This window comes from Hyphomonas atlantica corrig., from assembly GCF_017795365.1.
Classification (GTDB): Bacteria; Pseudomonadota; Alphaproteobacteria; order Caulobacterales; family Hyphomonadaceae; genus Hyphomonas; species Hyphomonas atlantica.
Genome location: NZ_CP051254.1, coordinates 2850764 through 2907206, shown reverse-complemented (window position 1 = coordinate 2907206; position 56443 = coordinate 2850764). Strand labels below are relative to the sequence as shown.

Annotated in this window: 56 protein-coding genes (2 of these 56 cut by a window edge); 28 read left to right on the top strand and 28 right to left on the bottom strand. The window is 58.8% G+C overall.

Annotated elements, in window-relative coordinates; all coding sequences use genetic code 11:
- The 4 genes from HF931_RS14045 to folK form a co-directional block, all read left to right on the top strand.
- Positions 1-281, top strand: the 3' portion of a protein-coding gene (locus HF931_RS14045; RefSeq protein WP_035552367.1) for a hypothetical protein. The gene continues 121 nt to the left of window position 1, outside the view; only the last 281 of its 402 coding nucleotides appear in the window; its start codon lies off the left edge, out of view; the stop codon is at positions 279-281.
- A 396-nt stretch (positions 282-677) separates the two neighbouring features.
- Positions 678-1514 (top strand): dihydropteroate synthase, encoded by an 837-nt coding sequence (gene folP, locus HF931_RS14040; protein WP_035552363.1) that lies wholly within the window; start codon positions 678-680, stop codon positions 1512-1514.
- Positions 1511-1876 (top strand): dihydroneopterin aldolase, encoded by a 366-nt coding sequence (folB, locus tag HF931_RS14035; protein WP_035552361.1) that lies wholly within the window; start codon positions 1511-1513, stop codon positions 1874-1876. The genes folP and folB overlap by 4 nt, the downstream gene beginning before the upstream one ends.
- Positions 1869-2393: a 2-amino-4-hydroxy-6-hydroxymethyldihydropteridine diphosphokinase gene (gene folK / locus HF931_RS14030; RefSeq protein ID WP_081806151.1), complete on the top strand. Its 525-nt coding sequence runs from the start codon at positions 1869-1871 to the stop codon at positions 2391-2393. The genes folB and folK overlap by 8 nt, the downstream gene beginning before the upstream one ends.
- Here the strand turns inward: folK and HF931_RS14025 are convergent.
- Genes HF931_RS14025 through HF931_RS14015 form a run of 3 tightly spaced genes read right to left on the bottom strand, consistent with a single transcriptional unit; the run spans position 2390 to position 5295 of the window.
- Positions 2390-3808, bottom strand: a complete 1419-nt coding sequence (locus HF931_RS14025; RefSeq protein ID WP_035552358.1) for an NAD(P)(+) transhydrogenase (Re/Si-specific) subunit beta — start codon at positions 3806-3808, stop codon at positions 2390-2392. The genes folK and HF931_RS14025 overlap by 4 nt on opposite strands.
- Positions 3809-3811: 3 nt before the next feature.
- Positions 3812-4177 carry a proton-translocating transhydrogenase family protein gene (locus tag HF931_RS14020; RefSeq protein ID WP_272982634.1) on the bottom strand — a complete coding sequence of 122 codons (366 nt, stop codon included), beginning with the start codon at positions 4175-4177 and terminating at the stop codon, positions 3812-3814.
- Positions 4174-5295 carry a Re/Si-specific NAD(P)(+) transhydrogenase subunit alpha gene (locus HF931_RS14015; protein ID WP_035552601.1) on the bottom strand — a complete coding sequence of 374 codons (1122 nt, stop codon included), beginning with the start codon at positions 5293-5295 and terminating at the stop codon, positions 4174-4176. The genes HF931_RS14020 and HF931_RS14015 overlap by 4 nt, the downstream gene beginning before the upstream one ends.
- A gap of 59 nt (positions 5296-5354) precedes the next feature.
- Between HF931_RS14015 and HF931_RS14010 the strand changes: the two genes are divergently transcribed.
- The 17 genes from HF931_RS14010 (at position 5355) to katG (ending at position 24498) form a co-directional block, all read left to right on the top strand.
- Entirely contained in the window at positions 5355-6122 is a 768-nt protein-coding gene (locus tag HF931_RS14010; protein WP_035552356.1) for an SDR family NAD(P)-dependent oxidoreductase, read from the top strand.
- Between the two features lie 86 nt (positions 6123-6208).
- On the top strand, positions 6209-6451 hold the full coding sequence (locus HF931_RS14005) for a hypothetical protein (protein ID WP_035552353.1): 243 nt from the start codon (positions 6209-6211) through the stop codon (positions 6449-6451).
- Between the two features lie 72 nt (positions 6452-6523).
- Entirely contained in the window at positions 6524-6784 is a 261-nt protein-coding gene (locus tag HF931_RS14000) for a hypothetical protein (RefSeq protein WP_035552351.1), read from the top strand.
- A gap of 115 nt (positions 6785-6899) precedes the next feature.
- Entirely contained in the window at positions 6900-7781 is an 882-nt protein-coding gene (galU, locus tag HF931_RS13995) for a UTP--glucose-1-phosphate uridylyltransferase GalU (RefSeq protein WP_035552350.1), read from the top strand.
- Positions 7782-7827: 46 nt separating this feature from the next.
- Entirely contained in the window at positions 7828-8814 is a 987-nt protein-coding gene (locus HF931_RS13990; RefSeq protein ID WP_035552347.1) for a threonine ammonia-lyase, read from the top strand.
- Between the two features lie 189 nt (positions 8815-9003).
- Positions 9004-9891: a Flp pilus assembly protein CpaB gene (gene cpaB / locus HF931_RS13985; protein ID WP_162175986.1), complete on the top strand. Its 888-nt coding sequence runs from the start codon at positions 9004-9006 to the stop codon at positions 9889-9891.
- Complete coding sequence (locus HF931_RS13980; RefSeq protein ID WP_051602706.1) at positions 9891-11189, top strand: type II and III secretion system protein family protein; 1299 nt, start codon at positions 9891-9893, stop codon at positions 11187-11189. Before cpaB ends, HF931_RS13980 begins: the two co-directional genes overlap by 1 nt.
- Before the next feature lies 1 nt (position 11190).
- A complete protein-coding gene (locus tag HF931_RS13975; protein ID WP_035552342.1) occupies positions 11191-11457 on the top strand; it encodes a hypothetical protein in 267 nt (88 codons plus the stop codon).
- Positions 11457-12680 (top strand): AAA family ATPase, encoded by a 1224-nt coding sequence (locus HF931_RS13970; protein WP_273240553.1) that lies wholly within the window; start codon positions 11457-11459, stop codon positions 12678-12680. The genes HF931_RS13975 and HF931_RS13970 overlap by 1 nt, the downstream gene beginning before the upstream one ends.
- A 38-nt stretch (positions 12681-12718) precedes the next feature.
- Complete coding sequence (locus HF931_RS13965; RefSeq protein ID WP_348764108.1) at positions 12719-14068, top strand: CpaF family protein; 1350 nt, start codon at positions 12719-12721, stop codon at positions 14066-14068.
- Between the two features lie 15 nt (positions 14069-14083).
- On the top strand, positions 14084-15067 hold the full coding sequence (locus HF931_RS13960; RefSeq protein WP_241764190.1) for a type II secretion system F family protein: 984 nt from the start codon (positions 14084-14086) through the stop codon (positions 15065-15067).
- 13 nt (positions 15068-15080) lie between these two features.
- The gene (locus tag HF931_RS13955) at positions 15081-16004 is read left to right on the top strand and encodes a type II secretion system F family protein (RefSeq protein ID WP_051602705.1); all 924 of its coding nucleotides are present in this window, start codon (positions 15081-15083) and stop codon (positions 16002-16004) included.
- A 47-nt stretch (positions 16005-16051) separates the two neighbouring features.
- Positions 16052-17011, top strand: a complete 960-nt coding sequence (locus HF931_RS13950) for an acetyl-CoA carboxylase carboxyltransferase subunit alpha (protein WP_035552333.1) — start codon at positions 16052-16054, stop codon at positions 17009-17011.
- A gap of 64 nt (positions 17012-17075) precedes the next feature.
- Positions 17076-18839, top strand: coding sequence for an amidohydrolase (locus tag HF931_RS13945; protein ID WP_035552329.1), 1764 nt, complete (start codon positions 17076-17078; stop codon positions 18837-18839).
- Positions 18832-19767, top strand: coding sequence for a thiamine-phosphate kinase (thiL, locus tag HF931_RS13940; RefSeq protein ID WP_035552325.1), 936 nt, complete (start codon positions 18832-18834; stop codon positions 19765-19767). The genes HF931_RS13945 and thiL overlap by 8 nt, the downstream gene beginning before the upstream one ends.
- Before the next feature lie 144 nt (positions 19768-19911).
- A complete protein-coding gene (locus HF931_RS13935) occupies positions 19912-22065 on the top strand; it encodes a sodium-translocating pyrophosphatase (RefSeq protein WP_035552321.1) in 2154 nt (717 codons plus the stop codon).
- Positions 22066-22323: 258 nt separating this feature from the next.
- A complete protein-coding gene (gene katG, locus HF931_RS13930; protein ID WP_155841856.1) occupies positions 22324-24498 on the top strand; it encodes a catalase/peroxidase HPI in 2175 nt (724 codons plus the stop codon).
- A gap of 47 nt (positions 24499-24545) precedes the next feature.
- On the opposite strand, the gene rsmA is transcribed toward katG, so the two are convergent.
- The 10 genes from rsmA to ruvX form a co-directional block, all read right to left on the bottom strand.
- Positions 24546-25391: a 16S rRNA (adenine(1518)-N(6)/adenine(1519)-N(6))-dimethyltransferase RsmA gene (gene rsmA, locus HF931_RS13925; protein ID WP_051602704.1), complete on the bottom strand. Its 846-nt coding sequence runs from the start codon at positions 25389-25391 to the stop codon at positions 24546-24548.
- Entirely contained in the window at positions 25388-26395 is a 1008-nt protein-coding gene (gene pdxA / locus HF931_RS13920; protein ID WP_035552319.1) for a 4-hydroxythreonine-4-phosphate dehydrogenase PdxA, read from the bottom strand. The genes rsmA and pdxA overlap by 4 nt, the downstream gene beginning before the upstream one ends.
- Before the next feature lie 39 nt (positions 26396-26434).
- On the bottom strand, positions 26435-27679 hold the full coding sequence (locus HF931_RS13915) for a peptidylprolyl isomerase (RefSeq protein ID WP_035552318.1): 1245 nt from the start codon (positions 27677-27679) through the stop codon (positions 26435-26437).
- Positions 27680-27839: 160 nt separating this feature from the next.
- Complete coding sequence (locus tag HF931_RS13910; RefSeq protein ID WP_273240549.1) at positions 27840-30026, bottom strand: LPS-assembly protein LptD; 2187 nt, start codon at positions 30024-30026, stop codon at positions 27840-27842.
- A gap of 170 nt (positions 30027-30196) precedes the next feature.
- Positions 30197-31303, bottom strand: coding sequence for a DNA-processing protein DprA (gene dprA / locus HF931_RS13905; protein ID WP_273240547.1), 1107 nt, complete (start codon positions 31301-31303; stop codon positions 30197-30199).
- Positions 31300-31920, bottom strand: coding sequence for a glycerol-3-phosphate 1-O-acyltransferase PlsY (gene plsY / locus HF931_RS13900; protein ID WP_273014120.1), 621 nt, complete (start codon positions 31918-31920; stop codon positions 31300-31302). Before plsY ends, dprA begins: the two co-directional genes overlap by 4 nt.
- Before the next feature lie 67 nt (positions 31921-31987).
- Positions 31988-33268 (bottom strand): dihydroorotase, encoded by a 1281-nt coding sequence (gene pyrC / locus HF931_RS13895; RefSeq protein WP_035552310.1) that lies wholly within the window; start codon positions 33266-33268, stop codon positions 31988-31990.
- Complete coding sequence (locus HF931_RS13890; RefSeq protein ID WP_035552307.1) at positions 33265-34212, bottom strand: aspartate carbamoyltransferase catalytic subunit; 948 nt, start codon at positions 34210-34212, stop codon at positions 33265-33267. Before HF931_RS13890 ends, pyrC begins: the two co-directional genes overlap by 4 nt.
- A gap of 56 nt (positions 34213-34268) precedes the next feature.
- Entirely contained in the window at positions 34269-35183 is a 915-nt protein-coding gene (locus tag HF931_RS13885; RefSeq protein WP_035552305.1) for an AEC family transporter, read from the bottom strand.
- The gene (ruvX, locus tag HF931_RS13880; protein WP_035552302.1) at positions 35180-35638 is read right to left on the bottom strand and encodes a Holliday junction resolvase RuvX; all 459 of its coding nucleotides are present in this window, start codon (positions 35636-35638) and stop codon (positions 35180-35182) included. The genes HF931_RS13885 and ruvX overlap by 4 nt, the downstream gene beginning before the upstream one ends.
- Before the next feature lie 80 nt (positions 35639-35718).
- Here ruvX and gatC point away from each other — a divergent pair, with 80 nt between their 5' ends.
- Positions 35719-36006, top strand: coding sequence for an Asp-tRNA(Asn)/Glu-tRNA(Gln) amidotransferase subunit GatC (gatC, locus tag HF931_RS13875; RefSeq protein WP_035552299.1), 288 nt, complete (start codon positions 35719-35721; stop codon positions 36004-36006).
- 3 nt (positions 36007-36009) lie between these two features.
- On the opposite strand, the gene HF931_RS13870 is transcribed toward gatC, so the two are convergent.
- Together HF931_RS13870 and HF931_RS13865 are read right to left on the bottom strand one after the other, a co-directional pair.
- Positions 36010-36393: an SET domain-containing protein gene (locus HF931_RS13870; protein WP_051602702.1), complete on the bottom strand. Its 384-nt coding sequence runs from the start codon at positions 36391-36393 to the stop codon at positions 36010-36012.
- A gap of 33 nt (positions 36394-36426) precedes the next feature.
- On the bottom strand, positions 36427-36888 hold the full coding sequence (locus tag HF931_RS13865) for a DUF6491 family protein (protein ID WP_035552297.1): 462 nt from the start codon (positions 36886-36888) through the stop codon (positions 36427-36429).
- 137 nt (positions 36889-37025) lie between these two features.
- Here HF931_RS13865 and gatA point away from each other — a divergent pair, with 137 nt between their 5' ends.
- Both gatA and HF931_RS13855 read left to right on the top strand, forming a co-directional pair.
- Positions 37026-38498, top strand: a complete 1473-nt coding sequence (gene gatA, locus HF931_RS13860) for an Asp-tRNA(Asn)/Glu-tRNA(Gln) amidotransferase subunit GatA (RefSeq protein WP_035552294.1) — start codon at positions 37026-37028, stop codon at positions 38496-38498.
- Positions 38499-38508: 10 nt separating this feature from the next.
- Positions 38509-38979: a hypothetical protein gene (locus HF931_RS13855; protein ID WP_035552291.1), complete on the top strand. Its 471-nt coding sequence runs from the start codon at positions 38509-38511 to the stop codon at positions 38977-38979.
- On the opposite strand, the gene HF931_RS13850 is transcribed toward HF931_RS13855, so the two are convergent.
- Entirely contained in the window at positions 38980-39363 is a 384-nt protein-coding gene (locus HF931_RS13850) for a hypothetical protein (RefSeq protein ID WP_035552289.1), read from the bottom strand. It abuts the gene before it with no gap.
- A 152-nt stretch (positions 39364-39515) separates the two neighbouring features.
- Between HF931_RS13850 and gatB the strand changes: the two genes are divergently transcribed.
- On the top strand, positions 39516-41027 hold the full coding sequence (gatB, locus tag HF931_RS13845; protein ID WP_273240542.1) for an Asp-tRNA(Asn)/Glu-tRNA(Gln) amidotransferase subunit GatB: 1512 nt from the start codon (positions 39516-39518) through the stop codon (positions 41025-41027).
- A 4-nt stretch (positions 41028-41031) separates the two neighbouring features.
- Here the strand turns inward: gatB and HF931_RS13840 are convergent, their stop codons facing one another.
- The 5 genes from HF931_RS13840 to HF931_RS13820 all read right to left on the bottom strand — a co-directional run bounded on the left by HF931_RS13840 (position 41032) and on the right by HF931_RS13820 (position 45209).
- Entirely contained in the window at positions 41032-41466 is a 435-nt protein-coding gene (locus HF931_RS13840; RefSeq protein ID WP_035552282.1) for an HIT family protein, read from the bottom strand.
- 39 nt (positions 41467-41505) lie between these two features.
- Positions 41506-42669 (bottom strand): GNAT family N-acetyltransferase, encoded by a 1164-nt coding sequence (locus tag HF931_RS13835; protein WP_051602701.1) that lies wholly within the window; start codon positions 42667-42669, stop codon positions 41506-41508.
- Positions 42670-42678: 9 nt separating this feature from the next.
- Positions 42679-43407 (bottom strand): glycerophosphodiester phosphodiesterase family protein, encoded by a 729-nt coding sequence (locus HF931_RS13830; protein ID WP_272982664.1) that lies wholly within the window; start codon positions 43405-43407, stop codon positions 42679-42681.
- Entirely contained in the window at positions 43408-43869 is a 462-nt protein-coding gene (locus HF931_RS13825) for a RidA family protein (protein ID WP_035552276.1), read from the bottom strand.
- 68 nt (positions 43870-43937) lie between these two features.
- Positions 43938-45209, bottom strand: coding sequence for a DNA polymerase IV (locus HF931_RS13820; RefSeq protein ID WP_273240540.1), 1272 nt, complete (start codon positions 45207-45209; stop codon positions 43938-43940).
- 137 nt (positions 45210-45346) lie between these two features.
- Here HF931_RS13820 and HF931_RS13815 point away from each other — a divergent pair, with 137 nt between their 5' ends.
- The 3 genes from HF931_RS13815 to HF931_RS13805 are packed head-to-tail and all read left to right on the top strand — an operon-like array spanning position 45347 to position 48363.
- A complete protein-coding gene (locus tag HF931_RS13815) occupies positions 45347-45736 on the top strand; it encodes a response regulator (RefSeq protein WP_035552273.1) in 390 nt (129 codons plus the stop codon).
- Positions 45733-47100 (top strand): PleD family two-component system response regulator, encoded by a 1368-nt coding sequence (locus HF931_RS13810; protein ID WP_273240538.1) that lies wholly within the window; start codon positions 45733-45735, stop codon positions 47098-47100. The genes HF931_RS13815 and HF931_RS13810 overlap by 4 nt, the downstream gene beginning before the upstream one ends.
- A 36-nt stretch (positions 47101-47136) precedes the next feature.
- Complete coding sequence (locus HF931_RS13805) at positions 47137-48363, top strand: MFS transporter (RefSeq protein WP_035552268.1); 1227 nt, start codon at positions 47137-47139, stop codon at positions 48361-48363.
- 62 nt (positions 48364-48425) lie between these two features.
- Here the strand turns inward: HF931_RS13805 and rpmG are convergent, their stop codons facing one another.
- The 7 genes from rpmG to HF931_RS13770 all read right to left on the bottom strand — a co-directional run.
- Complete coding sequence (rpmG, locus tag HF931_RS13800) at positions 48426-48593, bottom strand: 50S ribosomal protein L33 (protein ID WP_027836255.1); 168 nt, start codon at positions 48591-48593, stop codon at positions 48426-48428.
- 84 nt (positions 48594-48677) lie between these two features.
- Complete coding sequence (locus HF931_RS13795; RefSeq protein ID WP_273240536.1) at positions 48678-49421, bottom strand: NUDIX hydrolase; 744 nt, start codon at positions 49419-49421, stop codon at positions 48678-48680.
- Between the two features lie 7 nt (positions 49422-49428).
- Entirely contained in the window at positions 49429-51717 is a 2289-nt protein-coding gene (rnr, locus tag HF931_RS13790; protein WP_035552575.1) for a ribonuclease R, read from the bottom strand.
- A 65-nt stretch (positions 51718-51782) separates the two neighbouring features.
- Positions 51783-52508, bottom strand: coding sequence for a M23 family metallopeptidase (locus HF931_RS13785; RefSeq protein WP_162175985.1), 726 nt, complete (start codon positions 52506-52508; stop codon positions 51783-51785).
- Between the two features lie 90 nt (positions 52509-52598).
- Positions 52599-55172 carry a type I DNA topoisomerase gene (gene topA, locus HF931_RS13780; RefSeq protein WP_035552266.1) on the bottom strand — a complete coding sequence of 858 codons (2574 nt, stop codon included), beginning with the start codon at positions 55170-55172 and terminating at the stop codon, positions 52599-52601.
- A gap of 67 nt (positions 55173-55239) precedes the next feature.
- On the bottom strand, positions 55240-56361 hold the full coding sequence (gene lptG, locus HF931_RS13775; protein ID WP_035552263.1) for an LPS export ABC transporter permease LptG: 1122 nt from the start codon (positions 56359-56361) through the stop codon (positions 55240-55242).
- Positions 56361-56443, bottom strand: partial view of an LptF/LptG family permease gene (locus HF931_RS13770; RefSeq protein WP_273240531.1) — the end only. The gene runs 1060 nt beyond the window's last position; only the last 83 of its 1143 coding nucleotides appear in the window; its start codon lies beyond the right edge, outside the window — the gene reads right to left on this strand; it ends in the stop codon at positions 56361-56363. Before HF931_RS13770 ends, lptG begins: the two co-directional genes overlap by 1 nt.

Below are 56443 nucleotides of genomic sequence, written 5' to 3'. Positions count from 1 at the left end.
ACCAGCCCCGAGACGGCGAACATGGCTTCCTGAGAGATGACGGACAGAAAGATCGCCCGGACGCACCCGGCACGGCAGCAGAGCGTGCCCAACGTCTCGACGAAGGCAACAATCCGGTCCTGATGCCGCGCGATGGTCGCCACCCCAATGCCCCGGGGACGCTGAATGCGGACACCGGCGCAGAGGCGACCAAGGCTGGCGCCAAGACGCCCGCGCCGGATACGCAGGAGCTGGAAGACGCTTATTCACAGAATGATCCTGGCGTCGAAACCAAGCAATAGTGCAGCATGAAAAGCCGGACCGGGTAATTGCCCGTCCGGTTTCTGCCTGATCGGTCCTTGGCGGATGGAGCGAAGCTCCGTTGGCTGGGGCCGTTTTGGTATGTTGGATGGAATTGGGTGGCCCCGTGTGCACGCGGGAGCGCTGTCCATCCGCCGGGAGCCTTGAAGACGAGCCAGATTTCGTCTTGTGGGGCTCCGGACCTTTTAATGATCGGCGCAATCGCCAGAAAAGCCGACCAAGCTCATGATAGCTCCGGGGCGCACGCGCCGGATTGGGGCGGCAGGGCACATTGTTATCTTACCCAAAAACCCTGAAAGTGCGGGGGATTGCGACAGCTGGATCATTGTTTGACGAAAGCGCACCGGCTAAGCCTTCGGCCCAGAAAGGATGCGCTGATGGACAGGGACACGCGAATTGCGGTTCGGGACCGGTTGCTGGCACGTCTTAGAACGGGCGACCCGCTGATCATGGGCATCCTCAATGTGACGCCCGATTCCTTTTCAGATGGCGGCGTGCACGACTCCCTTGCGCGCGCCCTCTCCCATGCCGAGCAAATGCGGATCGAGGGTGCGGACATTCTGGACATTGGCGGCGAGTCAACCCGGCCGGGCGGCGAAGCAGTTAGCCTGGAGGATGAATGGGCGCGTGTTGCCGAGCCGATCGCCCGACTTGCCTCAGAGGAGGCGTTGCCGGTCTCGATCGATACCTACAAGGCAGAGATCGTCCGACGCGCGGCCGAGGCTGGCGCGGTGCTGGCCAATGATGTCTGGGGCATGACCCGTGATGCGCAAATGGCCGACGCCGTGGCAGAGACCGAGAGCCTTGTGTGCATCACTTATAATCGCGGCGCGATAAATGCCGACATCGATCTACGCCAGGATATGGCCGACTTTATCGGACGCGCTTTCGAGAGCGCTGATCGCGCAGGCATTCCGCGCGCGCACATCCTGCTGGATCCCGGTGTCGGCTTTTCCAAGACATACGAGCAGAATTTCGAGGTTCTCGCCCATCTGGGTGTGATGGTGGAGACCGGCTGTCCGGTGCTGGTGGGGGTCTCGCGCAAATCCTTTATCGGCCGCCTGACAGGCAATCCTGTCGGAGAGCGGCTTGTCGGCACGCTTGCGGCGGGCCTCGATAGCGTCTACCGGGGCGCGACAATTCTTCGAGTGCATGATGTGGCGGCCCACCGCGAGGCGCTCGACATGTATCAGGCCATCAGGAGTGCCAAGTGACCGACCGTATCTTCGTTACCAATCTCTGCCTCCACGGCTTCCACGGCGTCCACAAGGCGGAGAAATCCCTCGGGCAGAAATTCTTCATCGACATCGACTGCCGCCTTGGGCAGCCCGCCACTTCGACCGACCTGATGGAAGAGACGGTCCATTATGGCGAGGTCTGTGATCTGGCGGAGGAATTGTCCGGCAAGACCGTGTTCAATCTGATCGAAACCTTCGCCGAGCGCATCGCGGATGCCATCCTGCAGAAGTGGGACATTGTGGAAGAGGTCACCGTGACCGTGCGCAAGCCCTCCGCGCCGATCCGGCATCTGGTGGACCATGTCGGCGTGTCCATCACGCGGGCCCGCAATGGCTGAGGCGGCGCTTGGTCTCGGCACCAATCTGGGTGACCGGGAGGCGGCGCTGTCACGCGCTGTGGCGCTGCTGGAGCAGATGCCGGGCATTGAGGTGACCGCAATCTCCGGCCTCTATGCCAGCGCGCCCTGGGGCGTTGAAGACCAACCGGACTTTCTCAATCTCTGCCTGCTCATTGAAACCGATCTCGGACCGATGCAGTTGCTCCATGCCTGCAAGGCCGTTGAGGCGGAGCTGGGGCGTCAGGCGCGTGAGCGCTGGGGCCCGCGCGAAATGGATTTGGATGTGCTGCTGATGCCCGGTGTGGAGATGGATACCGAGACCCTTGCCATTCCTCATCCACGCATGCAGGAGCGCCGTTTCGTGATGGAGCCACTGGCGGAGATTGCGCCGGATTGGGGGCTGGATGGCGAGACCGTGGAATGCAGAACGGCCGCCCTCAAACAGAGAGCGGCCGATCAGATTTGCGAGCGGGACGATTCAGCGACGCGCCGCTTCGCTGAGCTCAGAGCCCGCTAGAGGTTCTTCACGATATCCTCGACCATTTTCTTCGCGTCTGCGAGCAGCATCATTGTGTTGTCACGGAAGAAAAGCTCGTTCTGGATGCCGGCATAGCCGGAGCCCATGGAGCGCTTGATGAAGAGGACTGTGCCGGCGTTTTCGACGTCCAGGACCGGCATGCCGTAGATCGGGCTGGTCGTGTCGGTCTTTGCGGCCGGGTTGGTCACATCATTCGCACCGATGACGAACGCGACTTCGGAATTGCGGAAGTCCGAATTGATGTCTTCCAGTTCGAAGACTTCGTCATAAGGCACCTGCGCCTCGGCCAGCAGGACGTTCATGTGACCCGGCATCCGGCCCGCAACGGGGTGGATGGCGTATTTCACTTCGACGCCTTCTTCCTTCAGCTTGTCGGCCATCTCCTTCAGCGCGTGCTGGGCTTGTGCCACCGCCATGCCGTAGCCGGGCACGATGATGACCTTGGAGGCGTTCTTCATGATGAAGGCCGCATCTTCGGCCGAGCCGCGCTTGAACGGACGGTCGGCATCTGCACCGGCCGCACCCGCGGCCGCATCGTCGCCGCCAAAGCCGCCGAGGATGACCGAGATAAAGCTGCGGTTCATGCCCTTACACATGATGTAGGACAGGATCGCCCCGGACGAGCCGACGAGTGCGCCGGTGATGATCAGGGCGAAATTGCCGAGCGTGAAGCCCAGCGCCGCTGCAGCCCAACCCGAATAGGAGTTCAGCATGGACACGACGACCGGCATGTCCGCGCCGCCAATCGGGATGATCAGCGTGATGCCGAGGATCAGCGCGAGGACCGTAAGCCCCCAGAAGGCCCATTGGGCCTGGCCATGCGTCTGGATCAGAACGACCAGCAGCGCCACGATGCCGACACCGATCAGGATGTTCAGCAGGTGACGGGCCGGTAGCATGATGGGCGCGCCGGACATGTTGCCGTTCAGCTTCGCAAACGCGATCAGCGAGCCGGTAAAGGTCAGGGCACCAATGGCGGAGCCGAGACCGAGTTCGATGAGCGATGCGGCCTTGATGCCTTCGAGGCCCGCAATGCCGAAGCTGATGGGCGAGTACAGCGCCGCAGCCGCCACGAGCACGGCGGCGAGGCCGACGAGACTGTGGAAGGCAGCGACCAGCTGCGGCATGTCCGTCATCGGGATCTTGCGGGCGATGATTGCGCCGATCGTGCCGCCGATGGCGACGCCGCCGAGGATCAGGCCCCAGGTTTCAAGATCAAGCTGGTTCCAGACGAGGGCCAGCGTGGTCGCCACAGCGATGGCCATGCCGATCATGCCATTGCGGTTGCCCGCGCGGCTGGTGGCTGGGCTGGAAAGGCCGCGCAGGGCCAGGATGAAGAGGATGCCGGCAACGAGATAGAGCAGCGGCGCCCAAGTGGTTTGGAAGGAGTCCATGTCTTAGTCCCCCTTCTTCTTGTACATGGCCAGCATGCGCTGGGTGACGAGGAAGCCGCCGAAGATGTTCACGCTGGCGAGGATCACGGCGACCGTGCCGAGGATCTTGGAAACCCAATTGTCGGAGCTGAGGCCGACCGTGGCAGCCGCGACGAGCGCGCCGACAATGATTACGGATGAAATGGCGTTCGTCACAGCCATCAAAGGCGTGTGCAGGGCCGGCGTCACCGACCAGACAACATAATAGCCGACAAAGCATGCCAGGGCGAAGATCGCGGCGAGGAAGACTGTGGAGTCGATGCCACCGGCATCTGCGAAGGCGGGCAGCGCGAAGCTGGCCGCTGAAAGCGTCAGGAGTGCGCGCTTCATGATTGGATCCTTTCGTTCACCGTCGCACCATTGCGCGTTAGCAGCATGGCGGTGACGATTTCGTCTTCGGTGTCGAGATTGAGGCTGCCATCCTCGGCTGTGACCAGCGGCAGGAAGGCGACAAGGTTCTTGGCGTACAGGGACGAGGCATCTGCCGGGAGGCGAGCGGGCAGGTTGGAGAACCCGGCCACTTTCACGCCATTCACGTCAACAACTTCATCCGGCTTGGACAGCGGGCAGTTGCCACCCTGGCTGACCGCCATGTCCACGATGACCGCACCCGGCTTCATCGTTTTCACCATGTCTTCAGTCACCAGGACCGGCGCGGCGCGGCCCGGAATCAGGGCGGTCGTGATGACGATGTCCTGTTTGGCAATGTGGCTGGCCGTGAGTTCGGCCTGCTTTGCTTGGTATTCTGGTGACATCTGCTTGGCGTAACCGCCCGCAGTTTCAGCCGCCTTGAATTCCTCATCCTCGACCGCGATGAATTTCGCGCCAAGCGAGGCTACTTGTTCTTTGGCAGCAGGGCGCACATCCGTGGCAGTCACGACTGCACCGAGACGGCGAGCGGTGGCGATGGCCTGGAGGCCGGCAACCCCAGCGCCCATGACGAATACCTTGGCCGGGGCAATCGTGCCCGCAGCGGTCATCATCATCGGCATGGCGCGGCCATAGGTCTGCGCGCCTTCAATGACAGCACGATAGCCCGCGAGGTTCGACTGGGACGACAGGGCGTCCATGCTTTGTGCGCGGGTAATGCGCGGGGTGAATTCCATGGACAGCGCCGCAATCTTTTTCCCGTTCAGCGGCGCAGCGTCCAGATTGGTGGGGTCCATCAGGGCGATCAGGGCGACACCTTCCGGCAGGGCACCGACTTCATCGGCTTCAGGTGCGCGCACCTTGAAGACAATGTCCGCACCCTTGGCCGCAGCCGACGCATCGGCTGCAATGGTGGCGCCCGCATCGGTGAAGCTGTCGTCAGGGAACCCTGCGACAGTGCCCGCTCCGGACTCGATTGTGACAGAGTGGCCAGAGGCCACCAGCTTCTTGACGGTTTCTGGTGTAGCCGCCACACGGGTCTCACCAGCTCGTCGTTCCCTCAGCACAGATATTTTCATAACGCTGGGATAGAGGAAAAATATTGCGGCGCGCAATACGAAATTTTGCATCGGAGGGCATGAGATTGTTGAGTTTAGCTAATAAGACCGCATTGGTAACAGGTGCGTCGAGCGGATTGGGCCGTCATTTTGCCGGTGTATTGGCGGATGCAGGTGCGTATGTCGTGTTGGCGGCGCGTCGTCTTGATAAGCTGGAAGAGGTTGCCGGAGAGATTCAGCAGCGAGGCGGGAAAGCCCTTCCGGTCGAAATGGATGTCACCTCCGAAGATAGCGTGACGGGCGCGTTTGCGGAGATTCGCGAGGCGTTGGGCCGCCCGTGCGACGTGATCGTGAATAATTCAGGCATGTCACGTGAGGGGTGGTATTGGGATATGCCGGAAAAGGACTGGGACACGGTGATCGAGACCAACCTGACCGGTGTCTGGCGCGTGGCGAAATACGCGACAAAAGCGATGATGCAGGCAGAGGTCAAAGGATCGATCATCAATATCGCATCCATTACCGCACTGCGCCCATCGAACATGATCTCGGCATATTCTGCATCCAAAGCCGCGGTGGACCATTTGACCCGCACGATGGCGCTGGAAGCGGCGCGGCACGGAATTCGCGTGAACGCCATCGCGCCGGGCTATTTCAAAACCGCGATCAACGACGAGTTCCTCGACTCCGAAGCGGGCCAGCGCATGGCAAAACGAGTGCCGATGCGGCGGTTTGGAAACTACGAGGAGTTGAACGCGCCGCTGCTTCTTCTCGCGTCGGAAGAGGGTAGTTACATGACCGGATCCACCCTCGTTGTGGATGGTGGGCATTCTCTTAGCCCGCTTTAAGCTTGCGTTTTTCTCAACAGGGGGTATAGCGCGCGTCTTCCGCGTTGGAAGACTGGTTTCTGCATCGTTAAGGATGACGTCGCGCCATGCTCAAAGAGATCTTGTCCACCGGTGTCGCAATCGCGATTTCAGGCAGCTTTTCCGCATCAGCGACGACGCGCAATGATGGCGTTCAGTCTGTTACCTCTACGAGCGAAACAAGTCAGTCACGCATGACCACGTTTGTCGTGCTGCCCGATGCCGAATCTGAGAGCACATTGCGGTGCGACCGGGGATTCGAAGTGCCGAATGGCGGTGTTTTTTGCGGACCGATCGCGGATTGGCATTAACTCAATTGCTTTCTGTTAGGTAACGGTTAGGTCTCGCCTGTTACACTCTACCTAAAGGCGTGGAGTATTCAGATGGCCCTACCGAAGGAAAAACCGGAAGAGACCGAAAAAGTAGAGCGTCGCGTATCGTCTCAGTCGCGTGGACAGGTTTCGCGTGGTGGCGAGGATTACGTCGCAACGCCGTCACCGGCCCGTCGCCTGCAATCATTGCTCGAATCGGAATTGCAGGTGCACCGCGCGCCGTCAGTGAAGAGCTCGCTGACCATGATCCTCGTTTTGTCACTTGCTTGTAGTGTTGCCGCGTTAAGCCTGTTCAATCTCGGTCTGAACTAGGATTTAGCGGCACTTTCTTGTGCCAGATTAACGACATCTAAGGCTCAGCACGGCTACACCCTTGTCAAAAGGGGCTGTGGGCCCTTGTGTTGAGCATCAAGGAGCTTCTTGTTTCATGCGCGTAAGAAAAGCTGTTCTTCCAGTGGCCGGTTTCGGCACCCGGGTCTTGCCGGCGACCAAGGCCACCCCGAAAGAAATGCTGCCGGTTGTTGACCGTCCTGCCATCCAGTACGTCGTCGATGAGGCTCTGGAAGCGGGGATTGAGCACATTGTCTTCGTTACCGGCCGGAACAAAGGCGCGATCGAGGACTATTTCGACATCGCCTACGAACTCGAAGAAGCTCTGAAAGCCAAAGGCAAGGACGCGATCCTGCAGCAGGTAAATGAGACGACTTTGCCGGCGGGCTCAGCCAGCTTTGTTCGCCAGCAGTCGCCGCTCGGTCTGGGGCATGCGGTATGGTGTGCGAAAGATATTGTCGGCGATGAGCCGTTTGCCGTGCTCTTGCCGGATGTCCTGGTGAAGGGTAGCCCATCCTGCCTCGCGCAGATGGTGTCGGCCTATGACAAGGTCGGCGGCAATGTTATCGCTGTGGACCAGGTGCCAATGGAGCGTGTGTCGTCCTATGGCGTGATCGCACCGAAGGAAGGTGGCCGCGATGGTCGCCTGATCGAGATGACCGGCATGGTGGAAAAGCCGCCAGTTGCCGATGCGCCCTCCAATCTCAAAATTACGGGTCGGTATATCCTGCAGCCGGAAATCTTCGAGCTGCTTGAAAATCAGGGCAAGGGCGCAGGCGGTGAGATCCAGCTGACAGATGCCATGGATCGCCTGATGGAAACCCAGTCCTTCTATGCTTACGAGTTTGAAGGGCAGGATTACGATTGCGGGTCCAAGATTGGATATTTCGAAGCCGTGCTGGGATACGCGCTCGACAATGATGAAATCGGCGATGAAGCCAAGGCGGTTGCCAAGGCGATGCTCGACAAATTGTCGTAAGCCCCACTGGATTGCAGGCCGGGCCGGTTCGGTCTAGGCCTGCGCCATGACCACGCAAACTCTCCCGACTTTTGATGACGTGCTTGCCGCGCATGAGCGCGTGCAACATGTGGTGCGCGAGACACCGGTTCTGACGCACAAGGCGCTTGATGACATGTCGGGCGCGGAACTGTTCATCAAGGCTGAGTGCCTTCAGGTGACAGGCAGCTTCAAGATCCGCGGAGCGATGAACCGCCTTGCGCAAATTCCTCAAGCCCGGCGCGCCGCAGGCGTTGTCGCATTTTCATCCGGCAATCATGCGCAGGGTGTCGCGAGGGCTGCGCGGCTTCTGGATATGCCCGCCTTGATCGTGATGCCGTCCGATGCGCCGCGCATCAAGGTGGATGGTGTCGAGGCTGATGGTGCCGAGATCCATTTCTATGATCGGGATACGGAAAGCCGTGAGGAGATAGCTGCCCAGATTGCGGAAGCACGCGGCGCTATTGTCGTGCCGAGTTTCGATGATGCCGACATAATCGCCGGGCAGGGAACCGCCGGGCTGGAATTTGCCAGCCAGATGGCGGAGCGGGATGCGCCGCTGGACCATTTGATCTGCTGTGCCGGGGGCGGCGGACTGATTACGGGTATCGCGCTGGCTTTCGAGCAGATGTCGCCAAGTACGCGCATCTGGACAGCAGAACCGGAAAACCATGATGATTGGGCGCGCTCACTTGAAGCAAAGAAGATTGTCTCTAACGCGCCGGGCACGCGATCATTCTGTGATGCGATCCTGACGCCCGCGCCGGGAGATCTGACGTTTGCCCTGGGTTCGCGCTTGTTGAGCGGGGGCTTGCGCGCCAGCGACGCAGATGTGCGCAGCGCCATGCAATCTGCGTTTCGTTGCCTGAAGATCGTGGCTGAGCCGGGTGGCGCTGCAGCGCTGGCGGCCGCCTTGCATCATCTCCCGGAGGATGTGAAAGGCAAGCGTGTTGGCGTGATGGTTACGGGCGGGAATGTCGATCCGCAGATGTTTGCCGAGATTCTGACAGCATAAGTCGGATCAAGCCTTAACATACACGGGCAAAGCGTTAATCCGTTCGCGGCGGAAATCATTGTCGCATGGTTAATGCGCTCTTCTGATCCCGGTTAAGATTTTTCAACAGGTCTTCAAGAGACCTTATCGCCTAGCGATTAATCATGAATGCTGATGAGGGCGCAAAATGCGCGCGTGAGGGCATTCAGAATGAAGCTGGCACCGATAATAAGTCTTGGCCTGTCCGCGGTATTGGGGATCGCGGCTGTGTTCCTTGGCCGCTACTACATGACAAATGAATCCAATGACGTGGCTGCGCAGGTCAGTGCACCCACAATCGAAATGGCGTCCGTGCTGGTCGCGTCCGCAGCCATCGAGCCAGGTGAGCAGGTCAGCGCCAGCAATGTGAAAACGCTCAACTGGCCAGCCACGTCCATTCCGGAAGGCACTCTTGGCCGCAAATCCGATCTGGAAACGGCGCTTTATGCGCGCGGCCTGATCTTGCCCGGCGAGCCGATCCTGCTTGAGAAGCTGGACGCAGAGGCAAATACGGTGACGCTCGCAGCCGCCATTGAGCCGGGCATGCGTGCTGTCTCTATCACGGTACGGAGTGATACTGGCGTGTCCGGCTTTGTGCTGCCGGGGGACCGCGTCGACGTCAATGAGTTTATCGAGGCAGAGCCCGGCCAGTCAGCGGCCACGCTGGGCGGCGAAGCGGTACGTGTCAACAGCCGCCTGATTGCCCGTCCTATCCTGAAAAATGTCAAGGTCCTGGCGATTGACCAGACCTTCGAGCCGGGCCTGGAAGGGGCGCGCCCGTCGAGCACGGTGACGCTGGAAGTAACGCAGGATGGTGCGTTGCGCCTTGGTGCAGCCGGCGTTCAGGGCAGCCTTGGTCTGGCGCTCATAGGGCGTGCAGAGAAGGCCGAAGTCATTACCGAAGTGAAAGCCGATCCGGCACCGCGCAAGGCGGTCGTTCGCCGCGCAGCTCCCCGCCCTGCAACAACAGCAAATGTGCGCGTAATCAATGGTGACAAAGAGACACTGGTAACCGCGCCTGTATCGAAACCAATACTGCTGACTGAGGAGCCGAGCTGATGAGCAAGATCACCTACGCCATCCTCCTGCTGATGATTGCAATCGTGGCCGTCGCCCCGGCAGATGCGTGGACTGAACGTACGAGCGCGGCCGACGCGCAAATCCTTGTGCTTCAAAAGGGCCGATCCACAGTGATTGAGGCTGACGAAGCGTTTTCGACGCTTGTCGTGGCGGATCCTGACATTGCCGAGGCAATGGCGACGTCAAATCGCTCTTTCTTTTTGCGCGGCAAGATTCCCGGCGCGACGACTGTGCTGATCTACAACGCAGCTGGCGAAATTTCAGAACTCATTGATGTCGAGGTCGAGCTCAGCCTGGATGAGCTGCGCACTGACCTTGGCAATCTTTTGCCGGGGGAGCGGATCGACGTGTATCCTGTGCATGACGGCATCTTTCTTGATGGCAAGCTGACAACCGCCGCCGCCGCAGACATGGCCGTTCAGGTGGCTGAGCGCTATGTGCCGGGCGGCGTGGCAAATGGCCTGTCAGTGGGTCAGAGCCAGCAGGTCCTGCTGGAAGTGCGCTTCCTTGAAGCCAGCCGCAGCGCCGTGAAGGAAATTGGTTTTGGCAATACGATGGACGGTCGGGATGCCGTCGCCGTGACAGAACCATCGACCGTTTCGGGGCTAGCCTCCAAGACGGTGGCGCTGTTCACGAATGTCGGCGGCGAGAATATCGACATCGAGCTTCGCGCCCTTGAAGAGAAGGGTATCGTGCGTACGCTGGCAGAGCCGAACCTTGTGGCACTGTCCGGCGATACGGCGAGCTTCCTTGCAGGGGGTGAGTTTCCGATCCCGGTTGCGGCGGAAGACGGTCAGATCACGGTTGAGTTCAAGAAGTTCGGCGTCAGCCTGGACTTCATGCCTACTGTGCTGGGCGACGGGCTGGTGAATTTGCGCGTGCGGCCGGAAGTGTCCCAGCTGGACCGAAACAATGGCATCCGCGCGGCGGATGTTGAAATTCCTGGCATCTCCGTGCGCCGCGCCGACACGACGGTGGAGCTGCATGATGGCCAGGCCTTCGCCATCGCAGGCCTGTTGCAAAATGACTATTCCAATGATGTGCGCCAGACGCCGTGGTTGGGAAACATTCCCGTGCTCGGCTCGCTATTCTCGTCGAAGCGCTACCAGCGTCAGGAAAGCGAGTTGGTAATCATCATCACGCCGCGCCTGGTACAGCCCGCGCCGCATCCTGCCTTGCTACGCAATCCGCTCGATGCATTTGCGGAGCCTACAGAAGAAGAGCTGTTCCTGCTGAACCAGACGGCCATCGTCCCCGCGACCGAAGAGGGTTACTGATATGACCAGAGTCAGGATTGTGTGCGTTCTTCTCGCAGCCGCGGGCGTGGTTGGCTGTGCAAGCCATGACCATCAGGACACCTATTTGCTTGGTGGAGCGAATGCCGCAAATATCGCGACCCATTCGATCCGCGATGTTGAGCTGAGCAATTCCAAGACCGTGGAATCCAATTCGGGGCTGCGCGCCGCGAATGCGGTGAAGGCCTTGAACGAAGGCAAGACGCGGGAACTCAGAGACTCTTCTGTCAGTGCGTCAGGGGGAAGCTGATGTCGGGATCTGAACGCAAACATGAGAGCGAAACCGGTCGGGCACCTGCTGCAATACCAATTCCTGCGATTGCGGCACTGGCCAGCACAGAACGCCTGGAGCAGCTGAAATCCATCTGTCGGAATGTCGTTGACCTGTCCCCGATGGACCCGGCTCAAATCGTGGAGACATTCGGCGGCGCCTTGATCCTTCTGGAGCATGGCGTGCCTGGTGCGGAGCAGATTGTTCTGGGGCTGGCTGTCGACAAACCGGACAGCGCGGTTCTGATGGTCTCCGACAGTCTTCCAGTCCATATCGTACGGGCGTTGATGAAGATTGAGGCGTCCGACATTTTGCCTTCTGATGCGGGCGCGGGCGATGTGCTGGACTCAATTGATCGCATTCGCGCAGCGGCTGAAGCGATTGAGACAAAGCCTGAAGAACCGGCATCTGCAGTCTGCTGGGCGTTTCGTGGGGCGGTTGGTGGGGCCGGAGTTTCGACGTTGGCAATCGAAAGCGCATTTGCGATTTGTGAGAAAGTCGGACCCGGCAAGGTCTGCCTCGTCGATCTGAACGTTGCTGACGGTATGGTCAGTTCATTTCTGGAAGCGGTGCCAAAGCTGGATCTGGCGGCACTTTCCGCTGCGCCAGAGCGACTTGATGCGCGCTTGCTCGCGGCCTGGTGCTGGCAGCATGAGGATGGCGTTTCGACCATTTCCGCGCCGCGCAACCCGGACGCAGATGCGCTGGCCACCGAAGCAGCCATCCTGCGACTGCTGGATGTTGCCTGTGCAGAATTCCCATTCGTGCTTGTGGACATGCCACGACACATGATGCCGTGGACGAAGCCTATTCTCGGCGCAGTTGATGAGGCAATCATCATCAGTGAGCTGACCGTTCCCAGCCTCCACGCGGCGGCTGACATGGCCCGCGAGGTCGACATGCTGCGCAGCCCTGACCGCAAGACCAAGCTGGTGCTGAACCGCATGTTCCCCAAGAAGCGGTTCCGCGCCGAGTTCGCCGTCGACAAGGCGGAGAAGGCGATTGAGCGGAGTATTGATGCAACAATCACATCCGATTGGGACGCTGCCAGAACAGCCGTCAATCTCGGCAAGCCCATTGCCGATGTGAAGCCCAAGAGCGCTTTGGTGGCGGACATCTCTGCGCTGGTCGACCGCCTTATGCCGGACGGTGTGCTCGCCGCCCACGTGCCGCAAATGCCTGCGCGGAGGAAAGCGTCATGAGCCGCTTCGGATTTTCCAATGCCGTCAAGAAGCCTGACATGGAGCAGGCGCCTCAGGTCACGCCCGAGGCAAGCACGCCAAAGCCTGCGCCGCAAATGGCGGCGGCTGATGCAAAGGCATTTGACCAGCTCGATGCAAAGCTGCGCATCCATGCCAAACTGATCGACGAACTCGACCTGTCTGCGCTCGACAAGATGGATGATGAAACGATGCGCCGCCGCGTGCGCGGTATCGTGTCGGAAATTATCAAGAAGGAAGAAATGGCGCTGTCCGCCGCTGAGGAAGCAAGTTTCGCAGACGCGGTGATGGACGAAATGACCGGTCTCGGGCCCATCGAGCCTTTGCTGAAGGACGACTCCATCGCGGATATCCTGATCAATGGCTGCAACCAAGTCTATGTTGAGCGCCACGGAAAGCTTCAACTGGCGCCTGTCAGGTTTGCTGACAATGACCATTTGCTTCGCATCGTTCAGCGCATCGTGGCGGCTGTGGGGCGTCGCGTGGATGAAAGCCAGCCCCTCGTCGATGCGCGTCTGCTGGACGGCAGCCGGGTGAACGCTGCCGTGTTGCCCATTGCCATTGACGGGCCACTTGTATCCATCCGGAAATTCTCGAAGTCGCCGCTGACCATGGAAAAGCTGGTTGGCTTTGGGGCGATCCCCCAGCCTGTTGCAGACTTCATTCTGGGCGCTGTGAAGTGTCGCGCGTCGACCGTCATTTCAGGCGGTACGGGCTCGGGAAAAACGACGCTGCTCAATGCGCTGTCCGCTGCGATCAGCCCGGACGAGCGTCTGATCACGATTGAGGATGCCGCTGAGCTGCAACTTCAGCAGCCGCACGTGGCGCGCATGGAAACCCGGCCGCCAAATATTGAAGGCAAAGGAGAGATTCGCCAGCGTGAACTCGTCAAGAATGCGCTGCGCATGCGTCCGGACCGGGTGATCCTGGGCGAGGTGCGCTCTGAAGAGGCCTTCGACATGCTGCAGGCCATGAATACGGGTCATGAAGGCTCCATGGCGACAATCCACGCCAACAACCCGCGTGACGCGCTGACCCGTCTGGAGCAGATGGTGATGATGGGCGGCATGAAGATATCGGAAACAGCCATCCGTGGTCAGATTGCCTCGGCCGTGAACTTCATCGTTCAGGCCACGCGCTTGTCAGATGGTTCGCGGAAAGTAGTGTCGATATCGGAAGTGACCGGCATGGAAGGCGCGGTCGTGCAATTGCAGGAAATTTTCCGTTTCGAGCGCACTGGCACGACAGATGAGGGCAAGGTGCAAGGGCACTTCGCCGCCACTGGCCTGCGCCCGAAATTCCTGGATGAAATGGAGCGCCGCGGCGTTCACATGCCGGAGGGCATGTTCGACCCGTCGATGCGGTTCTAGGAGGCTGCGCGCCGCATGTCCTGGTTGCCAGACATCTCTCAGCTGAGCCTGACAATCCTGATCCCGGTCATCATGGCGATAGGGGCGGCTTTTCTGGCGATCCAGTCCGTTATGGGCCTGGTGACGGAGGCGCAGACCCGCCGGATTGTGAACAAGCGCCTTCAGTTCAAGGAGCGGTTTGAAACGACCAGTGAAGCGATGATCGAGCTGCGCAAGGCGCGGGGGCTGGACCGGGATGGAAATCTTTCCATGCCACTACAATGGTTCAACCAGCTGGTGGTCCGGTCAGGCCTGAAATTCCAGCCGCTCAAATGGTTCGGCATGTCTGCCGGGGCAGGACTGGTTGCCGCGCTTGCCTATTGGCGTTTCGTCGGCGGAGCCGGGCCTGCGCTCGGCATTGCGGCGGGCATCTTCCTGCTGGCGCCCATCATCGGCCTCAAGATCGTGGCGGGCGGTCGTATGAAGAAGATGTCCCAGCAATTGCCAGACGCATTGCAGATCGTCTGCCGAAGCCTTGAGGCGGGACACCCGGTTGCCACGGCCGTGGCGCTGGTCGCGCGGGAAATGCCGGACCCCATCGGCACAGAATTTGGCATGGCGGCGGATGAGGTCTCCTACGGTATGTCTCTGACAAACGCTGTGCAGCGCATGGCCGTGCGGGCAGGCGATCCGGATGTGGAGCTGTTCGTGGCGACGGTCCGTCTACAGGAAAAGACGGGGGGCAATCTCTGCGAATTGTTGAAAGCCAATGTCACAACCATCCGTGAACGCCAGACCATGCGCCTGAAGGTGAAGGCGGCGTCGTCGGAGGGGCGGGCCTCTGCCATGATCCTGACGTCAGCGCCGTTCATTGTCATGGCGGGTATCCACATGCTGCGGCCGGAATTTTATGGCGAAGTTATCGATGACCCGCTCGTGCGGGTTCTGTTTCCTGCTTTCTTCATCTGGCTGGCGATTGGCAATTTCGTCATGCGCAAGATGATCAATTTCAAGATGTAGGGGATACGGAGCAATGCCACTGACAGCCTCCACACTCTTGCCGATCCTCATGCTGGCCTTTGCCGGTGTCCTCGCCATGCCGGCGCTGCTGGCCTTTGGGCGCAGCTGGAAAGCCAAGGAAGACCTTGAGCGCCGGCTTGAGCGCAAGGACCAGAAGCCCGCCCGCGCCGAAGTTCGCAATGAAAGCCGCATTGGGCGTGCGGTGATCGGCCTGGCGAACAAGGCAACCCCATCGAACGAGGAGGCGGTCAGCCAGGTGCGCGCCAAACTGTTGCTGGCGGGATATACCAGCCCGACCTCCGTGGGTCGGTATTATATCGCGCGGATCGCTTGTGTGGTGGTGCCGCAAATCCTGCTTCTGCTCGCCTTGCCCTATCTGGGCGATGTGTCGAAACAAACCCTCCTGTTCGTCAGCATTGGCTTGTTGATTGCGGGCATTCTGGCGCCTGATGCCATCGTCTCCCGCAAGGCGGCTGCGAGGCAACAGCAATGCTCTGCGGGCTTTCCGGACATGATGGACCTGATGGTCGCTTGTGTGGAAGCTGGTCTCAGCCTTGATGCGTCTGTTCAGCGCGTTGGGGAGGAGCTGGAACTGCGTCATCCCATCATCGCGATGCATATGAAGACGCTGTCTCTGGAGCTGCGGGCAGGCAAGGCGCGCAAGAATGCGTGGCGCGCCTTTGCGGACCGGATGTGCATTGAAGAGGCGAGTTCTCTGGCCACAATGCTGCGTCAGGCCGAGGAAATGGGAACGAGTCTCGGGCAAACCTTGCGTGTTTTCTCGGCAGATATGCGTAAACGCCGGATCCTGATGGCGGAAGAAAAAGCGATGGCTTTGCCCGCGAAATTGACTTTGCCTTTGATTTTATTTGTTTTTCCGGTCCTATTGGGCGTTCTGATCACGCCTGCCGTCATCAAGCTTCAGGGCGCCCTTTAGTGAATTCGCGGCTAGGCGAGTCAGTGCTCCATTGCTAACTTGTACCCATGACCACGACATATCTTGATTTCGAAAAGCCCATTGCGGAGCTGGACGCGAAGATTTCCGAGCTGGAAGCGCTTGCTTCAAGCAAGGAAGGGCCCTCGATCACCGACGAGCTGAAGAAGCTCAAGGCGAAGTCGAACAAGCAGCTGAAGGATATGTATTCCGATCTCAGTGCCTGGCGGAAAACGCTGGTAGCGCGCCATCCGGATCGGCCGCATCTGTCCGACTTCATCGAGAACATTTTCGAGGATTTCGAAGAACTCGCGGGCGATCGCGTTTTCGGAAATGACGAAGCGATCGTTGGTGGCCTTGCCCGCTTCAAAGGGCGCCCGGTTGTGATCATGGGCCATGAAAAGGGCCGAACCATCGAGAAGCGCCTGAAGCACAATTTCGGCATGGCTCACCCAGAAGGCTACCGCAAGGCTGTGCGCCTGATGGATATGGCCGAGAAATTTGACCTGCCGGTACTCAGCTTCCCTGATACGCAAGGGGCATATCCCGGCAAGGGTGGCGAAGAGCGCGGCCAGGCCGAAGCGATCGCACGCGGAACCCAGCGCGGGCTTTCGCTTGGTGTGCCGTTCGTGACGCTGATCATCGGCGAAGGCATGTCCGGCGGTGCGATTGGCATTGCCGCGGCCAACAAGGTGCTGATGATGGAACACGCGATCTATTCCGTAATCTCGCCAGAGGGCTGCGCATCAATCCTGTACCGGGACGCTGCCAAGGCGAAGGAAGCCGCCGATGCGATGAAGATCACCGCGCCGGATTTGCTAAAGACCAAAGTCATTGACGGTGTGGTCAAGGAGCCAGTCGGCGGTGCGCATCGTGATCCGAAGCGGGCAATGGCTGCGGCGTCCAAGGCGCTGGAAGAAGCGCTGAAGGAACTGGACGGTCTCAGTCCGTCAGAGCTGCGCGCGCAACGCCGGGAACGCTTTTACGCAATCGGCCGCGAAGGTATCTGATCCGGCTTGCATTGCCGTGCAAGGCGCTTCACGCTCTCCCAAAAATACAAGGGAGACGGGCCTCATGAAAAAATGGGCATTGGCTGCAAGCATTGCAGCTGTCGCGTGTGCTGCGCCAGCACCGAAGCAGGATTTGGCGGCAGGCTATGACATCGTGATCTATCCGGCGCAGGCCGTGGTCACGATGACGGGCGAGGACAAGACGGCTGAAGCGGTCGCGGTGTCGGCTGACAGGATCGTTGCTGTAGGCTCTCTGGAAGAGCTGAGGCGAGACTTGCCATCAGCGCGAGTGAACCCGGTCTTCGAAGACAAGACCATCGTGCCGGGCCTGATTGATCCGCACATCCACGTCGTGCTTGGCTCATTGCAATACAATCTGCCCATCACGCCGCCCTGGCCGATGGCCACACCACACGGCATGAAGGCTGGACTGCCCAATCGCGCCGCGTTTCTGCAGGCGCTGTCCGAACTGGTGGAGGCGGCTGGGCCGAGTGAGCCGATTGTTGCCTATGGCTATCATAATCTGGTGCATGGGGATCTGCACCGGGCAGATCTCGACGCGATTGCACCGGACCAGCCGCTGATCGTCTGGCACTATTCGTCACATGATTTCTATTTGAACAGCGCGGCGATTAATGCTGCCGGGTTCACGCCTGATATGGCTGAGCAGTTTCACGGGGTAGACCTCGATGCGGATGGCGCGCTGACCGGTCGGATTTATGAAGATGCGGCCATGCTGGTGGTGCAAGCGTTCGCTGGCGTGATCCTGACGCCTGAAAATGTCACGGCGGGCTTCAACGGATTCTCATCCATGCTGCGCCAGGCTGGTGTCACGACAACTGCGGAGCTCGGCTACGGCATGTTCGGCTGGGAAATGGAGGCGGCGAACATTCGCGCCAATTGGGGCAGCCCGCAGCAGGCTGGCTATCACCTCTATCTGATCCCGGAGCATCGTGCGCTCGAGCGGGCTTTCGGAGACGGCAAGGTTCAGGCCGTGCTGGATATGGCGAGCGGGAATACGGATACGGCGGCACCTATTCTGCCGCGCGTAAAGTTCTTCACCGATGGCGCCTTCTACAGCCAGACGATGCGGCTTTCTCCGCCGGGGTACCTCTCAGGGCAATCGGAAGGGTCAGAGGGGCTCTGGGTGGCGGGCCCCGACGGGATCGTTCCCGCCATTCAGCCCTATTGGGATGCCGACCTCGGCGTGAACATTCATTCCAACGGGGATGCCGCGCAGGGAGCAACATTGGAGGCTCTGGCTATGCTTCGTGAAGGCGATGATGGTCCGGCCAACAGCTTCGTGATTGAACATGGTGGCCTCTTTTCGGAGGAGCAGGTTGAACTGGCCGGTCAACTCGGCGCGCGCCTGTCTGCGGCCAGCCACTACGTATTTTACATGGCAAATGAATATGCGGGGCCATTGGGCGACGTACGGGCAAAATGGATCTCGCCGCTGGGTGCGCTGACCGAAGCGGGAGTGCCGGTGGCCGTGCACAGCGACGCGCCGCTTGCTCCGCCCCATCCGCTGCGCGCTGCAGGCGTCCACGTCACCCGTGCAACGCGGGAAGGCAGCACTTATGAAGCCGGCATGGCGCTGAGCCGCTATGAGGCCATGGAGGCGATCACGCTGGACGCGGCGATGGCCTTGGGGCTTGAGGCTGAGATTGGCTCCATCGCAACGGGCAAACGTGCAGATTTCACCATTCTTGGTGCCAACCCGCTGGACATGCCTGGCGCGGAGTGGGAGCACATTCCGGTGTGGGGCGTGGTGCTGGACGGTGAGCCGCGGCCCCTGAAGAATAAGGGCTCCCTGCAGGGTGAGTGAACGCGACTGGATCTCCCGCTATTTTGCACCTCTGGCCACAGCGCCAGGGGCAGCGGGTTTGCGAGATGACGTGGCGGAGCTGTCTGGCGGCGATGGGCGACTGATTGCGACAACGGACGCATTGGTCGAAGGCGTGCATTTTTTGCCGGATGATCCCATCGATACGATTGCGCGCAAGCTGGTGCGTACGAATGTGTCGGACGTTCTCTCGAAAGGTGCGCTGCCCGAAGATGTCTTGCTCACTCTGGGCTGGCCGAACTCAAGGCCGGAATCGGAGATCGCCGCGTTTGCGTCGGCTCTTGGCGATGATCTTGAGACATTCGGCGCTCGGCTTGTCGGAGGTGATACCGTGCGTAGCCGGGCCGGCTTGTTCCTCTCGCTCACGCTGACGGGGCGGTGCCTTTGCGAGCATCCGGTCAGGCGGAGCGGGGCGGCGCATGATCAGGATATCTGGGTGACGGGAGAGATGGGCGCAGCCTGTCTGGGGTTCGAGGCACTACAACGCGGCGAGTGCGATTCGCCTCATGTCGCGGTCTATCGCGTGCCGAGACTGCAGCCTGTTAGCGCGGCCCACCTGATTGCGAACCATGCGAGCGCAGCGATGGATGTGTCGGACGGACTGTTGGGGGATGCATCGGCGCTCGGCGAGGCGTCAGGCGTCGGCATGAAACTGGCGCTGGAGGAGATACGGTTCGCCGGGAAAGCGACAGATATCGACACGATGCTACGTCTGGCGACGTGGGGTGACGACTACCAGATCCTCTTCACCAGCGAAAAAACGCGACGCGAAACCATATTGGCCGATGCTGATGATGCGGGTGTTTCTGTTGCGCGTATTGGGGAAACTTCCCAAAAAACAGGACTCTCCATTACCTGGCGCGGAGAGGCCGTTAACCTCCCTGAAACTCTCGGCTTCGAGCATGGCTGAACTGGGCCCGGCCTGACTCGCGCCTGAAGGGAGGGATATTGCCTATTCCCCAAAGGAAAGGCAGGCTGGCGTCCTATAATAAACAGTGCATGATCAGGAAAACCTGGCGTTGAAGTTCTGTTTTAAGGGAAGGAAACGTAATCCATGTGGTATTATCTCGCTCTCGCGGCGGGTCTTTTGTCGGTCCTATATGGCTGGCTCCAGATCAACTCGATCATGAAGGCCCCGTCAGGTGATGCGCGTATGCGCGAAATCGCTCAGGCCATTCAGGAAGGCGCTAACGCCTATCTTGGCCGTCAGTACCGGACCATCGGCATTGTCGGTGTTGTGGTCGTCGTTCTGCTGGTCATCCTGTTCCGCAATTGGCAGGTGCCGCTCGGCTTCATTATCGGCGCAGCCTTGTCCGGTGCGGCCGGCTTTATCGGCATGAAAGTGTCGGTGCAGGCGAATGTGCGCACAACTGAAGCGGCGAAGTCCGGTCTGAATGCCGGTCTGAAGCTCGCCTTCAAGTCGGGCGCCATTACCGGCATGCTCGTTGTTGGCCTCGCGCTGTTGGGCATCGTGGTTTATTACGGCCTGCTTACAATGGTCACGGGCCTCAATCTCGCAGTTGAGAGTGAAAAACGCCTCGTGATCGACTCGCTAGTGGCGCTCGGCTTTGGTGCGTCCCTGATCTCGATCTTTGCGCGCCTTGGCGGCGGTATTTTCACCAAGGGTGCGGATGTCGGCGGAGATATGGTCGGCAAGGTCGAGGCCGGCATTCCGGAGGATGACCCCCGCAACGCCGCGACGATTGCAGACAATGTCGGTGACAATGTTGGCGATTGTGCCGGTATGGCCGCTGACCTGTTCGAGACGTACGCCGTAACGCTGGTAGCGACCATGGTTCTCGGCGCGATCTATTTCTCAGGCGCTCCGTACATCGTCGAAATCATGATGCTGCCGTTGGCAATTGCCGCCGTGTGTATCGTCACGTCGATCATTGGCACGTATTTCGTTAATCTCGGGCCGGGCAAGACAGATGTCATGGGAGCGCTTTACAAGGGCCTCATCGTGACGGGAATCCTATCGATAGGTGGCTTGGCTGTGGCCGTGGCAACCGTACTGCCGAACGGTTTTGGTGTGCTGGAAGATGCCGGTACGCGTCTTGGTCTTGCAAACGACGTGTCTGGTTGGATGCTGTTTGGATGCGGTGTGGTTGGTCTGGTCGTTACAGGCCTGATCGTTGTGATCACGGCTTATTATACCGAAACCAAGTACCGTCCGGTTCGCTCCATCGCGATGGCTTCTGAATCTGGTCATGGCACAAACGTGATCCAGGGCTTGGCCGTCTCGCTTGAATCAACGGCTCTGCCAGCCATCGTGATTATTGCGGGCATCATTCTGACCTTCAATCTCGCTGGCCTCTATGGGATCGCCATTGCGACGACGACCATGCTGGCGCTTGCCGGTATCATCGTGGCGCTGGACGCGTTCGGCCCTGTTACGGACAATGCAGGCGGCATCGCTGAGATGGCGGAACTGCCGTCTGAGATCCGCGATACGACTGATGCGCTTGATGCGGTTGGCAATACGACCAAAGCTGTCACCAAGGGATATGCTATCGGATCGGCGGGCCTCGGTGCGCTGGTTCTGTTTGCGGCTTATGCAGAAGATCTGAAATACTTCTCGGCCCGCGCGCAGGAAGGGGACTTCTTCTACAACACGGTTGCCGACTTCTCGATTGCGAATCCGTATGTCGTGGTTGGCCTCCTGTTTGGCGGTCTGCTGCCATTCCTGTTTGGTGGCCTGTCGATGATGGCTGTTGGCCGTGCGGCGCAGTCGGTGGTTGAGGAAGTGCGTCGCCAGTTCCGGGAAATGCCAGGTATCATGAAAGGCGAAGTGAAGCCTGACTACAGCCGGGCCGTGGACTTGCTGACCAAGGCTGCGATCAAGGAAATGATCGTGCCGTCGCTGTTGCCAGTCCTGTCGCCGATTGTGCTCTTTGGTGCGATCTTCCTGATTGCCGGCAAGGGCGCTGCGCTCGCAGCTGTCGGGGCCATGTTGCTCGGTGTCATCGTGACGGGCCTGTTTGTCGCCATTTCGATGACGTCCGGCGGCGGTGCCTGGGACAATGCCAAAAAGTATATCGAAGACGGCAATCATGGCGGCAAGGGCTCCGAAGCCCACAAGGCTGCCGTGACAGGCGATACGGTGGGTGACCCTTACAAGGACACGGCTGGCCCAGCCGTGAATCCCATGATCAAGATCACCAATATTGTGGCCCTGCTCATGCTTGCGGTGCTTGCTGGCCACTGAGCCACATGAATTTTTTATGGAAGGCCCCGGCGCGAAAGTGTCGGGGCCTTTGTTTTGAATGGAAATTTTGACAGATAGAATAAATCTATAGATGTTCGCAAAGCAATCAATTGGTCCTATTGCGCAACTCGACGTAACCTTTTCTCATCGACGCAATCAAACTTGGGCGGCCCCCGGCCAAGTCATAGGCGGCGTGTTCAGGTGGCCTCACCAGCGGGCCGGAAACAGGTTTTCGAACCGAGCGAAAGGGATAGGATTATGGACGGCAATGATATGGGCGGTGGCGGCAAATGCCCTGTGATGCACGGAAGTCTCACGTCGACTGAAACATCTGTGACGGCCTGGTGGCCCAAATCACTCAATTTCGACATTCTGCATCAGCATGACCGGAAGGTTCAGCCTTACGGACCTGATTACTCCTATCGCAAGGAAGTCGAGAAGCTCGACTATGAAGCCCTCAAGAAAGACGTGCACGCCCTCGTGACAGACAGCCAGGATTGGTGGCCAGCGGACTGGGGCAGCTATGCAGGTCTCTTCGTGCGTATGGCGTGGCACTCGGCGGGATCGTATCGACTGGCAGATGGTCGCGGCGGCGGCGGCGCAGGCAATTTGCGTTTCGCACCGCTTAATTCGTGGCCGGACAATGCCAATCTGGACAAGGCGCGCCGTCTGCTTTGGCCGATCAAGAAGAAATATGGCAACAAGCTCAGCTGGGCCGATTTGATCATTCTGGCTGGTAACGCCGCTTATGAAGTGGCTGGTCTTGAGACGTTCGGGTTTGCCTTCGGACGCGAAGACATCTGGCATCCAGAGAAAGACACGTTCTGGGGTTCCGAGAAGGAGTGGCTGACAGATTCCCGCTATGAAAAGCTGGACGAGCGTGAGTCACTCGCCAATCCGCTCGCTGCGGTGGTGATGGGACTGATCTATGTGAACCCGGAAGGTGTGAACGGAAAGCCTGACCCGGCCAGAACAGCGATGGACGTCCGCGAAACATTTAAGCGCATGGCCATGAACGACGAAGAGACTGCTGCGCTGACGGCGGGTGGCCACACAATTGGCAAATGTCACGGAAATTCTGACCCGACCGGACTTGGACCTGAGCCCGAGGGCGAAGACGTTGTTGGTATGGGGCTGGGGTGGAAAAACTCCAACCAGTCTGGAAATGGTCGTTTCACCTTGACTGGCGGCCCTGAGGGCGCATGGACATCGGAGCCGACAAAATGGGATGGTGGCTATCTCGACATGCTGCTGGACCATGAATGGGAGCTGACCAAGAGCCCGGCAGGCGCCTGGCAGTGGAAGCCTGTCAGCATTGACGAAGCCGACATGCCAGTCGATGTGGAGGATCCTTCCATCCGTACCATGCCGATGATGACAGATGCGGACATGGCCATGAAGGTCGATCCGATCTATCGCAAATACATGGAGAAGTTCCGCGAGGATCATGACTATTTCTCCAGGACCTTCGCGCGCGCATGGTTCAAGCTGACTCACCGCGACATGGGGCCAAAGCCTCGCTACATCGGCCCTTGGGTGCCACAGGAGGATTTGATCTGGCAGGATCCGGTCCCTGCGGGCAGCACGGACTATGATGTGGAGGCCGTCAAAGCGAAGATTGCGGACAGTGGTCTGTCTGTTGCCGACATGGTGTCGACCGCTTGGGACAGTGCCCGTACGTATCGCGGCTCTGACATGCGTGGTGGCGCGAATGGCGCGCGTATTCGCCTCGCACCTCAGAATGACTGGGATGGAAACGAGCCAGCCCGTCTGTCCCGCGTTCTGGAGGTTCTGGAGCCGATCGCAAAGGAAACCGGCGCAAGCATCGCAGATGTCATCGTTCTGGCCGGCAATGTCGGCGTAGAGCAGGCAGCGAAGGCGGCTGGATTTACAAAGACTGTGCCTTTCACACCGGGCCGTGGCGATGCGACTGCCGAGATGACGGATGCGGAATCATTTGAGCCGCTCGAGCCTCTGGTTGATGGCTACCGGAACTGGATCAAGGACGACTATGTGGTGAAGCCGGAAGAGATCCTTCTGGACCACACGCAGCTGCTGGGCCTGACCGCTCCGGAAATGACGTGCCTTGTAGGCGGTATGCGTGTCATCGGCACCAATCATGGCGGCAGCGCTCATGGTGTGTTCACAGACAATGTGGGTGCGCTGACGAACGACTTCTTTGTCAATCTGACCGATATGTCGAATACGTGGAACCCAACGGACGACGAGGGCATCTTCTCGATCCGCGATCGCCAGACTGATGCACCGAAGTGGACCGCTACACGGATTGACCTTGTCTTCGGGTCGAACTCCATCCTGCGCGCCTATGCGGAAGTGTACGCACAGGACGACAACAAGGAGAAACTGGTCGACGACTTCATCGCGGCCTGGACGAAAGTGATGGAAGCTGACCGCTTCGATACGCGCGCTTAGTGCGGAATCCTGAAATCAGAAACGCCCCGGGCAGCCGGGGCGTTTTTTTATGCGGGCTTGACGAGTGAAGAGGCCATGCGCCTGAACTCTTCCTGGCTTAGCGTTTCAGCTCTTGCTGTGGGGTCGATGTCCAACCCTTCCAGCCACTCAGCTGCTTTCAGACCATGCCGCTTGGCGAGGGGTTTCAATCCGGCCCGGAGCATCTTGCGGCGTTGGCCGAAGGCGGCGCCAGCAACTTCTTCCAGCTTGGCCAGATGAGGAAAGACTTTTTCCTGCGGTAGTGGATGCAAGACTGCGACAGCGCTGTCGACTTTCGGGGGTGGCCGGAATGCACCTGGCGGCAGTGTGAAGGCGATATGCGGATCGCAGACGGCGTGCGCGAGCACGGCAAGCCGTCCGTAATGGTCCGTATTCGGTTTGGCGCACACCCGCTCTGCCACTTCTTTCTGGAACATTAGCGCCATCTCGCCTCGCCACGGTCCCGCCTTCAGCCAGTTTACCAGAAGAGGCGTGCCAACATTGTAAGGCAGGTTGGCGATGATCATGGCGGGTGTCTCACCGCCGAGTTCAGCAATTGCCTGTTCCCAGCGAACCTTCCGCGCATCCTTCAGAATGACGTGCAATCGACCCGTTTCGGCTTCGGGCCACGTTTTAAGCGCGTCCGCAAACCGCTCGTCTGCCTCGACTGCAATGACCTTGCCTGCGCCATTGTCCAGTAGGGCGCGGGTCAGGCCACCCGGGCCGGGGCCAACTTCGATTACTGTGCGGCCTTCAACCGGACCAGCCGCCAGTGCCGTACGCTTCAAGATATCCGGGTCGAACAGGAAATGCTGTCCAAGTGCCTTGCGGGCGGTGGCCTGCGTCAGGCCGGGGGGCGTTTCGTCACGGCTCATGCCGTTTCCTTTCTATGGCCGGCAATCAAACGCGCTTGGCGGATTGCCGCGATCAAGCTGTCAGGACGGGCGGTGCCGTTCGCGGCAGCTTCGTATCCCGTGCCGTGGTCCGGGCTGGTGCGTACGATGGGTAGGCCAAGCGTCGTGTTCACGCCTCCCCACATGTCCAACGTCTTCACCGGTATCAAGCCCTGATCATGCGTCATGGAGATGATGGCATCGAAGCGACCGTCTCGGGCTTCGGCAAATACCGTATCAGCTGACCGTGCGTCTGACATATCTATACCGGCTGAGCGTAATTGGTCCGCTGCCGGATTGATGATATCTATTTCTTCTCGGCCTATCGTGCCGTTCTCGCCGGCATGGGGGTTTAATCCGGTGAAAGCGAGGCGTGGGGACGTAAGGCCGAAATCTTGGCGCATGGCCGTGTCGACGATCTTGCCGAGCTTTACGAGGTCTTCCATATTCAGTGTAGTGAACACATCTTTCAGCGCGATATGAATGGTCGCAAGGGCGACACGCAATCCGCCCCCTGTCAGCAACATGACCGGCTGAGCTGCTCCGCCCGTAGCGGTGTTGCACAGAGCAGCGACGAACTCCGTATGACCGGGGTGTGTGAACCCCGCGGCATAGAGCAGGGCCTTGTTGATAGGATTGGTGACAACAGCGTCCGCGGCTCCGGATAGGCAAAAAGCGGCGGCTTGCTCAATCGAGGCGATTATCGCTGGGGCTGAGCGGCTGTCTGGCTGCCCGCGAACCGGGAGAGGGAATGCATCAAGCGGTAGAACAGGGAGCGCTGATCCGAATACGCCGGAGGCTTCGGATGGATCGGAAATCGTTTGGGTGGGTACCTCGCCCTGATACAGATCCGGCGCGCCGATTACGAAGAACGCGCAGTCGGCTTCGCCTTGCAGCGCATTCCAGGCAGAAACGGTAATCGACGGCCCCACACCCGCAGGGTCACCCATCGTGATTACCAAGGGAGGACGGTTCGCGTCAGTCATTGCAGGCGGTGTTCACCCAAACCGCGCGGTGCGCAAGGTCTAGCGATAGATTATCGTCGCTTCGCGGCGCAGGTCACGCAGCTCTCGTTCGGAAATCATCCCGAGTTCCTGATCCTTCAGGCGACCTTTCAGATCGTCACGGGATGGCAACGCTTCCGCGCCGTCTTCGCGGCGGCATACATACATGAGGGCAAGACCGTTGCCGGCAGCGAAGATTTCTGTCGGTTGACCAACCTCCACAGACATGACGAGGCTTTTGCCTTCGCTGCCAAGTTCTTCAATGTCGATATCGGTCAAATCAGCATGGCGCAGGTTGGATTTCGAGTTTGCGACGCTCTGAACATCCTCACAGGTCTCGATTGCGGCCATCGCTTCCTTTAGCGTGGCTTCGTCGCCATCTGTCGCTTGTAGACGCTTCAGGTCCACTTTCGTGGTCAGCTTTGCAGGCTCGCGCTTGTTCACGACGTTGAGGATGTAGACACCGTTTTCGCTCTGGATCGGGCCGATAATTCCTGGTCCGGCTGAGCCTTCCACGGCTTCCGCCAGAATGGGGTCCAAATCGCTCGTCGTGATCCAGCCCATGTCTCCGCCCGTGGCGGCTGTCGGGGCAGACGAAATACGCTGCGCCGCGATGCGGAAATCAGCGCCCTGATTCAATTGTCCGATGATGGAATTGGCCGCCTCGGTCGCTTGCGCCTTGGTCTCGGCATCTGGCGCATACAGGAAGATTTCGGAGATGCGGAATTGCGTTTGTTGCAGTGAGTTCCGTACGCGGTTCAGTTGTTCATCCACCTGATTGTCGGAAATTCGGATGCGGGAGCCATAGAGTCCCCCCATTACGCGGCTCCATGCGATTTCTGCGCGCATCTGCTCTTCCAAGCTGGCCGGATTTACACCGGCTGCGAGAAGTTGCTCTTTCAATTGATCTCCGGTCGCGCCGGACTGGCGGGCCATGTCATCGACAGCGCCGTTAATCTCATCAGGTGAGATTTCCATTTCGAACTCCGCTGCCTTTTCAAGCTGCAGGCGTTCGTCGATGAGCTGTTCCAGTGCCTGACCAGTGATTTGCTGAATTTGCTCCTGCGTTGGCTGCTGGCCGCCAAGGCTGAGCAAAAGAAGGCGGGCGCGCTGGCGAACGTCGGAATAGGAAATTGGCTGGTCGTTCACGATAGCTGCGACGCCTTCGAGCGCAAGGCGTTCTGGCGCATCGGCTTCCTGGGCGAAGGATGTGCCTCCCACGGGAAGTGCCGCGATCATGACGGCGGCGATTATCTGACGAACCATAAATGGCCTCCATTGAGTGCCCAGCCGGGCCCCGTGGCAATTATACAGCGCGGAACATACAAGTCCCACGTATCGGCGCAACGCATCAGGGCAGTGTTCCCTGAATTCTTACGAAAAATTAGTGTGTGCCGCTTTGCTCAAAGCACTCGGTCCCGTCGAATCAATCGAACTCACTTGAACCAAAATTGCCGATTGATTTCAGGAAGAAGCGGAACTGAATGCTCTCTTCCGGCCCGAGCGTTCGATCAATGAGTTCAGTGCGCTGGTAGACGAGTTCGAAACGAGAGCAATCATCTTCGAATGCTATTCCGTATTCCTGACGGGCGTTCAAATTGTCTTCGATGTCACGTAACTGTCCGGCAATAATCGAATACTGGTCGGTAACGCGGAGTTCGCCACGCACATATATGCCTTCATCCGCTCTGCCCGTGGTCGCTATTCGCTCGTCCACCTTATAGTATTGGGCGACACCTCGGAAGCGTTTGAAATTACTCGTTATTTTTGTGTCTATTCGGTTGAGGCTGAAGCCATCCTCATCCAGCCGGGCTCGCGTATCGATCTTCAGTTGGGGCCCGAAATTCGCTGTCGCCGCGATAATCCAGTCGGACGAGGTTCCGTCCAGATTGCTGATACCGTCAAAGGAGTCATCGGGCCGTGATCGCCAACGTTTGCCAACCGTTGTGCTGAAGTCCATGCCGTTTTTCCAGAGGGTTCTGGCTGTGATTCCCGCAGATAATTTCCCGTCGCCTTCATACAGGTCGTATGCGCCAAATCCGTTCGGATCAAATAGCGAAGATGCATCTGATTCAAACAGAAGGCTGTCTTCAATCGGGATGACGTCATCATTCACGTTGGACGGTCCCCAAGCCGCCATGACTGCTGGTTCAATCATGATATCAACCATCTCGCCCGGTCGAATCATCGGATAGGCCAATTTGCCACCAACATTCCCGACAATGCGAGAGGCGTCTTCCTCTCCTGACACATCCTCATCAAGCCGGTAATAGTCAGCTCTGACCTCCGCAAACTGTTCAAATGTGAACCCGCCTGGCAGCACGTTCAGATCAGACCAGTCTGCACCAAAGCTTACCCGGTGGCTGTCTGCTCCCAAATCACGGCTCAATATGGCGCTGGATGCGTTGACGCTGGCATAGCCCATCTTTCCGAGATCCCAGTACTTCTCACTGAAGAAAACCGGCAGCGCTGTCGGCAATTCGCCATCGTCATCGCTCGACCTGAGGCCCTGGAATTTCAGGAGCGCCACATCTGAATAATAGCTTTCCCCCTGACCCATCGCGAATATTTGTGACAACAGGCGACGTGGCTGGCTGGAATACAGGCCGCGTTTCTCGTCCTGTCCGTCGATGTCGTAACGTCGGTCGTAGAGATCGTCGCTCTGATGCTCGACTCCAAACCCCCATTTCCATTCATTGTTGATGGCAAACAAGCCGCTTCCATATATATGGCCGCGCAGTTTCTCTTCTCCGAACAATTCGCCGTCGCTGTCAAAATCCTGCTCGTTGGTGAAGCTGGTATTGAAGTTGATGGAGCCCGAATAGAAGCGTTTGCGCAGATCAAGCTCGAGTAGAGGGTTCACGTTTTGCGTGACCATCGGTGCAATGGTGATGTCGGTCGAATCAGAAACTGCCCAATAATACGGCTGCTGATAGAACCATCCCAGTTTTGAAGAGTTTCCTGCCGACGGAATCAGCAACCCTGACCGACGTTCAGAACTCGGATCCGGATGCGCCAGAAAAGGAAAGTAGAATACTGGAATGCCTGCGACCTCAATCACGGCGTCCCGGTAAGATATCATCTGGCTTTCCTGATCAAGCACTGCGCGGCGAGCTCGCACTGCCCAGGTTGGTGTCTTGTCATCCTCACAGACCGGACACGCTGTGTAGACGACCTGGTCCAGCGCATTTACGCCGTCGGACTGGCGAATGGCGGAGTTTGCCGCCACAGTCGCGTCCCCTTCCAGACGTGCGGAAAAGCCGATCGCATAGCCGTCCGAGAGGGTCGAATCGACTTCCACTTCATCGGCAAATTGTTGAGCTCCGGTCTCATCAATAATGATGACGTTGCCGGTGGCGCGTACTTTTTCGGTGGAGCGATCGTAGACCAGCTTGTCTGCGCGCAGGATGCGTCCTTGGTATAGCGCCTCGACATTGCCCTCGGCGACCAACTGGTTTTCATCCCGGATTTCGTAAACATAATCCGCTTCCAGAACGACGCGCTCATCCGCTTCTGTCGGCTGCGGCGCGGCAGCGGTGTCCTGGGCGATGGCGTACCAGGGAAGGGAGACCGCCATACCGAGCGCAGCCGCAACATGATGCCATTTTGCCAAAACGCGTACCCTTACAACTGCTTCTATGTGCCGGATTGCGCGTGGATCACGCCTTTTCGCCACTCAACTCCAATTGGAGGCTTAGAGAGGAAGGCGTGAATCGTCCAGCCATCAGACCATTCCGTCTGATTTTTCATGAACCTGCCGATACATCAGCAACACATGTCGTTCTAAATCGCGCGGCAAGCCAATCCGCCAGGCAGGGTTGTGGCGGAACCTGATAATTCCAGCTCCATGAGCGCTGCAGCGCATTGGGCCGGCGTTGCACCCGCCGCACGGGCGATCTCGTCGATCGGCATTGGATGCGGCGACAGCGCGTGCTCAATACGCGTGAGAAGATCTTGAGGCAGGTCCGGTTCAGGGGCGCCTTCAAACAAGTCGCCATTTGTCGCAACATTTGAAAAGGGTAGGCTTTCAAGCACTTCGAGAATGTCGTCGGCATGGCGAACGAGTGTGGCGCCCTGCCGGATCAGCCGATTTGTTCCAGATGACCGCGGGTCAAGCGGGGAGCCGGGCATGGCCATGACCTCGCGGCCTTGTTCGCCAGCCATACGTGCTGAAATCAGAGATCCTGATCGTTCAGCTGCCTCCACCACGACGACGCCACGTGACAATCCCGTGATGATGCGATTGCGGCGTGGGAAATCCTGCGCCTTTGCCCGATACCCGAACGGGCTTTCTGACAGAATCAAACCCTTCGCGGCGATCTCGGCGTAGAGGCGCTCGTGTTGGGGCGGATACACATGGTCCACCGCGCCGCCGAGCACGGCAACGGTCCCCGTCGCCAGACTTGCAGCATGGGCCTCTCCGTCTATGCCGAGGGCCAGCCCGGAAACGGTGACGAAACCAGCCTTTCCAAGTGCAGCGGATATGTCCCGTGCCAGTTTGCGCCCAGCGGCGGAGGCGTTTCTCGCGCCGACTATTGCCACTGTGGGCTCCGCGGCGAGATCCATTTTACCTAATGCGGTCAGGACAGGCGGCGGCGGATCCAGCGCTTTCAGCAGAGGGGGATATTCCGGGTCGCAACTGGCAAGAATTTGCGCGCCATATTTGCGGGTCAGGTCGAGTTCTTTGGCAATCTCTTCCGCTGCGGGAGGAACGAGTTCTTTCCCGCGGCGACTCTTTCGTGTCAGTTCAGGTAGAGCATCCAGAGCGGCGCTGGCGGATTTGAACTTTCGCAGCAACTGGAAAAATGTGACCGGACCAATGTTCGGTGTGCGGGCGAGCCTCACCCAGTCGATGCGTTCGACATCACTGAGAGGCCGCGCTGGCGTCATGTCTCGGAGTCAGGTTTTTTCTTGGCACCAAATTTCGGTTCTTCTCCCTTGAGAAGGCGGCCGAGATTGGCGCGGTGTGTCCAGAACACAAAGACTGACAAGAGGGCCAGGCCCCCGATGACGAACATGTTCCGTTCGCCAAGCAACCATGCGCCCGGCGCCACCAGTGTCGCTGCGCTCAGGGCGGCGAGTGACGATATGCGCGTCAACGCAAATAGTCCGAGCCAGACGGGTGCAGCGACATAAAATCCGGGCAAGGAGACGAATGGCAACAGACCCGCATAGGTCGCGACTCCCTTGCCACCCTTGAAACCCAACCAGATTGGGTAGCAATGCCCGACAAAGGCGAATGCGCCCGCCACAAAGCCGACTTCCCGGCCGGCCAGCATTCCAAAAGCGAGCGCCACGAGACCTGCCTTCAAGCTGTCCAGGAGAAGCGTCGCCAAGGCGAGATCCTTCCGGCCAGTCCGCAACACATTCGTCGCGCCGATATTGCCGGAGCCGATCGAGCGGATGTCTCCGAGGCCAGCTGCGCGCGTAATCAAAAGGCCAAAGGGAATTGATCCGGCGAGGTAGCCGCAAATTGCCGCGAGGGGGAAAGCCAGCTCGGCTGTCATATCGATAACCTCAATTCCTAATTGAAATTCTTAAGTGCGAACTGTCGCCACTGCAACCAGGCGGCTTCTAGCGTTCGAATACCTGTTCGCCGCCGACAAATGTCTTCAGTACGATCCCTTGAAGGCGTCGCCCATCAAAAGGAGAATTGGTCGACCGGGAGCGCAAGTTTTCCCGCTCGCATAGCCAGGGCTTGTTTGGGTCGAAAAGGATCAGATCTGCAGGTGTACCTTCAGAAAGTCGCCCTTGAGGCAGACCGATCATGTCCGCAGGTTTCGAGGTAATTGGTGCCAGCACTTCGAGCAGGCTGAGCGGGCCATCATGGTGAAAGCTCAACAAGGCAGACAGAGTGGTTTCGAGCCCCGCCGCTCCAAAGCTTGCTTCGCCAAATGGCAGGCGTTTTTCTTCCGGAGGTTGTGGGTCGTGCGCAGATACGACAGCATCGATCCAGCCTGCCTTGAGCGCGGTGATCATGGATTGTCGCGTATCTTCGTCCCGGAAAGGCGGGTTCACTTTGCAATAGGTGAGATAATCGCCGACATCGAGTTCATTGAAGAACAGGGAATGGGCGGCGATTGTTGAGAACACGCTTGCGCCGCGGTCACGAGAATCTGCGATCATTTCCAGCGTTCTCAGCGTCGACACCTGATCAAGGATCAGCGTGCAGCCCGTGGCTTCTGCAAGCATCAGATCACGGGCGGCGCCGATCCACTCAGCTTCTTTAGCGATTCCGGCGAGCCCTTTGCGCGCCGCGAATGCTCCGGCGTTCATGACGCCTGAGCCTTTCAGCGCCGTGTCGTCAGGCCGGGACATGACAATGGCGCCTCTGCTGGCCGCATACGTCATCGCCCGCTTCATGATCGACGGATTGCTGACGGGTGTGTCGCCATTTGTGAAGAGTACCGCGCCAGCGTCTGCCATCAGCCCGATCTCGGCCATGGCGTCGCCCTTCAGGCCGGTCGTCAATGCGCCCGCAGGATAGATGCGCGCCTGCGCGCTGGCCTTCGCGCGATCGGAAATGAAACGGACCAAGGCCACGTCATCCACAACCGGCTTTGTGTCAGGCATGACGACAAGGCTGGTCACACCGCCTGCAACTGCTGCGCGAGAGGCGGTTGCCAGTGTTTCTTTCTGTTCGTCGCCAGGCTCGCCTGTCTTTACCCGTAGGTCGATCAGGCCAGGTGCCAGACAGAGCCCGCCAGCATCCAGCGCGCTCTTCGCACCTTCATGTGCTGATGCCGCGCCGGGCGTGACGGATTTGATCGCGCCATCTTCGATAAGGATTGCGCCAGTTTCATCAAGGCCTGATGCCGGGTCGAGCAGGCGGGCATTGTAGATGGACAGGCTCATGAGCGACCTCCGGCAAGAAGATGCAGCACAGCTTCGCGCACCGCGACGCCCATTTCCACTTGCTCGGTAATCACTGAGCGTTCTCCGTCAGCAATGGCGCTCTCGATCTCGATCCCGCGATTCATCGGGCCGGGATGCATCACAATGGCATCTTCCCTAGCCAGCGCGAGACGTTCGGCGGTCAGGCCGAAATAGCGAAAGTACTCACGTCGACTTGGCAGATACGCGCCATCCATGCGTTCGAGCTGCAGGCGCAGCATCATCACGACATCAGCTCCCTCAAGCGCTGCGTCGAAATCAGACGTCGCGGACGCAGCGCCCCATGTTTCCGTGCCGGAGGGCATCAGGGTGCGCGGGGCGCAAAGGTGAACTTCCGCGCCAAGCAGGTGCAGCGCCAGCGTCGTCGATCGGGCGACACGCGAATGGACAATGTCGCCACAAATCACGACTTTGAGGCCTTCAACACGTCCCTTGTTGCGCCGGATGGTCAGTGTGTCGAGAAGGCCCTGTGTCGGGTGTTCATGCGTACCGTCGCCTGCGTTGATCACGGCGCAATCAACTTTACGGGACAGCAATTTGGCGCCACCAGATGCCGAATGACGCACGACAAGCACATCAGGCTTCATTGCGTTCAGCGTCATTGCGGTGTCGATCAGCGTTTCGCCCTTTTTCACAGAGGACTGCGCGACCGGCATCGACACGACATCCGCACCGAGGCGGCGAGCGGCGATCTCGAAACTGCTCATCGTACGGGTCGAGTTCTCGAAGAACAGGTTCACGACCGTCTTGCCGGACAGGACAGGATCGGCCCGCTTGCCGGAACGCGTCGCCTCGGCATAGTCGTTTGCCAGATCAAGAATATGCGTCAGATCGAGCGGGTGAAGGCCATCAATGCCCAGCAGATGCTCGTGGTCGAAGGAGTAGTGGATTGCCGCCTTGCTCATGGAGGCCCTTTCGATTTTCGGCGGTTTAGGACCGTTTCCGAGTCGGGGCAAGAGGGTCAGAGAGTCAGAAGCAGATAGAGGGCAGGGATTGTCACCATTGCAAGCACCGTCTCCACCGCAATCAGATTGGCGGCGAGTGTTGCATCTCCGCCGAGTTCCTTCGCCAAGATGTAGGAACTTGTCGCCGTGGGTGTCGCCGCGCAGATCAGGGCGATAATCAGCGGAACGCCGGTTACGCCGAGCATGAAGCAGAAGGCCACGGCGAAAGCTGGTAGTCCCAACAAGCGCATCAGTGACCAGCCGAGCGTGCGAACTCCGGCCCGCTTCAAGGCAGACAAATCCACACCTGCGCCAGCCGACAACAGGCCCAGCGCGAGCGCCGCATCGCCCAGGATACGCATGCTGTCGTCGATCAGGCGGGGCAGACTCGTATTCGCCCCGGCCAGCGCAAGCCCGACAATGCAGGCGAGCACGATGGGGTTCTTGAATAAAGCCTTGAACGGGTTCGGCTTAGGCGTGTCATGCGACTCTGCGTGGGCAATCAGCGCATAGACCGACAATATGTTTGCCGCCGGGATCATTACGGCGGCTGCGATCGTGACCAGGGCGAGGCCTTCCTCGCCAAACAGAAGACTGCCGATGGAGAGGCCGATCATCGTGTTCCAGCGGACGTTGGACTGTATGACAGAACCGACTGCTGGCCCGGGCATATTGGGCAGGAAGCGACCGCACCAGCCCACACCTGCCAAGGCAAACTGCGCGAGGATCAATGCGCCAGCCAGGCCCCACGGCGCTTCTTCAAAGGGGGCGTTTGCCAATGTCCGCACGATCAGAGCCGGGAACAGGACCACGTAGGACAGGCGTTCGATGGCTCTCCAGCTGTCGACTGGTATCCAGCGGCGGACCGACAGGATGTGGCCGAGCGATACGATCGCGATGACCGGCAAGAGAGCGTAGAGAAAGCCCGTCATTTATCTTGAGCCAGTTTCTGCAGCGCGTCGTTCAGGATGACGGCGGCGGCAGAAGCGTCGATGCGCTCGGCGCGCCGTTTTCGCGAAAGCTCTGCTTCGATCATGGCGTTCTCGGCTTCGACCGTCGACAGGCGCTCATCCTGAAACAGGATCGGCACATCACGGCGCTTCATGATGTGCCAGGCAAGCGCGCGTACGGATTGGGCCCTCGGACCTTCTGAGCCATCCATATTGAGGGGCAGTCCCATGACGATCCCGACGGCAGCCCGATCGTCATAAAGATGGAATAGCCGGTCCAGAACCGGAGCGAGCTTCTTGCCACGCGGAATGGTTTCGACAGGGCTGGCAAGCATACGCAACCCATCCGCAGACGCGATACCCAGCGTCTTCGTGCCGGGGTCGATTCCGATCAGGGCGCCTGTCTTCGGAAATTGGTCTGGAGCAGTGATGGGCATGAACAGCCCACATAGCGCCTTGATGCCGTGTTGCCTATGGCGTATTCGAGCGGCTCGATTTGAAGAGTTGGAGTTCACCCATGTCTGTTACCAAGGATGATGTTCGCAAGGTTGCCCGCCTGTCGCGCATTGCCGTAACCGACGCCCATGCCGAGGAACTGGTCGGCGAGCTGAACGGCATCCTGAACTGGATCGACCAGCTGAACGAAGTCGATGTGGACGGTGTTGAGCCGATGACATCCGTGGTCGAGACGACGCTGCCCATGCGCGAAGACGTTGTCACTGATGGTAACATTCAGGATCAGGTTCTGGCGAACGCCCCACGAAGCGAAGATGGATTTTTCGTCGTTCCAAAAGCGGTTGAATAGTCGTCAGACAATCTCGTCCGCATATTCCTCATAGTTTATCAGGATTTCCTCGTTCTGCGGAATGGCTGACCGCGCTGACAGTGTGACGGTCTGCGCAACAGCATCCACACAGAAATCAGCGTTGGCATTGGCGCTGTGATTGCACATGGAGATTGGGCCGAACGCCACCGCCGTACGGGCGCGCCCTTCGGCATCCTCATCAACATGAAAAACGTAATGGTGGATGAGAGTATTCTTGATCGCAGCTGTGTCTTCAACGCTCAGGATGAGTAGGGGGTAGACGGCGATCAACTCTCCCGTCTCAAAGGAAACGGCCGCGAACAGGCCGCGACCGTGAAAAGGGGAGTTGCGCACCTCGACGGGCGAGGCATATCCGGTTTTCTGCATGACTCATTCTATCATGAGCCGTGCATCGCGCCATCAGGATTCGGTGTCTTCCTCCGAAGATTCGTCATCTACAGGCGCGTCTGCCTCAGCGTCGGGATTCCATTCGTAAATACCATTCACCAGACAACGCTGCCGTGAGAAGGAAGACGTCTCTCCAATATCCGACATCGAGTCCGATACGATCAGCGCGTCGCTCTTGCGCAAGCATCCCCCTGTCGAGTCCAGACCGATGCGCATTGCATGATCGAGTGGGGCGCACGAGGTAAACACTTCTACAAGATAATGTTTCCTGCCATTTCTGAGCACGACCGTGTCGCGTGTTGTCTCACTGAAGCCATCGATAGATGACGCAAAGCATATGCGGTCGACTTCTTCGCCCAGTCTCGGGTCGTCGGCGTAGCGCTCGGCACCACGTAGCCGCGTGTCGTTCGTCTCATTCGTGGCGCAAGCTGCCAAAATGGTGGGCAGGGCAAAGCTGATCAGGATGGCGCGCATGGGAGGTCTCCAGATGGCTTGAGCGACTGATGGCACGGTGCGCCGGATCCGGGCAACTGACAAGAAGGCTCACGAACACTTGAACTTTTGTGCCAAGCCGTCATAGCAGGCGGGCAGATATCTTCTCAGGATTTCCGATGACCGAACTGACCAAGCTTACCCTCGCAGCAGCGCTCGACGGCCTGAAGGCCAAGGAGTTTTCCTCGCGCGAGATTACCCAGCAATTCGTTGACGCCATTGAGGGCGCGAGAACGCTGAACGCCTATGTGGTTGAGACGCCGGAAAAGGCGCTGGCCATGGCCGACGCTTCTGACGCAAAGCTGGCCAAAGGTGAGGGCGGAAAGCTGGAAGGCGCGCCGCTTGGCATCAAGGATCTGTATTGCACCAAGGGTGTGCGCACGACGGCGTGCAGCAGTATTCTGGGTGAGTTCACGCCGACTTACGAATCCACCGTCACGCAAAACCTCTGGGATGAGGGCGCTGTGATGCTGGGCAAGCTCAACATGGACGAGTTCGCTATGGGCTCTTCCAACGAGACGTCGCGCTTCGGACCGGTTGTGAACCCTTGGCGCCGGAAGGGCGACAATCGCGATCTGACGCCGGGCGGATCATCCGGTGGTTCAGCTGCGGCGGTCGCTGGCGACCTTTGCCTGGCAGCGACGGCATCTGATACGGGCGGATCCATCCGCCAGCCGGCTGCGTTCACGGGAACGGTTGGCATTAAACCGACCTATGGCCGCGCCAGTCGCTATGGCATGGTGGCTTTTGCCTCTTCGCTCGATCAGGCCGGGCCAATCTCCAAGACCGTGGAAGACAGCGCCATCCTTCTGGAAGCAATGTGTAGCCACGACATGAAGGATTCCACATCCCTGAACGTAGAGACCCCTGACTGGCGCAGCGATGTGTCCAAAGGCGTCAAAGGCATGCGGATTGGCATTCCGAAAGAATACCGAATGGACGGCATGTCTGCCGAGATCGACAAGCTGTGGGAACAGGGCATTGAGTGGCTGAAAGTGGCGGGTGCGGAGATTGTCGATATCTCCCTGCCGCACACGAAATACGCTCTGCCCGCCTACTATATCGTAGCGCCTGCGGAAGCTTCATCGAACCTCGCGCGCTATGACGGCATGCGTTACGGTGCGCGGGTGGATGGTGATAATCTCACGGCGACGTATGAGGGCACACGCGCCGGTGGTTTCGGGGCGGAAGTCCAGCGCCGCCTGATGATTGGCACTTATGTGCTTTCGTCTGGGTACTATGATGCGTATTACCTGCGCGCACAGAAAGTCCGCACAAAGATTTTGAACGATTTTGTTGATGCGTTTGATAGCTGTGACGCGATCCTGACGCCAACCTGCCCAAGCCCTGCCTTCGCGTTCGGCGAAAAGAGTGGCGATCCGGTAGAGATGTACTTGAATGACGTGTTCACAGTCACGGCAAACCTGGCAGGTCTACCTGGCATTTCCGTACCTGCAGGATTGTCTGACAGCGGTCTGCCGCTTGGTCTGCAGGTAATCGGCAAGGCACTGGACGAGGCGGCCTGCTTCCGCGTCGGCGGTGAACTGGAACGCGCAGCCGGCTTCGTGGCCAAGGCTGACAAGTGGTGGTAGGTTTCGGGGCATGACCCGTTTCCTGATCCTGTTTGTTGTCTTGCTGGCTTTCAGCATTGCTCTGATGGCGGCGATGTTGGCGCAGTATGGCTACAGCCTGTTTGCGCCTGAGATGCGGTCCATGCTGCTCGTGGCGTTTCTTGTGGCGGGTTATGTTTCATTCCGCATTTCCCGCATCATTGATCGGCGTAAACAACGCTTGGAAGATCATCCAAAGCCGGGCGGCGCGGGGAAGTCCAAACTGTCCGGCCTGTTTTCTGGCAAGAGCGCCGCGCAACAGGCACGCGAGGCGCGCGTCGCCGCGCGGCGCAAGAAGCTCGTCGAAGCGGGCAAGCTCGAGGAAGAGGTTCAGCCTGACGCGGCCGCTGAAAGTGAAGATGCCGGGCCGACACGGGTTTCTCAGGCAGCCCCCATCAAGGACCGCATGGCTGCGCGCGCGGAGCGGGTGCGCCGCGCCAAGGAAGCCGGCAAGCTGGACTGATCAGGCCTTGGACGGCTTCAGCCCACGCGCGGGTTGAGCACCGGGGCGCACCACGATCTGTTCAGACTGGATTGGCTCCGCCGCGTTTCCGCCTGGCCCGGAGTCGTCATCATCGTCCTTGTCAGAATCCCGTTCCGTCACTTTGGACAGGTAGATGCCGATGCCAACCAGCCCGCCCACTGGGCCGCATTGCAGCATCATCGCGAAGATCCAGAGCAAAGGCATGTCCAGATCCATGCCCTGAAGCGACATCAGCAACAGGATGAACAGAGCTGATCCGACAGCCACGCCGACGGCGAATCCCAGGATCAGGTGTTTCAGGAAGCCACGAACGACGGGCTTTTCCTCTTCGCTCGAGGCATCCATGATCATTTTGAAGACCATTTTGACGCTCCGTTTTCCTCCACACTGGGGATTATTCGTCGATATCCCGGAAATTGGAAGGGCTGGAGCCATTGCGGTGGTATTCACGGCTCGACAGTGCGGCGGTCCGGCGGCTAGAACAGCGCGAAATCTTACTGCCAGCAGGGAATGCTATGTCCGCGCGCACACCATATGTCATCAAGGGCGAAACCGGCGATTGGGAACTGGTTATGGGCCTGGAAGTCCACGCTCAGGTTTCCTCCAACGCGAAACTCTTTTCCGGCGCTGCTACAGCCTTCGGCGCGGACCCGAACTGCAATGTGTCGCTCGTGGATGCGGCCATGCCGGGCATGCTGCCGGTGATCAATAAATTCTGCGTTGAGCAGGCGATCCGCACGGGCCTTGGCCTGAAAGCGCAGATCAACACTTATTCGCGTTTCGACCGGAAGAACTATTTCTATCCCGACCTGCCGCAAGGCTATCAGATCAGCCAGTTCGCCCATCCGATTGTTGGCGAAGGCGAAATTGATGTGGATGTCGAACCGGCGCATGGTGGCGACGCCTATTCATTCCCATGCCGTATCGAGCGACTGCATCTGGAACAGGACGCCGGTAAGTCAATCCATGACATGGACCCGAACTCCACCTATGTGGATCTCAACCGTTCTGGCGTTGCGCTGATGGAAATCGTTTCCATGCCGGATGTGCGCTCGCCGGCTGAGGCGGCTGCTTATGTCAAAAAGCTGCGGGCCATCGTGATCGCGCTTGGCACCTGTGATGGCGACATGGAAAAGGGCAATCTGCGCGCCGATGTGAACGTGTCTGTCTGCCGTCCTGGCCAGTATGAGAAGTTCCGCGAAACCGGCGATTTCAACCATCTCGGCACACGCTGCGAATTGAAGAACATGAACTCGTTCCGTTTCATCCAGCAGGCCATCGAATATGAAGCCCGTCGCCAGATCGAAATTCTGGAAGATGGCGGCAAGATCGATCAGGAAACGCGGTTGTTCGACCCAGTAAAGGTCGAAACGCGTTCCATGCGCTCGAAAGAAGATGCGCACGACTACCGCTATTTCCCGGACCCGGACCTGCTGCCGCTGGAGGTTGAGCAGGCCAGGATTGAAGAAATCCGTGCGTCCCTGCCGGAACTGCCGGACGAGAAGCGGGCGCGCTTTGAGGCGGATTACAGCCTGTCTCGCTACGATGCGGGTGTGCTCAGCGCCGATGCTGAGAAAGCCGACTTCTTTGAGGAAGTTGCCAAGGGCCGCGATCCGAAGCTAGCCGCCAACTGGGTGACGCAGGAATTGTTCGGCTATCTGAACAAACAGGATATCGACCTGGCTGACAGCCCGGTGTCCGCAGCGAGCCTGGGCGGCCTGATCGAGCTGATCGCGAACGACACGATCAGCGGCAAGATTGCCAAGGATGTCTTTGCCCGGATGATCGAGGGCGAAGGTGAAGCTGCCGAGATTGTCGAGAAGCATGGGTTGAAACAGGTGACCGATACCGGCGCCATCGAAGCCGTTGTTGATGAGATCATCGCCGCCAATCCTGAGCAGGTCGCTCAGGTCAAGGAAAAGCCGAAGACAATGGGCTGGTTCGTTGGCCAAGTGATGAAAGCCTCCGGCGGCAAGGCCAATCCGAAGGCAGTCAACGATATCCTGAAGGCAAAGCTGGGGCTGTAAGACCTTACAGCTTTTCCTTGATGCGTTCGGCCAGCGCGCCGAGCGCCTCCATGTCTGCCATCTCGCCTGAGCTGTGCCGACCGAGCGCCACCTCTTCCCAGCGCGGGATGATGTGGAAGTGCAGGTGGAAGACGGTCTGGCCGGCCGGTGCGCCATTAAACTGGGTCACCACGAGGCCGTCCGGGGTGAGGGCCGCCTCGACGGCTTTTGCGACTTTCTGAACGGCCTGCATGTATGCGCCGAGCTTTTCTGTCGGCATATCGAGCAAATTGCGCGCTTCCACACCTTTCGGCACGACCAAGGTGTGGCCTTCGCTTTGCGGGAAAACGTCCATGAACGCCAGTGCGGCTTCGTCTTCATAGACTTTGACGGCGGGCATCTCTCCGCGCAGGATTTTTGCGAAGATATTGTCGGGGTCATAGGCGGCGTGAAGAGTCATGAAGATGCTTTCGATATGTCTTGAATTCGTTGGACGAGCTCATTCGCCCTTCTTAAAGGGTGTTCGCTCCGACAGATAGTCCATGTCGGATTCCACGGCTGCGCGTTCGCGCTCGAGATAGTCCGCGATGGCGTTGCGCAGGCCGGGATGGGCGATCCAGTGCGTGGAATAGGTTGGGACAGGAGCGTAGCCTCGCGCCAGCTTGTGCCCCCCTTGCGCGCCTGCCTCCACAAAGGTCAGATCATGTTCGATGGCGTAGTCGATAGCTTGATAGTAGCAGGTCTCGAAATGCAGCATTGGTCTGTGTTCGGTGCATCCCCAATACCGACCATAGAGCGTATCTGACCCGATCAAATTCATTGCCGCGGCTATCGGTTCGCCTTCGGACAAGGCATATATGAAGAGCAGGTCATCTGCCATGCGTTCCCGCAGCAGGGTGAACGTCTTGCGGGTGAGGTAGGGCGAGCCCCATTTGCGTGCGCCAGTATCCATGTAGAAAACGTAGAACGCATCCAGATGATCTTCGGTGATTTCGTCGCCGCGGAGATGCAGGAAGTCGAGCCCTTCTTGAGCTTTCTTCCGTTCCTTGCGCAGATTCTTGCGCTTGGCTGATGACAAGTCTCCAAGAAAGTCATCGAACGAGCCGTAGCCACGATTCTGCCAATGGAATTGTTGGTCCGTGCGCAGCAGAAGTCCGGAATCGGAGAGCAGGTCGGATTCTTCGGGCGTCGCGAAATTTATGTGCAGCGAAGAAAGGCCATTCTGCTCTGCCAACTGGATTGCGCCCGAGAGCAGCGCCGTTTGCAAACGCGTTTCGTCCGGTCCGGGGCGAACAAGCAAGCGCCGTCCGGTGACGGGCGTGAAGGGCACGGCCGAGAGCAATTTCGGATAGTAAGCGCCGCCCGCATTTTCGAACGCGTCGGCCCAGGAGTGATCAAAGACGAACTCGCCCCGAGAGTGGCTTTTCCCATACAGCGGCATGGCAGCCTTCAGCCGGCCCGCCGCGTCGCGGATCAGGACGTGGCGCGGCATCCAGCCGGTGTTCGGCGTCGCTGCGCCGGAAGTTTCGAGCGCGTCGAGAAAGTCCCACTTCAGAAAAGGATCGAACCGAAGCCCAGGCGGATTGGCGACCGCATTCCATTCATCCGGATCGACCTCCGCCATGGCTGAGGCAAAACTCAATTTCAGCGCGGTGTCATCCATGATCGGAATCTAGGGCAAGGCGTAAGCAGAAACCAGTGCCGGATCGAGATGTTCGAAGATGATGGCGACATTTTCATGAACTGCGATGCGCACCTCGTCGAGCGTGCGAACTGTCCAGCAAACAATCGGATAGTCGTCTGGAACATGAGCACGGATGCCGTCGACATCGGTGATGTTGATGGCGACATAGTCGATATGATCAGCCAGAGCCCGCTCAAGAATTTCATTAAACCGCTCTCTGCCGATCTTGTGGGACGGGCCGATTAACTGTCCGCGCATAACGTCCTTCGGCAGAGCGCGAACGGCCGGTTCCGAAAAGCTCATTGCAGCGGCTAGCCCCGGATAAGTTTGTAACATCTTTCCTGTTTTGCGACCGAATTCTTGAGGGTCTGTTTGCCCATCAATCTTCATTTCGGTCAGCAAGGGCAGATCATGGTGCCAGCTTGCCAGCAGGCTCTCAAAGCTGGGCAGGTTGTGCGCACCGGCAATTTGTACGTTGCGCAAGACGTCGATCGACTGTTCTTCGACCCGGTCCGGCCGCGATGCCATACGCTCAAGCGTTTCATCATGATGGATGACCGGATCGCCACCCGATGCGGGCCGGATGTCGAATTCCATGCCCAAGCCATGCTTCGCCGCTGCATCAAACGCAGCATGCGTGTTCTCCGGCGCCTCGTGACCTGTCCACAGGCCGCGATGCGCGTAGAGATAATCAGCCAGGACGAAGCGTTTCGCCATCTAGTCTGCGATTTCGAATATGCCGTCGATTTCGACTGCCACACCCAGAGGCAGTTCGGGGCAGGATACTGCCGACCGCGCATGGCGGCCCGCGTCTCCGAATACATCCACCATCAGGTCTGAGCATCCATTGATGACTTGTGGAATGTCGGTGAAGCCCGGCTTCACATTTACGAACCCGCCAAGTTTCACCACGCGTTTGATGCGTGACAGATCTCCGACGGCAGCTTTGCATTGCGCAATGAGATTGATGCCGCAGAAGCGTGCGGCCTGTTGGCCGGCTGACAGCTCCATGTCTTCTCCCAGGCGGCCCTTGATAAGGCCGTCGGATGAGGCGCTCACCTGACCTGAGACGAACAGCATGTTGCCGCTGATGACATAAGGCACATACGTCGCCACCGGCTTCATGGGCTCTGGGAGTTCAATACCAAGTTCATCGAGGCGGGATTCGGGGGTCGACATGGGATTCGCTCCTTGGAAATTCGATCTGGCTTTCCCTAGACCGCTATCCGGTTGCGCGCAAACCCGTTTCAGGAAGCGGCTTTTTTGGCTCGTGCTGATCGTCCCGTCATTACGGCATCGGCACCAAATTTCTCCCGCGCGAGGTCTGAAGCGCGCTCGGCCGCCGCCCGTTTCGCAACGAGCGGGTCAAGCAGGTCAACGGAATCTGCGCGATGTTCGGAAAGGTCCGAAATACCGATGCCTATCAGGCGGAACCGGGTTCGGCCGTTGGCTTCTTTCGCCAGCAAGATCCTGGCACTTCGAAACAGCGTTTGCGCCAATTGTGTGGGCTCTGCCAGGGAGAGCCGACGGGTGAGTGTGCGGAAGTCGGCTGTCTTGAGCTTGAGCGTGATGACGTTGCCCACAAGACCGGTTGCCTTTGCGCGATCCGCCGTCTTGACGCAAAGCCGCCAGAGCTGATCCTCCAGCCATGCAGTATCAGACATGTCTTTGTGGAAGGTTGTCTCAGAACTGACGGATTTACGTTCTTCATCGTTTCGCACAGGCCGATTGTCGATGCCGTGGGCACGGTTCTTCAGCCACATGCCGGTTTCACCATACTTCCCGATCAGCTGGCGAAGCTCTGTTCGTTGCAGGTCTTCAATCGTGTCGTAGCCATCCAGTGAAAGCTTCTTCGCGAGTTTCGGGCCTATGCCATGAATGAACCCGATAGGCTTTGGTGCGAGCAGTGCTTCGGCTTCTTCTGCGGCGATGACAGCAAAGCCCTTGGGTTTGTCGAGCTCGCTTGCCGTCTTGGCGAGGAATTTATTGACCGATAGGCCGATTGAGACCGTGATCCCGACATCTCGCTCAATTTCGGCAGCAAGACGGGCCAAAGACACCGCAGGGGGCGCCTTGTGGAGTGTGTTCGTGCCCGTGAGATCAAGATATGCTTCATCCACGGATACGGGCTGTATCATCGGAGTCAGTGCCTGCATCTTTTCCCGCACCTGCAGGCCCGCGATCCGGTATTTTTCGCTATTAGGCTTGATGACCACCGCATCCGGGCAGGCTTTCAGCGCCTGAAACATCGGCATGGCGGAGCGAACACCATACAGCCGCGCAATGTAGCAGCACGTAGCCACCACGCCGCGTTTTCCACCGCCCACAATCACAGGCTTGTTCTTCAGGCTCGGATCGTCGCGCTTTTCAATTGCTGCAAAGAAGGCGTCACAATCCAGATGAGCGATCCCCAACTCGGCCAGCCGACTATTTCGCACCAGTCGCTCATGACCGCAGGACGGGCAGGCCGGCGCGTCTTCTTCAAACATATGAAAGCAATTGCGGCAGAGCGTCGTCATGGTGGTTTGTTCTTGCCATGTTCTATCGATTCAAGCAATCAATGCACGGCTAATCTGTAAACCAGTGTTAACGATTCTGGGTGTAGCTGGCAGAAGAGTTCATAAAATTGGCCCGAATCACAGGCATCAGAGGTGTCATGGCGCAGTCGCAAACCAGGAAAGTACTGGTGGTTGAGGACAATGAACTCAACATGCGCCTCTTTTGCGACTTGTTGGATGCCTACGGATTCGAGACTTTCCAGTGTCGTGATGGAGCAAAGGCGGTCGAGATCGCACGCCGCGAACAGCCTGACCTTATCATCATGGATATTCAGCTGCCCGAAGTTTCCGGTCTGGATATTACGCGTTGGCTGAAAGATGACGACAAGGTCGCCCACATTCCCGTCCTTGCGGTAACCGCCTTTGCGATGCGCGCGGACGAGAAACGTGTTCGAGAAGCCGGATGCGAAGGCTACCTGTCCAAACCGATCCAGATTGCAACTTTCATCAAGGCGGTTGAGGCACTCATGCCCAAGGAGGCGGCGTGACCGCGCGCGTCCTCGTCGTAGACGACATCGAGGCGAACCGGCGCTTGCTGCAGGCAAAGCTCGAAGCCCAATACTACACCGTCATTCTCGCCAAAAACGGCATCGCAGCGCTACATGCTGTGGAGAAGCACGAGCCGGATATCATCCTGCTTGATGTGATGATGCCTGGCATGGACGGATATGAAGTCTGTCGCCGCCTGAAGGCAGATCCCGCGACCGCCCATATCCCTGTCGTCATGGTGACGGCTTTGAATGATGTCGAGGACCGAATTCGCGGTCTTGATGTCGGTGCCGAAGACTTCCTTACAAAGCCTGTGGATGATTTCGCCCTGATGGCACGAATGGGGGCGCTGACGCGCTACAACGCCGTGGCATCTGAGCTGCGCCAACGACAGGCTTCAGGACTGCGCGCAGGCGTTGATAACAGTGATTCCGTTAGCGTTCAGGACAAGCCTGCGCGTCTGTTCGTCGTCGATGACAACCAGCGTATGGCCACGCGTATTGCCGATATGCTGAAAACGGGCGGGCATTCAGCCTTCACGCTTCATGAAGCGGGCGGCATGACAGGGCTGAACGAGCTTGGCGTTGATATCCTGGTCTTGTCGATGCTGAGCGACCGGTATGATGCGCTGAAGCTCTGCGCGCACTTCAAGATGAATGAGGCAACGCGGGCGATTTCCATTCTGCTGATCAGTGATCCGGAGGACCGTCAGCGCGCTGGCAGAGGGCTGGATCTTGGCGCTAGCGATGTGATCTTCACACCGGTCGACAAGCAGGAATTGCTGGCGCGGGTGCGCACACAAGCGCGCCGAAGCCGGTATATCGAGATGTTGCGCGAGCGAGTCGACCGCGGACTGGAACTTTCAGTCATAGACCAACTGACCGGGCTCTATAATCGTCGCTACATGAACAATCAGCTCGAGCAGCTCTTGCAGCGGTCCAAAATGGGCGGACGCCCTGTTTCGGTCATGATGGCCGACATTGATCATTTCAAGTCGGTCAACGACACGTACGGGCATGATGCTGGGGACGAAGTGCTTCAGGAAGTGGCCAAGCGGCTGAAGACGAATAGTCGTGTCATGGATGTCGTCTGTCGCCCGGGCGGTGAGGAATTCATGGTCATCATGCCGGAAACACCTGGCGGACTTGCCTGCGCTGCGGCAGAGCGAATTCGTCTCGCGGTGGCCGCTTCGCCTTTCAAGATCTATGGCGGCGCGAAGGAAATCACCATCACACTCAGCGCTGGCGTCTCTACGGTGAACGGTCCGAGCGATACGATCGCCGACCTGACGAAACGCGCGGATACGGCGCTGTATCAAGCGAAGTCCGCTGGTCGCAATCGGGTTGAAAGTATCGCAGCCTGATTGACTTGAGCCGCCGCGCGCCTCAATCCGCTTCGGATGACTGACCGGTTCTCGGCATTTCGCCATTCTTCCTATCGCAGATACTTCCTGTCTCGCTTCCTGACATCGCTGGCCGCGCAGATCGTATCTGTTGCCGTCGCCTGGCAGATGTATGACGAGACCCAAAGCGCTGCGCTGTTGGGATGGATCGGTCTCGTTCAGTTTCTCCCCGCACTCCTATTGGTAGTCGTGACCGGTGTGGCGTCGGATCGTCTGGGGCGGCGCAATGTGATGGGCGCTTCGGTGAGTGTGGAACTGCTCTGCGCGGCGGTGATTTTGACGCTGGCTGTAACCGCACGATTCGATCCGCTGATCGTACTGGCGACGTTGACTGTATTCGGTGTGGCGCGAGCGTTCTACACTCCAGCGTCCTCGAGCTTGGCGGTGAATCTCGTCCCACGAGAGGACTTCGCAAATGCCGTCGGTTGGCTGGCTTCCTCTTGGCAGACTGCGTCAATCCTCGGCCCGGTCGCCGGGGGGCTTTTGTATGGTGTTTCAGCGGGTTTTGCGTACGGAACGGCCGTGTCGCTTTTTGCGATTTCAGCGCTGCTCATCTTTTCGATTCCAAAGCCGGAGCAGAAGATCGAGCGCGAGCCGACCACGTTGAGTGTCCTACTCGGTGGCTTCCGCTACGTGTTCAATCAGAAGATCGTGCTGGGCGCGATTTCGCTGGACCTGTTCGCCGTATTGCTTGGTGGGGCTGTGGCGCTGCTGCCGATCTATGCACGCGACATTCTGGAGATCGGGGAGGAGGGCCTTGGCTTGCTCAGAGCCGCGCCAGGCATCGGTGCGCTTCTCATGCTGGCCATTATCACCATTTTCCCGATCAAGGATCATGCCGGCCTGATCCTGTTTGTCTCGGTGGCCTGTTTTGGTATCGCGACGGTTGTGTTCGGCCATTCGAACATTGTCTGGCTTTCTATCGTAGCGCTCATATTCGTGGGCGCGTTCGATATGGTTTCAGTCTACATCCGCGAAATCCTGCTTCAGCTTTGGACGCCGGATCAGGTGAGAGGGCGGGTCAATGCCGTAAACTCCATTTTCCTCGGGGCATCTAACGAATTGGGCGAGGCGCGGGCCGGCTTCATGGCGGCGAAGTGGGGCGCTGTGTTCACAGTTGTGGCAGGTGGGTACGCGGCGGTGGGTGTTGCTGCGGCCTGGTCAGTCCTTTTCCCCGGCATCCGCAAGACACGTGATCTGCATCATGGCGTGCCGGAAAAATAGGCAACAAAAAACCCGCTCTTGCGAAGCGGGCTTTTCGAAACAATGCATGAAAAACAAGGATCTTACTTGATCTTGCCTTCCTTGAACTCGACGTGCTTCTTCGCGATCGGGTCGTACTTACGCTTGACCATTTTCTCGGTCATGTTGCGCGGGTTTTTCTTCGTCACGTAGAAGAAACCGGTGTCGGCCGTCGAATTCAGGCGGATCTTGATGGTGGCTGGTTTGGCCATGACGAATGCTCGCTTGTGTTAGCGTCTGAAACTGGAAAGCGGCTTAATGACGATGTGCGGGCCGGAAGTCAAGCGCCATTGCTGCTAGAGGCGGTCGGTTGTGTGGCCGCTGCGGGTCCAGCGCAGGAAAGGCGGCCCCCTGTTGAGCGATGGCTTGTCAATCCGCTCCTCGATTTCCCCCAGCATGAACCGTGTGACATTGGGCAAATCCAGATCCAGCGCGTCTTTCAGCGTCACCCATTGCAGGTCCGACAACTCAGCGCCATCGACTGGCGGCCGCTCGTCGATCAGGGCCTCTTCTGCATCCGCCATGAAGAAACGCGCATCGAATCGCTTCGGCCGGTAGGGTGGCGTGATCGCTCGGCCAATGAAGGTCAGGGGTGAAAGATGTGGCGCGGCGTCCAGATCGTGAAAAGGCTGCCAGCCAGTCGGATAGCGCGCCGGCATTTCCGCTTCACGAGCCACCAGAAGGCCTGTCTCCTCAAACGTCTCACGGATTGCCGTCAGGCCGAAGGCACGCGGCTTGCGGCGGCTCTGGATGCGCAGGAGGCGTTCCTGATGAGGTTCGAACTCGCACCACGACACGGCCTTGCCATCCTGAGGGTCCACGCGACCACCTGGAAAGACATATTTGTCCGGCATGAAGGCATGGCGAGCGGAGCGCTTGCCCATGAGGACTCGCGGCTGCTCGGCGTCTCGGCGCACGAGGATCAGCGTTGCGGCGTCCTTGGGGCGGGGGCTGCGCTTTCGCGTTTCGATGACATCGCCATCATCTTCCTTGTCGAACGCTGAACCCATCAGCGTATTTGAATGAGGATTCGAGGTCATGTCCACGTTAATTCCGGCGCTTGCGCTTATGCTTGGGCAGCGTCTTCTTGTTGAATTTCGGTTTGCCGGACCGCTTGCCTGTTGGCTTGCCGGGGCCTGAGCGTCGACGTGAGTGGTGGCCGTTATCTGTTTTGGCGCGTGCTTCCCGGCGGCCCTTGGGGGCGGGCATTGGGTCGGAGAGCATTTCCAGCAGCAAGCCACCTTGAAGCGGCGTCACTTCTTTCAGTCTTACGCGCACGATCTGGCCAAGCCCGTAGGTCTTGCCGGAGCCGCGCGCATAGATTTGCATCGCGGCTTCATCCAGCACCCAGTAATCATCCGAAATCGATGAGATAGGTACGAAGCCGTCCGCGCCGGAACCTGCCAGCGCGATGAACAGGCCCGCGCCGGTAACGCCCGTGATGCGGCCTTCAAACTCGCTTCCGACCCGGTCTGCCAGGAAGATGGCGAGGTAGCGATCCGTTGCCTCTCGCTCGGCTGCCATGGAACGGCGTTCGGTGTCGGATATGTGCTGCGCCATTTCTTCCAGCCGCGCGGCCATGTCTTTCGACAGGCCATCAGGTCCGAGGCCCAGAGAAGCGATCAGAGCGCGGTGGACGATCAGGTCTGCATAACGACGGATCGGTGAGGTGAAGTGAGCGTAGCGCACGAGGTTCAGGCCGAAATGCCCAAGGTTTTCTTCCGAATAGATCGCCTGGGCCTGAGTTCGCAGCACCATTTGCGTGACCATCTGGTCGTAGTCGCTGCCATCAATCTCGCCGAGTAGACGGTTGAAGTTCTCGGTCTGCGGGCGTTGGCCGATGTTCCACTTCATGTCGATAGTCTGAAGGAATTCGGCAAAGGCCGCGATCTTTGCGTCGGTTGGCGTGTCGTGGACGCGATAGATCAGCGGGCTGTTCTGCTTTTCCAGGGATTCTGCGGCTGCGACGTTTGCCTGAATCATGAATTCTTCGATCAGGCGATGGGCCTCGAGCCGTTCTTTGGTGATAATGCCATCAATCTCACCTTCCTCGGTGAAGAGAATTCGCCGCTCCGGCAAATCCAGATCCAGAGGAGAGCGGCGATCCCGCGCCTCTGCCAAGGCGGCGTATGCGCCCCAGAGCGGCTTCAGGACGGGCTCCAGCATCTCTTCGGCCTTGCCGCCCGGTTTGCCGTCAATTGCAGCCTGGGCCTCCTCATACGACAATTTGGCGGCTGACTTCATCATGCCGCGAATGAATCGGTGAGAGCGCTTTGTGCCGGCTTTGTCGAAGATCATCTCCACCGCCATGCAGCGGCGCAGTTCGCCCTCGCGCAGGGAGCATTCATCTGCCGAAAGTTCGAATGGCAGCATCGGCACGACGCGATCGGGGAAATAGGTGGAGTTGCCACGTTTCAACGCTTCACGGTCCAGCGGCGAGTCCGGCGTGACAAAGGCGGCCACATCGGCAATGGCGACAATAACTCGCCAGCCATCATCCAGCTGTTCGGCGTAGACGGCATCATCATGGTCGCGGGCGTCGTGCGGATCGATTGTGATCAGCGGAATTTGTGTCAGATCTTCGCGTTCGGCGGGAGCCGGTTTGGGATTTCGGGCCTGTTCCAGCGCAGCCTCGGGGAAGTCGACTGGAATACCATGCGCATGGATGGCCAGCAGGCTGGCCGAGCGAGGATCGCTGATATGGCCAATGACTTCCTGAATGACGCCGAGATTGGGGCCATATTGGCGGCGGCCTTGCGGCTTGGGCGTTGTGATGACGAGATCGCCATCTTCCGCCCCGTTCCGGTCGGCTTCCTGGATCAGGAACTCGCGGCGCTCCTTGCGGTTGGCGGGGGTGACCTTGCCGCCGCGTGGGCCTTGTGAGTAGAGGCCGACCAGCGAATTGGTGAGGCGCTTTTCCAGCACCGTCAGTGCGCGGGCCTTCCACTCGCCATCTTCCTGCTTGATCTTGCAGAGCGCTCGGTCGCCTTCACCAGGCTCGGTGGCCTTGCCCTTCGGCTTGCCGGACAAGCCAGTGTAGATGATGTCGGGCCCAAACGGACCATTGTCGCCCACGGCCTTTCCAATCAGGTCGCCGTTTTCATCGGTGTGCGTGAACTGGACCACGCCTGTGGGCGGGGGACGGTCAGCCTGGGCCCAGGCGCGTTTGCCGGTTCGCTCCAGCGTGCCATCGGCTTCCAGCTCTTTCAGGATTTCGCGCAGTACAGCGCGTTCGCGGCCCTTCACATGCAGGCCGCGGGCAATTTCCTGTTTGGTCGTTGCGGTCGGATTGTCCCGAATGAAATCAAGGACGGTTTGTTTATCTGGGAAACTCATGAGCCCCATATAGGGGAAGTTGAAGGAAAATGCGCGAGGCTTTTCTGTGACGCGTGGAGTATGCGCTAGTCCAATGCTGCGGGAAGCGCCATGACATCGACCGGTTCAAGCGCGAATGAGCCCGCCTGAAACCCCCATTCGCCAGTCAGGACCTCATAATGCAAATGCCGTGGTATGGCGTATCCGGCGGTGTTGCCCATCAGGCCTAGCGGTTGGCCAGCCTTTACGGTGTCGCCTTCCTGTGTGTTTTCAAACGCTTCCAGATGGGCGTAGCGGGTGAAGACACCGCTTCCGTGATCAATCACAATCATGTTTCCATAATCGTTACGAAAGCGCTGGCGCCGGACCACGCCGTCAGCGGCAGCATAAACCGGCACGGCGTCACGATTGAAGAAGTCCAAACCTTTGTGGAGCGATCCGTTTCGTGGACCAAAACTGGACGACAAACATGCGCTCTCAACTGGTGCGGCAGCGAGTTTTACCGTGCCGGCCATGACGAACGGCTTGAAGTCTGTGACATTCAGCTCGTCGTCGACATTCGGCCCGAAACTGGGCGCCATGCCTTTGCATGCGGTAAGGGAAGGCAGATAGCCGAACGGTGCGGGTACGGGGGCAAGCGAGAGAAGTGTCGCAAATTCGGCGGTCTCGACGTCAGCAGACTCGACGGCAACTGGTTCACTGTCGATCCGGGTGGGAGTTTCGCGCACAAAACCGTCGTTTAGCTCCTGAACGACCAGGAGAGACGCGAGCGTTATCGCCCCCAAAAATGCGAACTTCTCAACCGTAGACATGGCGCGAACCTGCATGGTGCACGATACCTGCAATTAATCACTGGTTAACGAAGAGTTCAAAGACGAACCGCCGAGACACACGCCCGACGATCAGTCGTCTTTCTTTGCTGCCGCTTTGGATTTGGCGGGCGCCTTTTTCTTGGCGGGGGCCTTCTTCTTCGCAGGAGCTTTCTTCTTGGTGCCCTTGGCCGCCTTGGCGTTGATCAGTTCGATGGCCTGTTCCAGCGTGACCGTATCTGGAGTTACGTCTTTCGGCAGGGTTGCGTTGGTCTTGCCATGCTTCGCATACGGCCCGTAGCGGCCTTCGAAGATTTCGATCACGCCCCCATCGGGATGGTCGCCGAGTGTTTTCAGAGCCGTGCTGCGAGCCGTCTGCTTGGCGCGTTTGTCCGCGATCAGGGTCACCGCATGATTGAGACCGATGGTGAAAACATCTCCCGGATCCTTGAGGTTGGCGTAGGTCTTGCCGTGCTGAACATAGGGTCCGAAACGGCCGAAATTCGCCAAGATCGGCTCGCCATCTTCCGGGTGTTTGCCGACTTCGCGTGGCAACAGGAGCAATTCGACGGCGCGGTCGAGTGTGATGTCTTGCGGATTTTCCTTTTCGGCTTTCGTGAGCGAGGCGCGTTTCGGCTTGTCGTCCGTGGCCATCTCGACATAGGGGCCAAAGCGACCATTTTTCAGATATATCATCTGACCCGTCTCGGGGTGCAGGCCGAGTTCGTTTCCATCCGGATTGATCGCGGCCGCCGCATCGCCATCTGCGCTGAATTGGCGCGTGAATTTGCATTCAGGGTGACGGGAGCATCCGACGAACGCACCATAGCGGCCGAGCTTCATGGACAGCTCGCCCTCCTTGCATAGGGGGCATTGGCGCGGGTTTTCAATCGGGTTTCCGTCAGCGTCCTGGCGCGGGAACACATATGCGCCGAGTTCTTCGTTCAGCACATCCAGAACGGCTGACACGCGAAGATCCTTTGTCTCGTCAATGTCGGCAGTAAACTGTTGCCAGAACTCTTTCAGGAATGCCTTCCAGTCGAGCTTGCCATCGGAGATAATGTCGAGCTTCTCTTCCAGACCGGCGGTGAAATCATACTCGACATAACGCTGGAAGAAGTTCTCCAGGAACGCCGTGACAAGGCGGCCCTTGTCTTCAGGGATCAGCTGCTTCTTCTCAAGGCGGACATAGCCGCGGTCTTCGAGTGTCGACAAGGTAGAGGCGTAGGTTGACGGGCGACCGATGCCCAGCTCTTCGAGTTTCTTTACCAGTGACGCTTCGGTGTAGCGCGGTGGCGGCGTGGTGAAGTGCTGCGTAGCTTCGGCCTTCAGAAGGTCCGCATGCTGGCCTTCGTCCATTTTGGGAAGGCGATTTTCATCGTCATCATTATCATCACCCTCATCGCGGCCCTCTGTGTAGAGCTTGATGAAGCCGTCAAAGATCAGGACCTGACCGGTCGAGCGCAGGACGGCGCGCTGGTCCTTTGAGGTCATGTCGATTGTGGTCCGCTCGAACCGCGCAGCTTCCATCTGCGAAGCGACGGCGCGGCGCCAGACCAGCGTGTACAACTTCTTCAGGTCGCCATCGCCTTTATACTCTTCCGGGCGAAGGTCGAAATTCGTTGGGCGAATGGCCTCGTGCGCTTCCTGAGCGTTCTTTGCCTTGGAGGAATAACGGCGCGTCTTCTCAGGCAGGTATCGGGCGCCGTAATTCGACTGGATCATCGCGCGCGCTGCGGAATAGGCCTCTTCGGCCATGTTCACGCCGTCCGTCCGCATATAGGTTATGCGGCCTTCCTCATACAGTTTCTGAGCCGCCTGCATTGTGCGCTTGGCGGTGAAGCCCAGCTTGCGGGAGGCTTCCTGCTGCAGGGTAGACGTGATGAATGGTGGGGGAGGGTTTCGCCTGACGGGCTTGGCTTCGACAGAAGTTACCGAGTATCCGCCACCCCGCACGATCTCTAGTGCCTTGTCCGCGTCGCCTTGGTTGCCGAGCGTGAATTTCTTCAGGGTTTCGCCATCGAGGCTGTACAGGCGCGCTTCGAAATCCGTTCCATCTGGCGCACGCAGATTGGCCCCGACATTCCAGTATTCCTGTGGCTTGAAGAGTTCGATCTCGTTCTCGCGGTCGCAGACGATGCGGAGCGCGACAGACTGCACGCGGCCCGCAGACCGGCTGCCAGGCAGTTTGCGCCAAAGCACCGGCGACAGGTTGAAGCCGACGAGATAGTCCAAGGCTCGGCGTGCAAGGTAGGCGTCGACCAGTTCGCCATCGATCTGGCGAGGGTGCTCCATCGCCGTGGTGACGGCGTTCTTGGTGATCGCGTTGAAGACGACGCGTTCGACCGGTGTATCCTTTTTCAGGGCGCGGCGCTTGCGCAGGGCCTCGACGAGATGCCAGCTGATGGCTTCGCCTTCGCGATCAGGGTCGGTCGCCAGTACAAGCGTGTCGGCTTCCTTGAGGGCGGCAGCGATCTCGGAAATCCGCTTGGACGACTTCGAATCGGCCTCCCAGACCATCGCAAAATCATTGTCGGGATCGACCGAGCCATTCTTCGAAGGAAGGTCACGAATATGCCCGTATGAGGCGAGGACTTTATAGTCCTTCCCCAGATACTTGTTGATGGTTTTTGCCTTGGCGGGCGACTCGACGACGACAAGTTTCATGCGCTTACCTCTTTAAGGCGGCGAGAGATGGGCTCGGGAGACAGGCCCTGTCAAGGCCGGGCTATGCTTAGCCGTCTTCCCGATAGGCTATGAAGGTGAGAGTACAAAACAGAACAAACAGCGGTGGGCTCCAAGCCGCGATGATTGGAGGTGCAGCACCTGTTGCACCAAGGCTGGAGGAGAATTGCGTGAAGAAATAGAGACCCACAGCCGCCAGTGAGCCGATGGCGAGAAGCTGTGAATTTCCGCCCATTCGCTGGAGGCGCAGGCATACCACAGCGCCGATCAGGGCCATCGACACGAACAAGGCCGGCAGCGCCATCAGGGCGTTCAGGCGCATTCTGTATCGCGAGGCATCCAAACCCGCAGCTTGGGTCTGGCGAACGAATTTCGGAAGTTGCCAGAAGCCGATCGTGTTTGGGGAGGCGAACTTGTCCAGCAAGGTCGTGGCGTCCAGCGTGGTAGGTATGGCGAGATTGTCCTTGAACTCAGGTGGCTGGTTCGGAACGTTCTCGATCACGCCTTCCAACTGCCAAAAGCCGTCTCTGAGCACCGCGCTGTCGGCATCAATGCGCCGGGCGAACGCATAATCATTGGTCGGGCGACCGTCGGCGTACAGGCGTTCTTCCTGAATCATTTTCACGTCCAGAAGATTTACGCCTCCTTGCGCAACGCGTTGGGCGTGGATGACAATCTGGTTGGTTTCATCTCCCTGCCGTAGCCAGATCCCGGTATCAGATACCGCAAGGGTCGGTCGGCCTTCGTTCAGAAGTCGGTCGCGAGTTTGCTCGAAGGATTCGGTAAGCTTCGCCGCGAAAGGGTTCAGCACCATCATGGTGAAAAGGCCGAGCGCGATGCCCAGGATCATGACGGGCGTCAGAAATCGCCAAGCTGATATTCCGCTGGCGCGAATGATGGACAGTTCAGAGCGCCGATTGAGGCGGGTAAAAGCCATCATGGAAGCGATCAGCAGGGCGAATGGCAGGGTCTGCTCCACAATCTGGGGCAGCTTCATCAAGGACAGGTTGAAGGCGCCGAGTATGCTCAACCGGACATCGCCACCAACCGTTCGCAGCTGCTCGACCACGTCGATCATGAGGATCGCAAGTAAAAGGATACCCAGAACGAGCGCGAGACCCATCAGGCATTCCTTGAGAATATATCTCTGGATCTTCGAAAACAGCGGCATCAGCTGGCAGCTCCCGTCGGATTGCGGAACAGTTCCAGCGGCGGGCGCTCAATCTTGCCGAGATGGCGACCTCTCGCGAAGT

Coding starts and splice junctions, on each gene's coding strand:
- folP (WP_035552363.1), top strand. CDS start 678: ATGGACAGGGACACGCGAATTGCGGTTCGGGACCGGTTGCTGGCACGT.
- folK (WP_081806151.1), top strand. CDS start 1,869: ATGGCTGAGGCGGCGCTTGGTCTCGGCACCAATCTGGGTGACCGGGAG.
- HF931_RS14025 (WP_035552358.1), bottom strand. CDS start 3,808: ATGGACTCCTTCCAAACCACTTGGGCGCCGCTGCTCTATCTCGTTGCC.
- HF931_RS14020 (WP_272982634.1), bottom strand. CDS start 4,177: ATGAAGCGCGCACTCCTGACGCTTTCAGCGGCCAGCTTCGCGCTGCCC.
- HF931_RS14015 (WP_035552601.1), bottom strand. CDS start 5,295: ATGAAAATATCTGTGCTGAGGGAACGACGAGCTGGTGAGACCCGTGTG.
- HF931_RS14010 (WP_035552356.1), top strand. CDS start 5,355: ATGAGATTGTTGAGTTTAGCTAATAAGACCGCATTGGTAACAGGTGCG.
- HF931_RS14005 (WP_035552353.1), top strand. CDS start 6,209: ATGCTCAAAGAGATCTTGTCCACCGGTGTCGCAATCGCGATTTCAGGC.
- HF931_RS14000 (WP_035552351.1), top strand. CDS start 6,524: ATGGCCCTACCGAAGGAAAAACCGGAAGAGACCGAAAAAGTAGAGCGT.
- galU (WP_035552350.1), top strand. CDS start 6,900: ATGCGCGTAAGAAAAGCTGTTCTTCCAGTGGCCGGTTTCGGCACCCGG.
- HF931_RS13990 (WP_035552347.1), top strand. CDS start 7,828: ATGACCACGCAAACTCTCCCGACTTTTGATGACGTGCTTGCCGCGCAT.
- cpaB (WP_162175986.1), top strand. CDS start 9,004: ATGAAGCTGGCACCGATAATAAGTCTTGGCCTGTCCGCGGTATTGGGG.
- HF931_RS13980 (WP_051602706.1), top strand. CDS start 9,891: ATGAGCAAGATCACCTACGCCATCCTCCTGCTGATGATTGCAATCGTG.
- HF931_RS13975 (WP_035552342.1), top strand. CDS start 11,191: ATGACCAGAGTCAGGATTGTGTGCGTTCTTCTCGCAGCCGCGGGCGTG.
- HF931_RS13970 (WP_273240553.1), top strand. CDS start 11,457: ATGTCGGGATCTGAACGCAAACATGAGAGCGAAACCGGTCGGGCACCT.
- HF931_RS13965 (WP_348764108.1), top strand. CDS start 12,719: ATGGAGCAGGCGCCTCAGGTCACGCCCGAGGCAAGCACGCCAAAGCCT.
- HF931_RS13960 (WP_241764190.1), top strand. CDS start 14,084: ATGTCCTGGTTGCCAGACATCTCTCAGCTGAGCCTGACAATCCTGATC.
- HF931_RS13955 (WP_051602705.1), top strand. CDS start 15,081: ATGCCACTGACAGCCTCCACACTCTTGCCGATCCTCATGCTGGCCTTT.
- HF931_RS13950 (WP_035552333.1), top strand. CDS start 16,052: ATGACCACGACATATCTTGATTTCGAAAAGCCCATTGCGGAGCTGGAC.
- HF931_RS13945 (WP_035552329.1), top strand. CDS start 17,076: ATGAAAAAATGGGCATTGGCTGCAAGCATTGCAGCTGTCGCGTGTGCT.
- HF931_RS13935 (WP_035552321.1), top strand. CDS start 19,912: ATGTGGTATTATCTCGCTCTCGCGGCGGGTCTTTTGTCGGTCCTATAT.
- katG (WP_155841856.1), top strand. CDS start 22,324: ATGGACGGCAATGATATGGGCGGTGGCGGCAAATGCCCTGTGATGCAC.
- rsmA (WP_051602704.1), bottom strand. CDS start 25,391: ATGAGCCGTGACGAAACGCCCCCCGGCCTGACGCAGGCCACCGCCCGC.
- pdxA (WP_035552319.1), bottom strand. CDS start 26,395: ATGACTGACGCGAACCGTCCTCCCTTGGTAATCACGATGGGTGACCCT.
- HF931_RS13915 (WP_035552318.1), bottom strand. CDS start 27,679: ATGGTTCGTCAGATAATCGCCGCCGTCATGATCGCGGCACTTCCCGTG.
- dprA (WP_273240547.1), bottom strand. CDS start 31,303: ATGACGCCAGCGCGGCCTCTCAGTGATGTCGAACGCATCGACTGGGTG.
- plsY (WP_273014120.1), bottom strand. CDS start 31,920: ATGACAGCCGAGCTGGCTTTCCCCCTCGCGGCAATTTGCGGCTACCTC.
- pyrC (WP_035552310.1), bottom strand. CDS start 33,268: ATGAGCCTGTCCATCTACAATGCCCGCCTGCTCGACCCGGCATCAGGC.
- HF931_RS13890 (WP_035552307.1), bottom strand. CDS start 34,212: ATGAGCAAGGCGGCAATCCACTACTCCTTCGACCACGAGCATCTGCTG.
- HF931_RS13885 (WP_035552305.1), bottom strand. CDS start 35,183: ATGACGGGCTTTCTCTACGCTCTCTTGCCGGTCATCGCGATCGTATCG.
- ruvX (WP_035552302.1), bottom strand. CDS start 35,638: ATGCCCATCACTGCTCCAGACCAATTTCCGAAGACAGGCGCCCTGATC.
- gatC (WP_035552299.1), top strand. CDS start 35,719: ATGTCTGTTACCAAGGATGATGTTCGCAAGGTTGCCCGCCTGTCGCGC.
- HF931_RS13870 (WP_051602702.1), bottom strand. CDS start 36,393: ATGCAGAAAACCGGATATGCCTCGCCCGTCGAGGTGCGCAACTCCCCT.
- HF931_RS13865 (WP_035552297.1), bottom strand. CDS start 36,888: ATGCGCGCCATCCTGATCAGCTTTGCCCTGCCCACCATTTTGGCAGCT.
- gatA (WP_035552294.1), top strand. CDS start 37,026: ATGACCGAACTGACCAAGCTTACCCTCGCAGCAGCGCTCGACGGCCTG.
- HF931_RS13855 (WP_035552291.1), top strand. CDS start 38,509: ATGACCCGTTTCCTGATCCTGTTTGTTGTCTTGCTGGCTTTCAGCATT.
- HF931_RS13850 (WP_035552289.1), bottom strand. CDS start 39,363: ATGGTCTTCAAAATGATCATGGATGCCTCGAGCGAAGAGGAAAAGCCC.
- gatB (WP_273240542.1), top strand. CDS start 39,516: ATGTCCGCGCGCACACCATATGTCATCAAGGGCGAAACCGGCGATTGG.
- HF931_RS13840 (WP_035552282.1), bottom strand. CDS start 41,466: ATGACTCTTCACGCCGCCTATGACCCCGACAATATCTTCGCAAAAATC.
- HF931_RS13835 (WP_051602701.1), bottom strand. CDS start 42,669: ATGGATGACACCGCGCTGAAATTGAGTTTTGCCTCAGCCATGGCGGAG.
- HF931_RS13830 (WP_272982664.1), bottom strand. CDS start 43,407: ATGGCGAAACGCTTCGTCCTGGCTGATTATCTCTACGCGCATCGCGGC.
- HF931_RS13825 (WP_035552276.1), bottom strand. CDS start 43,869: ATGTCGACCCCCGAATCCCGCCTCGATGAACTTGGTATTGAACTCCCA.
- HF931_RS13820 (WP_273240540.1), bottom strand. CDS start 45,209: ATGACGACGCTCTGCCGCAATTGCTTTCATATGTTTGAAGAAGACGCG.
- HF931_RS13815 (WP_035552273.1), top strand. CDS start 45,347: ATGGCGCAGTCGCAAACCAGGAAAGTACTGGTGGTTGAGGACAATGAA.
- HF931_RS13805 (WP_035552268.1), top strand. CDS start 47,137: ATGACTGACCGGTTCTCGGCATTTCGCCATTCTTCCTATCGCAGATAC.
- rpmG (WP_027836255.1), bottom strand. CDS start 48,593: ATGGCCAAACCAGCCACCATCAAGATCCGCCTGAATTCGACGGCCGAC.
- HF931_RS13795 (WP_273240536.1), bottom strand. CDS start 49,421: ATGACCTCGAATCCTCATTCAAATACGCTGATGGGTTCAGCGTTCGAC.
- rnr (WP_035552575.1), bottom strand. CDS start 51,717: ATGAGTTTCCCAGATAAACAAACCGTCCTTGATTTCATTCGGGACAAT.
- HF931_RS13785 (WP_162175985.1), bottom strand. CDS start 52,508: ATGTCTACGGTTGAGAAGTTCGCATTTTTGGGGGCGATAACGCTCGCG.
- topA (WP_035552266.1), bottom strand. CDS start 55,172: ATGAAACTTGTCGTCGTCGAGTCGCCCGCCAAGGCAAAAACCATCAAC.
- lptG (WP_035552263.1), bottom strand. CDS start 56,361: ATGCCGCTGTTTTCGAAGATCCAGAGATATATTCTCAAGGAATGCCTG.